The sequence below is a fragment of the Bradyrhizobium sp. AZCC 1693 genome (assembly GCF_036924745.1).
Lineage (GTDB): Bacteria > Pseudomonadota > Alphaproteobacteria > Rhizobiales > Xanthobacteraceae > Bradyrhizobium.
Window position 1 is genome coordinate 2,720,628 of record NZ_JAZHSD010000001.1, and the last position, 57,671, is coordinate 2,778,298.

Consider the following 57,671-nt stretch of genomic DNA (forward strand, 5'->3'; position numbering starts at 1 on the left):
CGATCGACCTGCCGCGCAAGCCCGAGTGGCTCGGCTGGTAAGTAGAGGTTGCCGAGAGGCGCCGAACGCATTCGGCTGTCGTCCCCCGCGAAAGCGGGGGACCCAGTACGCCGCGGCTTCTCGGTGGATCACAACCGCCTCTGGAATACTGGATCACCCGCCCCAGTGCGCAATTGCGCACAAGGCGGGTGATGACAGCGGTGGGTTCTACTGACGACGTCAGGATCACGACATGACTGAAGCAACCATAATCAATCGTCCCGCGACGGCGGCACAAGCCGCCGCCCCGCTCCTCAGCGTCCGCAACATCGAGGTGGTCTACGACAAGGTCATCCTGGTGCTGCGCGGCCTCAGCCTCGACGTGCCGAAGGGCGCGATCGTGGCGCTGCTCGGCGCCAACGGCGCCGGCAAGTCAACGACGCTGAAGGCGATCTCAGGGCTTCTCAAGACCGAGGACGGCGAAGTCGTCCGCGGCGAAATCGTCTTCGACGGCGCGCGCATCGACGGCATCGACCCCGACAAGATCGTCCGCCGCGGCATCTTCCAGGTGATGGAAGGCCGCCGGATCATTTCCGACATGACCTCGATCGAGAATCTGAAGCTCGGCGCCTTCACCCGAACCGACAATGAGGTCGCCGCCGACATCGACATGGTGTTCAGATATTTCCCGCGGCTGAAGGAGCGCACCGGGCTTGCCGGCTATCTCTCCGGCGGCGAACAGCAGATGCTGGCGATCGGCCGCGCGCTGATGGCGCGGCCCAAGATGATCCTGATGGACGAGCCGTCGATGGGCCTGTCCCCGCTCCTGGTCAAGGAGGTGTTCGCGATCATCAAGGAGATCAACCGCGACCTCGGCGTCACCATCCTGCTGGTGGAGCAGAATGCGCGCGCGGCGCTGTCGGTCGCGAGCCATGGCTACATCATGGAACAGGGCAAGGTGGTGCTCGACGGCACGGCAGACGAATTGCGCGACAACGAGGACGTCAAGGAATTCTACCTCGGCGGCGCCGGCGACCAGCGCAAAAGCTTCAAGAACCTGAAAAGCTTCAAGCGTCGAAAACGATGGCTGTGAGCACGCATAGCGTTTTCGAGCGAGGTGGAGACCAGTTCGCGTGAAGAAAACGCGTCAAAACAAGAATCATCATTTAGCCGATCACCTGCTCCGCTTCCGCGACCGCGCAAAGCACGTGGTAGAACGACGACGCAGGGATAGTGGCAACCAGCGAGTTGCCGTCGCGATCGAACTGGTCGTACCAGCCGCCCGCCACGGGATGGCTGAGATAATGCCGTTCGAGCCGCGAGAGCGCCGCGCGCGCTTCATCCGCGGCGCCCGCCTCGCCCGCCTCGGCCTGCGCGATCCACGCCTTGGCGATTTCGGTCTGCGGCCACAGCCGGCGCGTATGCCGCCTGACGTTGCCGCCTGCGTCGCCTTCGTCGACCAGGCAGCCGGTCGCCTCGTCGCGGTAGCGCAGCGCCGACGCCAGCAATTCGCCGCGGTAGCGGCCGGTCGGACAGCCGGTGATGCGTTCAAAGCCCTTCAGCAGCCACGCCCATTCCGCCTGATGTCCAGGCTCGACGCTGACGGGCTCGATCTTCGAAAAATCTTCCTCGAAATACTCGCCAAGCACCTGCCGCTGCTTGTCGTAGAGATTGGCCAGAAACAGGCTGAAGAAATTCCCGGCCCTGTTCTGGAACACGGTGTCGTGCGTCGCGTCGAACGCCGCGATCATCGCTTCGAACAGATGCATGTGAGGGTTCTGCCGTCGCGGCAGCGACACCGGCAATCCTTCGTGAACTCCGCCGTGCGGCGAGCGGAGTTGCGTTTCGATAAAGTGACACAGCGCATCGATCTCGGCGCGGATCTGCGCATCGCGATCGAACGCGTAGACGGTTGCCAGCGCCAGCAGCACGAAGGCGTGGTCATAGGAATCGCGCAGCGGGGTCCAGCACCGTCCCGTCAGGCTTCAACGTGTGCACAAAGCCGGGCTTGCCGTCGGGAGCCTTCGCTTTCGCCAGCAGGTGCTCCAGTCCTTGCAGCGCGATCGCGCGGCCCTCGGGATACCAGCCCATCTGCGCCGCCTTGGCGTAGCAATAGATCTGGCGCGCCTGCACGAAAACCCGGCGCGGCGCCAGGCGGTCTGCGCGACCGTCGCGATCGAGCCGATCGACAAAGCCGCCCGCCTCGTCGTCCCAGCCTTCGGTCGACCACAGCGGCAGGCAACGCTCGATCATGCGAAGCTTCAGCCTCGCGACAATATCGACCGAATCCGGTGTGTCCGCCGCAGCGGTATGCGTTTCAGCCATCGGGTTCCCTGGAATATCTCCAACACCGGAAGCCGTCTGATAGCACGTCAGAGGCGGCGCGCAATCGATGTAAATCCAAGGCAGCAGCCATGACCGACCATTACGACGCCCTTGAAACGCGCGAGCCGGCCAAACGCGAGGCGGAGCTGTTTTCCCGGCTTCCAGGTGTGCTGCGCAAGGCGCTCGCCGCGCCGGCCTATGCCGAGCGTTTGAAGGGTATTGATCCCGCTTCCGTGACCACCCGGGCCGCACTCGCTAAATTGCCGGTGCTGCGCAAATCGGAGCTCCCTGCCCTGCACAAGGCCGCGCCGCCCTTCGGCGGGTTCGTGGCCGGGCCTTTGGGGTCGTTCGCGCGGCTATTCACCTCGCCGGGCCCGATCTTCGAGCCCGAGCCTGTCCATGCGGACCCATGGCGCGGGGCGCGGGCGCTGTTTGCGGCGGGCTTCCGGCCCGGCGACGTGGTGCTCAATACCTTCAGCTACCATCTGACGCCCGGCGGCTTCATTTTCGATGCCTCGGCGCGAGCGTTGGGATGCGCGGTGATTCCGGCCGGCCCCGGCAATACCGAGCAGCAGTTCGAACTGATCGAGGCCTATCGCCCGGTCGGCTATAGCGGCACGCCTGATTTCCTCAAGATCCTGCTCGACGCCGCCGCGAATGCCGGGCGCGACGTTTCCTCGATCAAGCGCGCGCTGGTCTCCGGCGCGGCTTTCCCGAAGTCATTGCAGGACGAAGTCAAGTCGCGCGGCATCGACGCCTACCAGGCGTTCGGCACCGCCGATCTCGGCATGGTCGCGTTCGAAACGCCGGCACGCGAAGGCATGATCGTCAACGAGGACCTGATCATGGAGATCGTGCGTCCCGGCACCGGCGATCCCGTCGCGCTCGGCGACGTCGGCGAGATCGTCGTCACCTCGCTCGACCCGCAGCATCCCTGGATCCGCCTCGCGCTCGGCGACCTCACGGCGGCGCTGCCGGGCGCAAGCCCCTGTGGACGCACCAACATGCGCATCAAGGGCTGGATGGGCCGCGCCGACCAGACCACCAAGGTCAAGGGCATGTTCGTCCGCCCCGAGCAGATCGCCGAGATCGGCAAGCGCCATCCCGAACTCGGACGCTTGCGCCTCGTCGTGACGCGATCAGGCGAGAGCGACCTGATGACGCTGAAAGCAGAGACGGCGGCGCCGAGCGGAAACCTTCAGGACGAACTGGTCGCGACGCTGCGCTCCGTGACAAAGCTCAGCGGCAAGGTGGAACTCGTCGCCGAAGGCTCATTGCCAAACGACGGCAAGGTGATCGCCGACGAGCGATAGGTCCGCCCGCCTCGTCTCAGAACTTGCGGATGAGTTCGATAACTTCACCCTGCTGCTTCTCCGTGATCTCCGCGAACATCGGCAGCGACAGGATTTTTCCCTGATCGCTGGATGCATTGGGAAATTGCTCGGGACGGTGACCGAAGCGCGCGTAGGCGGCGAGGAACGGCAGCGCGGTGGGATAATTGATCGCCGTCTGCACACCGTTGGCGTTCAGGTGCGCGGCCAGCGCGTCGCGGCGCGGGTGCCTGATCGTGTAGAGATGATAGACGTGGGTGCGGTCGGACGCGACCTGCGGCACGACGACGTCCTCGATCTGGTTGAGGCCGGCATCGTAGAATTTCGCGGCGTTCTGCCGCGCCCTTGTCCACTGGGCCAAGTGCGGCAATTTGGCCGACAGGATCGCTGCCTGCATGCCGTCGAGCCGGCTGTTGATGCCCTCGATGTGGTGCTGGTGCTTCACCAGCCCGCCGTGTCGCGCCAGCATGGTCATGTGCTCAGCCAATGCGTCGTCATTGGTCGCGACGGCGCCGGCATCGCCCATGGCGCCGAGATTCTTGCCCGGATAGAACGAATAGGTCGCGGCTGCGCCGAAGGTGCCGACCTGCTGGCCTTTATAGCGAGCCAAGTGCGCCTGCGCGCAATCCTCGATCACCCAGAGCTTGTGCTTGCGCGCGATCGCCATGATCGCGTCCATGTCCGCCGGCTGCCCGTACAGATGAACCGGAATAATGCCGACGGTGCGTGGCGTGATCGCGGCCTCGATCGCCGCCGGATCGATCGTGAACGTAGCGCCGTCGGTATCGCAGAACACCACGGTGGCGGCCGGCGTGCGTAATCATCGCCGAAGTGCTGATCCAGGAATGCGCCGTGGTGATCACCTCGTCACCCGGCTTGACCTTCAGCGCGGCCATCGCGAGATACAGCGCATCGGTGCCGTTGGCGCAGGAGACGCAATGCTTGACGTCTACGGCCGCGGCGAACTCCCGTTCGAAGGCATCGACGTAGGGCCCGCGAATGAAAGCGTTGTCGCGGATGACCGAGGCAATCACGCCGTCAATCTCGCTTTTGATGGTCTGATACTGCAGTTGCAGATCCGCAAAAGGCACCGGCATCGGGTCGTCTTTCCTACTTCTCCGCCAGCAGCCGGCGCGCCGGATTGCCTGCATAAGTCCCTGAGGTCGTGATGTCCCTGGTTACCACCGCGCCCGCGCCGATCACGACATCGTCGGCGATCCTGACCGGCATGATCGTGGCGTTGGAGCCGATCGAGACACGGTTGCCGATCACGGTCTCCCGCCACAATTCCCTGTTGCCACGGGCCGGGCCGCCGGTCGAGAACGTATCGTTCACGAACATCACGCCATGGCCGACAAAGCAGTCTTCGCCGATGGTGACAAGTTCGCAGATGAAGGCGTGCGACTGCACCCGCGTGCGGGCGCCGATCACGACGCCTTTCTGGATCTCGGTGAATGGCCCGACAAAGCAGTCGTCGCCGATCCTGCAGCCGTAGAGATTGCACGGCTCGACGATTTTGACGCCCGTGCCGAAATCAACGTCACGCACGCCGGCCTGATGTATCTCGGGCCGGTTCACGAGACGACACCAAGCCGGCCCAGCCGCGGCGCGAAGCGAAGCGGCACCTCGGCGCCGGTCTCGATCGATTCGTAGAGCGCGGAAATCAGTTCCAGGCTCTTGCGTCCTTCAAGGCCGTCGACGAGCGCCGACCGTTGGTTCACCAGGCAGTCGATCACGTGCTGGTAGTAGGCCTGATGGCCGAAGCCGTAGACATTCGGCGGATTGACGGAAAATTTCTCGATCACGTCCTTGTCGGACGGAAGCTCTTCGACAAAGCGCCAGTGCCGGATCTGGTTGACGGCGAAGCCCGCAATTTCGACGGTTCCCTTTTCTCCGAGAATCGAAAGCGATCCTTCGAGGTCGGTCGGCCGGACGGCCGTCGTCGCCTCGATGATCCCGAGCGCGCCGTTGCGAAACTTCAGGGTTGCCACCGCCGTGTCCTCGGCTTCGATCTTTGCCAGCGCCGTGACGGCACGGGCATGAACGCTGACGACATCGCCGAAGAACCATTCCAGCATGTCGACATGGTGGCTGGCCTGGTTGGAGAGCACGCCGCCGTCATAGGCCCAGGTGCCGCGCCAGGCATCCTGATCGTAATAGGCCTGGTCGCGGCACCAGCGCACCCGGACCGTGCCGAGAATCAGGCGGCCGAAGCGGCCGGCCTCCAGCGCCTCGCGGGCCTTCACCACGGGAACGTTGAAGCGATTCTGCTTGACGACGAAAAGCTTGACGCCGGCTTCGTCGCAGGCACGGATCATGTCGTCGGCGTCCTGCAGCCGCAGCGCCATCGGCTTCTCGACGACGACGTGCTTTCCGGCCTTCGCGCAAGCGATGACATGGGCGGGATGCATTCCGCTCGGCGTCAGCACCGTCACGGCATCGATGTCCTTCCGGGCGAGGAAGTCGTCGATATCATAGATGGCAGGCACGCCGAACTTCGAGGCGATCGCGTCGGCGCGGTTGCGAACGGGGTCACAAACGGCAACGAGCTTGGCTCCGTCGATATGATTGCCGCCCAGAAGTTCCGAGTGGCGTTTTGCGATACGCCCGCATCCGAGCAAGCCGAATCTGATCATAGGGAGCCTTGTTCCGATAACAGTCTATATGCACGTTAGCCGCCTCATCGGCCGCAGCCAACCCTTCAGGGCGCTCAGGCGGGGTGGCCAGATTTCACGACCTCGGCACGCGTTGCCAAGAATCTCGGGAAATTGCAACGGCGCTTGCGTCTGTCGGAAGCTGAAGGCGATATCCCGGGGCCAAAATTTCGGCCGAGAGGCAATAATACGACCGCCGGGGCGACAAATACCCGTTCCAGTGCGCCGGGTTGGCATGCCGTTACTCGCTCGCTTCGGGCCGCCGGCCTTGGAGAAAGGTCGGTCAACGCTCAATTGCCCCAAGGCGCTTCGCAGGCCTATATTGGGGCTCAGTCGCATTACATTTCAAACTCAGAGATGCAGCGGAAATTCCGGCAGCAACAGGTGTCCCCGGCCTGATGACCTCACAACCCATACCTGCTCACGATGCGGCAGGCGCGCAGTTGCACGCCGCCTCCGACTCGCAGCGCGGCCGCGACAAAGCAAAGCCCCGGGTGCTTGTGACAGGCGCCGGCGGGTTCGTCGGGCGGCATCTCGTTCCTTATCTCGCCACCCAAGGATACACCGTGATTGCCGCCTCACGAGCGGCATCCAGTTTCGAGAATCCGAACATCATCGCCGTTCCGCTCCCGGACCTCTCGCATTTGTTCGACTGGGAGCCCCTGCTCGAACAATGCGATTCCGTGGTTCATCTTGCAGGCATCGCTCACAAATATGCCGGCGACGACGTTTACGATCGCGTCAATCATCGCGCGACGTCGACGCTCGCCCGAGCAATATCCCGCAACGGCAAGAAACATCTGGTGTTTGTTTCCTCGATCGCCGCCCAATCCGGCTCTTATGCGGATCATGAACTGACCGAGAACGATTTTCCAACTCCAAACAATGCGTATGGACGGTCCAAGTTTGCCGCCGAACAGGCCATCCATGCGGCGGGCATTTCATTCACAATCCTGCGTCCCGTCGTGATTTACGGAGAGGGCGAGAAAGGAAACTTCGCGGTTGTTCATCGGTTGTCCCGTCTGCCGGTCCCGCTTCCGTTTGGGGCGTTGTCTGCGCGACGATCCGTACTGTCGATCCAGAACTTCAACTCGGCCGTCGAGACCGCACTGAGCAATCCCCGCGCGCGAGAAGAGACCTTCATTGTCTCCGACCCGACGCCGGTGACGGTGGCAGATCTCATCGCACGTTATCGCGGCAGCCTCGGCAAATCGCCCTGGCTGTTGTCTGTACCGGAAAGCTGGATCGAGGCGGCTATGAAGGCCGCTGGCCAAGGCGCGATTTGGGAGCGGATCGGCCGGCCGCTGGTGGCCCCTCCCACCAAGCTCATCGCGATCGGCTGGGAGCCGTCGAAGTTTTGAGATGACTATCGGAGGCCGGCTTCGCTGCAGCGAATCTTTCGGACTTTGGCAGGAGTCTCGAGTACGAATACCGTGTCGATCTTCCAGGGTCTCGCCAGGCCGCAGAGTTGCTGGTCGCTCAATGGCTCGGAATTGGCGTCCTTGTAACTGGAGAAGCCATAGTACGGCTCCTTGGGGCAATTGAGACCAAGCGGATTCAGTCCCTTCAGCATGGGCGCGCCGACGATCGCAGGGATGAAGAACGGATCGGCGCGGCATTCCACCCCGATATTCCAGAAGGCCAGGTTGTCGGGCGGCACGAATACCGCTGCATGACGCGCCCCTGTGATTCCGGCCGCCAGCAAGGCGTCGCTGGCCTGTCCGCCAGGGGTACGCTTCACGTCGTTCGCCAGCGCGTGGCGAGCCGGATGCCCCGGCGTCAGGAGAGCGACGAGGCGTTGGCCGGTCGTCGTCATCTCTGCGCCGGGGCTTTCTCCGGTAACGAGCCGAATCCTCGCCTGAAGTTCGGCAAGCATGGCGCCAACCCTGTACGCACTCTTCCTCTTTTCATCGGTCAAAAACCCAACGAGCAGGATTCCGGCGAGAAAAGATGCGGCTAGGAGGGGATTGGGGAACGTTCTTTCGAGGAATGGCCCGCCGTAGGCGCATATAAACACGATCGCCGTCCAGGTCCCGACATTGGCGAAATAGTAGCTCGATCCGCCAGGAACATTGATCAGGATAGCGGGAACGATGCAAGCCAGCGCGATAACGGCAACCGTTTCAGCACATCTCTTGTCCCTTGAAGTGCCATGCCACCATGTTTGAAGGGCAGCGCCAAGCAACACAAGGCTTGCCGCGATATTCGGCCAGGCTCCGCGCGGATGCTCCCGCGCAAAGGCAAACGGGTCGAGCGCTCGCACTAGCATACCCGCGCCCGGGGATATGATCGCGATCGCAATTATTCCAATCAGGAGAAGTGGAACGGCCAACTTGATTAGGCTCGAGAGCGTCATTCCCATTCGCCGCCACAATATGAAGCCGACGCCGCCCAACAGAATTGTACCAACGGAAATCTTCGAAAGCAGAGCCAGCAAGACCGCGATGCCGAGCGCTGAGAGCTGCAAGCCGAAGCGGTCTCGTCGATCAGGATCGGTAATCTCCGCCAACAACGGCAGACTCAACAGAAACAAAATCAGCGATAGACAATAGGACTCGGAAACCAGATAGGACGTCCATCCCCATACGTCCGCCACAAAGAGAAGCAGCAGAGAACCCAGCGTGATGAGGGTGCCGTTTTGCGGGCCATCTGCAGGTCGGCGAAACAAGTGAATCGCAAGCGACAGACAGAACATGAGAATCGGAACCGCGATCACCTGCCCGCCAATAACGTACCCTTCCAGCGTCGGCACACCGAGCCAAAGACTGACGCAACCCAGCCAGATGTGAGATAGCACGTGGTACTCGATCGGGACAAATCCATCGAGGCCGGTGCTCAGCGCACCCTGTTTCACGAGCATGTTGGCGATGGAAGCGTGAAAAATCGTGTCGAGCTGGTGGATTCCCGTCAGCGCAAGTTCAGGCGTGAGGACCGACGCGTAGGCACGGGAATTGATCACCAGGAAATAGCCGAAGCCGAAAAGACAACCATAGGCAATCGGGAAGATCCACTTGCCGACGGGTGCGGCGCGCATCGCGGATGCCGTCTGCACGAGACCCGCGGCCAATAGACCGACAAACAGCGGATAGGTGACAGCGTCAGCCAAAGGCCCGTTCAACCAGGCAAGGCACGGGAGGAAAATCACCGCCATCGTTGAAACGAGGAGCGCGCTGTAGGCACCGCCGCGCTCCGCGTGACGCACGGTGAACAACGTTGCGCAGGCGATGACCGCGCCCGGCAGCAGGAACGCCTTGATGAAAACGAACCAGTGCGGGCTTCCCAGCGGCCACCGCACGATGGCCACCATGACCGCTGCCACCGCCGCCATGGTCCAGCCAAAGATCGCCGCGAAAAAGATCGGGCTTGGTCGATGGGTCACAAGCGGCAGCGCTCGGCCGGGCGTCGGTTCGGCCAGCCCGGGCCGCGACAATTGTTCAGAAGCTTGCACGCGATCGAACCTGCTCTTTGACCCCAGACTCGACGGATAGTCCCCGCCGGCGCCAATCTGGCGATAAGCCGGACGCGTGGCGCCGACCACCGCCGAAGTAGGTCAATCCCCGCGCTGCGATAGCACAGCCGGTCCAGATTCACCACTCCATGGAAGCCTTGCGCGATCTGCCCCCCTGCCGTATCTAACGACCCGAAAATATAGGCGTTTCCGGGCCAAAACCGGAACCGGTTGCCGCTTTGGACCCGCCAAATTGCCAGACAAGAGCCACCTTACCATCGCCGAGAGCGACACGATCGAGCAGGCATTCCAGCGGCTCAATGCCAACATGCTCGGAATCCTGTTTGCCCGTGACGCTGAGGGGCGTGTGATCGGCGCTGTCACGGACGGCGACATCCGCCGGCGGCTGCTGACGGGAATATCGATCCAGGGCGAGGTGGCAAGCTGCATCAACCGCAACTTTGTATGGGCGCGCGCCGGTGCGCCCCGTGAACAGATTCTCAAGCTGCTCGACCAGCGGGTCCACGTCGTTCCGATCCTCGACGCCGACGGGCGGCTTGTGGACGTGTTCAGCCGCGATCTGTTCAATCTCGGCGAAGAGAGCGAAGTATTCGCGCGCGCCCGCTCGCCGGTCCGCATCAGTTTCTCCGGCGGCGGCACCGACCTCACGCATTATTTCGTCGACAATGACGGCGGCTCCGTCATCAACGCGACCATTGCGATGTACGCGCATGCGACGCTGCGCCGGCGCAACGACAACCGGATCCGAATCTACTCGCATGATTTTCGCTGCACGGTCGAAGCTGAAAATCTCGCGGGCCTCGGCAGCGAAGGCCAACTGGCGCTGATCAAATCGGTAATCCGCCTGATCCAGCCGGCCTATGGCTTCGATCTCGACGTTTCGGCCGATTTTCCGGTTGGCTCCGGCCTCGGCGGTTCGGCGGTGGTGTCGTCCGCCATCATCGGCTGCTTCAACGAATTCCGTTCCGACCGGTGGGATCGCCACGAGATCGCGGAAATGGCCTTTCAGGCCGAACGGCTGATGCTCAATATTCCCGGCGGCTGGCAGGACCAGTACGCCACCGTGTTCGGCGGCTTCAATCACATGGAGTTTTCGTCCGAGCAGAACACCATCGTTCCGCTTCGCCTCGAGCCCAATATCGTCGCCGAGCTCGAGGAAAGCCTGGTGCTTTGCTACACCGGCGCCAACCACGATTCCGGTTCTATCCACCGCGACCAGAAGCAGCAGCACGAGACCAGCGACGCCGTCGCGGCTGCGGCCAAGCAAAAGGAAGTGACCCGCGAGATCCGACATCATCTGCTGCGCGGCCAGCTTCTGGAGTGTGGGCGCCTGATCGACGAGGCATGGCACGCCAAGCGCCGCTTGAGTTCGCTCATCAGTTCCGACGAACTGGATGCGATCTATGACCTTGCGAAAACCAATGGCGCGGTCGGCGGCAAGCTGCTGGGCGCCGGCGGCGGCGGCTACTTCATCTTCTTCGTCCGCCCGTTTCACCGCTATCCGCTGATTGCCGCGCTGGAGCAGAAAGGCCTGTCCTGCTCCCGCATCGCGTTCGAGGAAAATGGCCTCCGGACCTGGAAATCGCGAATTCCCGGCGCGCCGGCCAAGGGCGGCGGTGCATAAAACGAGATACCGAGAAGGTTCATGAACTCAACCAACCAGGCGGCACCAATCCGGATCGGCAATCGTTCGATCGGCAACGGTCAGCCGTGCTATGTCATTGCGGAAGTCGGCAACAACCATAACGGCGACCTCGATCGCGCCATCGCGCTGGTCGACGCCGCGGTCGCAGCCGGCGCGGATTGCGCCAAATTCCAGATGCGCAAGCTGGACGAGGTCTACCGCGCCTCGAGCCTTTCCGGAAAGGACGACGATCTCGCGGTCGAATACACCCTCGACCTGTTGCGCCGCTTCGAACTGACTACCGAGCAGCAGCGCCGCGTCGCGGCCTATTGCGCCACGAAGAGCATCCAATACCTCTGCACGCCCTGGGATGCGTCGAGCGTCGCGACGCTGGAGACGTTCGGCGTTCAGGCCTACAAGGTCGCCTCCGCCGACCTGACCAACCTGCCCTTGCTGGCGAAACTGGCCGCGACCGGCAAGACGCTGATCGTCTCCACCGGCATGAGCACGTCGGATGAAATTCGCAGCGCGGCGAAATTCCTCGACGACCGCTCGGCGCCTTACGTGCTGCTGCATTGCCAGAGCACCTACCCTGCCGCGCTTCACAATATTCATCTGCGCTTCATGGAGACCTTAAGGGAGATCCATCCCTTCGTCGGCTATTCCGGTCACGAGCGTGGCATCGCAGTTTCGATCGGCGCGGTCGCGATGGGCGCGGTCGTGATTGAGCGTCACATCACGCTCGATCGCGAAATGGAAGGCCCGGATCACGCGGCAAGCCTCGAGCCGGAAGAATTCAAGGCGCTGGTGTCAGGCATTCGCGAATTGGAGACCGCGCGTGGCGAGAAGCTGGCGGAACGAGCACTCAGCCAGGGCGAGCTGATCAACCGCGAGAATCTCGCCAAGAGCCTGGTGGCGGCGCGCGACATTCCGGCCGGCACTGTCGTCGCCGAGAGCGACGTCGCGGTCAAGAGCCCGGGCCAGGGCCTGTCGCCGCTGAAAATGCCGGCCCTGATCGGCCGACGCCTTAACCGCGCGATGGCGCGCGACGATTACTTTTTTCAGAGCGACCTCGCCGACGGCGCGGCCACCGCGCGCCGCTATCGTTTCGACCGGCCCTGGGGCGTGCCGGTCCGCTATCACGACACGCAACGTTTTCTGGAAATCTGCCAGCCCGACATCATCGAATTCCATCTCAGCTACAGCGACATGGAGCGTAATCCGGCGGCCTACCTGTCCGGCACTTACGATCTCGGCTTCGTGGTGCACGCGCCCGAACTGTTTGCCGGCAGCAAGCTGATGGACCTGGCGACATCAGACGAAGGCCTGCGCCGTTATTCGCTGGAGCAGACCCAGGCCGTCATCGATATCACGCGCGGATTGAAGAAATTCTTTCCCAAGACCATGCGCCCGCCGATCGTCGCCAATATCGGCGGCTTCACCATGGACGAGCCGCTGTCGCCGGAACGGAAGGCGGAGTGTTACCGCATCTTCGCCGCCAGTCTCGCCGAGCTCGATCTCGACGGCGTCGAATTGATTCCGCAGACCATGGCGCCGTTCCCGTGGCATTTCGGCGGACAGCGTCATCAGAACATCTTCATTTTCCCGGAAGAATCCGCCGCGTTCTGCGCCAAGCATGACTTACGGATGTGCGTCGACATTTCGCACACCAAGCTTGCCGCCAATCATTTCGGTTTCGATTTCAGCGAAGGCCTCGCCCAGCTCGGCCCGCATACCGCCCATCTGCATTTCGGCGACGCCAAGGGCCTCGACGGCGAAGGCTTGCAGATCGGCGAAGGCGAGATCGACTTCGACCAGATCGGCGCCGTGCTGCGCAAGCATGCTCCCGACGCCTCGTTCATCCCGGAGATCTGGCAGGGCCACAAGAATATGGGCGAAGGATTCTGGACAGCGCTCGAGCGCCTTGAGGGCCGCATATGACGAGGGTTACGCCCGGGCGAACGCTGGCCGTTGTCGCGGCGCGTGGTGGCTCGAAGGGAATTCCGCACAAGAACCTGATCGATCTGTGCGGCAAGCCGCTGATTGCCTGGACCGTCATGCAGGCGGCCGCCGCGCGCGGCGTTGATGTCGTGGCGGTTTCTTCCGACAGCGACCAGATCCTTGCCGCTGCGGAGGCCGCCGGCGCGATCGGCGTCCGGCGCCCGGAAGACATCTCGGGCGATCTGGCCTCATCGGAGTCGGCGTGGCTCCACGCGCTGGAACACCTCGATGGGAAGCTTGGACCGTTCGGACGGGTCGTCGCGCTGCAGGCGACCTCGCCGATCCGGGAATCCAGCGACATCGAACAGGCGCTCGCGACCTTCGAGCGCGAGGAACTCGACAGCCTGCTCTCGGTCTGCGAGGTCGAGGATTATTTCAACTGGCGCATCGGCGCCGACGGGCCCGAACCGATCAACTACGATTTCCGCAATCGGCGGATGCGGCAGCAGATCGAAAAGCGGTATTTGGAGAATGGCTCGTTCTACGTTCTAATTCCCTCGCTGCTACGCGAGCAGAGTAACCGGCTCGGCGGCAAGATCGGAATGCATGTGATGGAGCGCCACAAAATGTTCCAGATCGATCGCCCGGAAGACATCAAGCTTTGTGCGGCCATCATGCGCAGCTACGGCTATGCATAGTCCCGCAGCCTTTTCGCTGGAAGGCAAGACTGCCGTCGTCACCGGGGCGTCGCGCGGCATTGGCGCAGCCATTGCAGCCGGCCTGCAGGCGAGCGGCGCAAAAGTGTTCGGCCTCAGCCGGAGCGGCACGGCGCCCTCGCACGTCACGGCGGCCAAATGCGATCTGGCCGATGATGCCGCCATCGGGTCTGTATTCGATAATCTTTCGAAAGCCGGAGAACGGCTCGACGTGCTGGTCAATGCGGCGGGCATCAGCCTTCCCGCCTCCGCGACGATGAGCGAACTCCAGAGATTCCGCGACACGCTGGCGGTCGACCTGAGCGGCGTCTACGCGACGATCCTTGCGGCCTATCCGCTCCTGAAAAAGGCGGGCGGCGGCTCGATCATCAATGTCACCAGCATCAACTCGGTGCGCGGCTTTCCCGGAAACCCCGGCTATGTGGCGGCCAAGGCCGGCCTCGCCGGCCTCACCCGCGCGCTTGCCGCGGACTATGCGCGCGACGGTATTCGCGTCAACGCGCTCGCTCCCGGCTATGTCGCGACCGAGATGACCGCAAAAAGTTTTGCCGATCCTGTCATGCACGAGGATCGCCGCCGCCACACCATGCTCGGCCGCTGGGGCAACCCGGACGATCTGGCCGGTGCCGCCGTTTTTCTGGCGTCATCCGCCTCGGCCTATGTGACCGGCCAGGAATTGTTCGTCGATGGCGGCTGGACCACGAAAGGTCTCGCGATCAGCGAGGGTGGCAAGCCGTGACGACAACGCTCGAACGCATCGGTTTCATGCAGGGACGGCTATCGGCCATGGTCGACGGCAAGATCCAGGCCTTCCCGTGGAACGAATGGCGTGAAGAGTTTCCCCGCGCCAGCGCGCTCGGCCTGACCCGGATCGAATGGACCATCGACCAGGATCGGCTGCGCGACAACCCGCTCAACACTGCCGCCGGGCAGCAGGAAATCATCGAACTGTCACGCCGCCACGCGCTCAGAACCGCAAGCCTGACCGGCGACTGCTTCATGCAGGCTCCGTTCTGGAAGGCGGACGGCGAGACGCAGAAATCGCTGGTGGCCGATCTCGATCTGGTGCTCGCCTCCTGCAGCACCCTCGGCGTCGAATTCGTCGTCATTCCGCTGGTCGACAACGGCCGGATCGAGAGCGCGGCGCAGACCGAAACCCTGTTGCGCGTTCTGCTCGATCGCGCCTCCTCGCTGTCGAAGCAAGGCGTCAGAATCGTTTTCGAATCCGACCTGCCACCTGCGCCGCTGGCGCAGTTCATCGGCAAATTCCCGCGCGAGGTGTTCGGCATCAACTACGACAGCGGCAACAGCGCCGCGCTCGGCTATGATTCTGCCGAGGAGATTCCAGCCTATGCGCCGCGCATCCTCAATGTGCATGTGAAGGACCGGCTGCTCGGCGGCACCACCGTGCCGCTCGGAACAGGCGCGGCGGATCTTGCCAGGACCATTCGGCTGATCGAGCAGTCCGGCTATAGCGGGCAATACATCCTGCAAACGGCGCGCGCCACCGACGGCGACCATGCCGGCGCGCTGGCACGATATCGCGACATGACGGTGCGCTGGATCGAGGACGCCAGGCGATGAAACTCGATATCGAGGACCGGGTCGCATTAGTGGTCGGCGCGAGCCGCGGCATCGGTTTTGCCATTGCCGACACGCTGGCCGCCGAGGGCGCCAAGGTCGCGATGGCAGCGCGCGGCCTCGACGGCCTCAAGGCGGCTGCGGGAAAAATCGGCAGCGGCGCCTCGTGTCATGCCGCCGACGTCACCAACCCCGCCGCCGCGCTGTCGCTGGTGGACGAGGTCGAGAAGCAGTGGGGCCACATCGACATTCTCATCTGCAACGTCGGCAGCGGCGCCTCCGTGCCGCCGGGCAAGGAAACCGCGGCCGAGTGGTCGCGGGTGATGGACATCAACCTGTTCGCCACGACCAATACGATCGAAGCTGCGAGACCGCTGATGAGCCGCGGCAATGGCGACCGCGCGATTGTCTGCGTGTCGTCGATCTGTGGGCACGCCGCGCTTGGCGCGCCGGTAACCTATTCGGCGGCGAAGGCGGCCTTGAATGCGACCGTGCGTGGCCTTGCCCGGCCCTTGGCAGCCGAAGGCATTCGCATCAACGCCGTTGCCCCCGGCAACATCCTGAGCGCCGACGGCACCTGGGCGCGCAAGATCGCCGAAAACAAAGCCGCCGTGGACGAGATGCTCGCGCGCGAGGTGCCGCTGCGCCGGCTCGGCAAACCCGAAGAGGTTGCCGACATTGTGGCCTTTCTCGCCTCTCCCCGCGCTGCGTTCATCACCGGCACCGTGATCGTGGCCGACGGCGGACAATTACGTGCTTGAACAGGAGCGTTCCTTGACCGCCCCCTCCGCTCGATACGACCTCACGGGACGCACCGCGCTTGTCACCGGCGCCGGAGGCTTGCTGGGACGTCAGCATGTCGCCGCCCTGGTCGACGCCGGCGCCCGCGTCGTGGTCAGCGACATCGGACGGGCGCAGGCTGATGCGACCATCGCTGCGGTGAAGGAAATCTCGCCCGCCGCCGATCTTGTTCCCGCTATCATCGACGTGACGTCGCAGGCATCGGTTGCCGCAGCCGGCGAGGATCTTGCCGGGCGCGGCATCGCCGTCGATATCCTCGTCAACAACGCCGCGATCGATCCCAAGGTCACCTCGACGCCGGACGTCATGCATTCGTCGCGCTTCGAAGCCTTTCCGGTTCCGCAGTGGCAGACCGAAATCGCGGTGGGATTGACCGGCGCGATGCTGTGCTCGCAGGTCTTTGGCGGCGCCATGGCCAGGCGCGGCCGCGGCGTCATCCTCAACATCGCATCCGATCTCGGCGTGATCGCTCCAGATCAGCGGCTCTACCGGCAACCCAACATCACGCGGGATGAAGAGCAGCCGGTGAAACCCGTGACCTACTCCGTCATCAAGCACGGGCTGATCGGTTTGACGAAATACCTCGCGACCTACTGGGCCGATCAGGGCGTTCGCGTCAACGCGATTTCGCCGGGCGGCGTTTTCAACAACCAGGATCCCGCGTTCGTCGAACGATTGACGCGGCTGATCCCGATGGGACGGATGGCCCGGGTCGACGAATATTGCGCAGCCGTTCAGTTCCTCTGCTCGGACGCATCGAGTTACATGACCGGCCAGAACATGGTCATGGACGGCGGCAGGAGCGTGTGGTAACCACCGCGCGTTCCCCCATTTTTCTGCAATGACGAGCCGGCACAGCAGCAACCATGTTTAACGACAAGTCCATTCTGATTACCGGCGGCACTGGTTCGTTTGGGCGTAAATACGTCGGCAATCTCCTGAAGAACTTCAAGCCTCGTCGTCTCGTGATCTACTCCCGCGACGAGCTGAAGCAATACGAGATGCAGCAGGAGTTCGATCAATCGCCGATGCGCTATTTCATCGGGGACGTGCGCGACGGCGAGCGCCTGCGCACGGCCATGAAGGGCATCGACTTCGTGATTCATGCAGCGGCCCTGAAGCAGGTGCCCGCTGCCGAATACAATCCGATGGAATGTATCAAGACCAACATTCACGGCGCCGAGAACGTCATTCAGGCGTCGCTGGAAGCCGACGTCGAGAAGGTCATTGCGCTGTCGACCGACAAGGCCGCGCAGCCCATCAACCTGTACGGCGCCACCAAGCTCGCCTCGGACAAACTGTTCATCGCGGCGAACAACATGGCGGGCGGACATCGCACAGCCTTTGGCGTCGTGCGCTACGGCAACGTGGTCGGCTCCCGCGGCTCGATCGTGCCGCTGTTCAACAAGTTAATGGCGGAAGGCGCCGATCACCTGCCGATCACCGACCCCCGCATGACCCGATTCTGGATATCGCTTCAGCAGGGCGTCGACTTCGTCAACAAGAGCTTCGAGCGCATGTCGGGCGGCGAGATCTTCGTTCCAATGATCCCATCCGTGCGCATTCCCGATCTCGCAGCAGCGATGGCGCCGAACCTTCCGACCAAGGTGATCGGTATCCGTCCTGGCGAAAAGTTGCACGAGATCATGTGCCCAACTGACGATTCGCATTTGACCCTGCGCTTCCACGATCATTTCGTGATGAAGCCGACCATCAAGTTTTTCCGCAAGGACGTCGACTATGTTACCAACCAGATCGGCGAGCATGGAGAACCGGTGTCGGACGGATTCGAGTATAATTCCGGCCGGAACGATCACTTCCTTGATGTATCCGAGATCAGGGAATTCAACCGAATTGCGGTCCAATGATCCCGTATGGACGTCAGGACATTTCGGCTGAGGACATCGACGCAGTCACCGAGGTGCTGCGCTCGGACTGGCTGACCCAGGGTCAGGCCGGCCCCCGCTTCGAACAGGCGATGGCGGCCTATTGCGGCAGCCGCAGCGCGGTCGCGGTAGCTAATGCGACGGCAGCGCTGCACATCGCCTGCCTCGCTTTGGATCTCGGCCCGGGGGACACGCTCTGGACCAGCCCGAACACCTTTGTGGCGTCGGCCAATTGCGCCCTCTACTGCGGCGCTAGCGTCGATTTCGTCGACATCGATCCGCGGACCTACAACATGAGCGTTTCGGCCCTGGCCGAGAAGCTTGAAATCGCAGCATCGCAGGGCCGATTGCCGAAGATCGTGGTCCCCGTGCATTTCGCCGGCCAGTCCTGCGAAATGCAGGAAATCCGTGCGTTGGCAGACCGCTACGGCTTTCGAATTGTCGAGGACGCCTCACACGCGGTCGGCGGCGAATATCTCGGGCGCAAGGTCGGTTCCTGCGACTATGGCGACACCACGATTTTCAGCTTCCACCCGGTCAAGATCATCACGACTGGCGAGGGCGGCATGGCCCTGACCAACGATCCGAAGCTAGCCGAACGCCTCTCCTATCTGCGCACGCACGGGATCATCCGCCCCGCGCAGCGGCCTGAAGACCCGCACGAGCCGCGCTTCAATGAGGAACGCAACGGGCCCTGGATGTATGAGCAGATCGAGCTTGGGCTGAACTATCGCATGACCGACATTCAGTCGGCGCTCGGCACCAGCCAGCTTGCGCGGCTCGACCCCTTTGTCGCGCGCCGACGCGAACTCGCCGCGCGCTACGATCGCCTGCTCGCGAAGCTGCCGTTGACGTGTCCATGGCAGCACCCCGATACGAACTCGGCGTGGCATCTCTACGTCATTCGCCTGCACCGCAACGAGATCAAGCTCAGCCGGCGCCAGGTGTTCGATGCGCTCCGTGCCGCCGGGATCGGCGTGAACGTGCACTATATTCCGGTTCATACGCAGCCTTACTACCGGAAGCTCGGTTTTGAGGCCGGCATGTTCCCCGAAGCCGAAAGTTATTATGAGGACGCGATCACATTGCCGCTGTTTTCGCGCATGACGAATGACGAACAGGACACCGTCGTCGCGGCGCTGGAGAAGATCCTCGCGTGAAGATCGCTGTTATCCCGGCTCGCGGCGGCAGCAAGCGGATCCCGCGCAAGAACATCCGCACGTTCTGCGGCAAGCCGATCATTGCCTACTCGATTGCCGCGGCTCAGCAGACCGGGCTGTTCGATCAGGTCGTCGTCTCAACCGATGACGAGGAGATCGCCTCCGTCGCCCGTGAATTCGGTGCCACGACGCCCTTCATCCGGCCAAGCGAAATCGCCGACGATTTCACCGGCACCAACGCTGTCGTGAAGCACGCGGTGGCCTGGTTTAACGCGCAGTCAAACGACGTTACGCATGCGTGCTGTCTCTACGCCACCGCGCCGCTGGTGCAGGCCAGATTCATCACAGAAGGTTACGAGGCCCTCTCCCGCTCGGACGCCGCCTTCGCTTTTTCCGTCACCAGTTACGCGTTTCCGATCCAGCGCGCCATGCGCATCACACCGGACGGGCGTGTGGACGCGATCTATCCGGAACACCGCATGACGCGATCGCAGGATCTGGAGCACGCCTACCACGATGCCGGGCAGTTCTATTGGGGCACGGCGCGCGCCTTTCTGGAGGACATGCCGTTGTTCGCACCGCATTCGATCGGCGTGATCCTGCCGCGGCATCTGGTGCAGGATATCGATACGCTTGAGGACTGGGAGCGGGCCGAACTGATGTACCAGGCCGTCAACCGCGCGTAAGCTGCGACGCGACGTTCGCGCCGAGCAACGGCCGGATAAACGACAAGAGGTCACCACCCTCGAAGAGATGCCCTTTTATCCCGGCGGCGGCCGCGGCCTGGAGGTCGTGCGGCATATCGCCTACAAGCAGGCTGAATTCCTGGCGCACCCGCCAGCCTTTGAGGCAATCGAGGATCATGCCCGGCGCCGGCTTGCGCCGGTCGCTTGCCTGCCGCCACTCCGCGACGACACCTTCCTCGTGATAGGGGCAGTACTGGAATTCATCGATATGCGCGCCAATCTGGGCGAGATCGGCGCTCATCCAGTCATGCAGCGCATGAACCGCCTCGATCCCGTAGTAGCCGCGCGCGACACCGGCCTGATTGGTCACTACGAATGTGAGGTAGCCACGATCGTTGCAGAGCTTGATGGCCGCGCGCGCACCTGCGACCCATTCAAAGTCGTCGACCTCGTGCACATAAGCCTTGTCGATGTTGAGGACCCCGTCCCGGTCGAAGAAAACCGCGGGGCGACATACCCTATCGGGAAGCTCGGTCTGCGCGCGTTCAAAGTCAGCAGGGACACCGATATCGATGAAGAACCCATCGTATAGCGCCGCCCGCAACTGCCCCTTTTCGGCGAGCCGCGGAAAAACCGCCTGCTCGAGCGAACACGGCCCCTCATCGATAAAGGACAGCACATCCCGGTCAACGCAATAGACGCCTGAATTGATCGGCCCGTTCGGCTGTGCGCCCGCCGGCAGGAACGTCTTGATGAAATCCCGATCGAGCAGGACGCGCCCGTAGCGGTCGCCCGCCTGATCCTTCTTTAAGGCCACGCGCACGATCGCGGGCGAACGTACCGGCGCGGCAAGATCGAGCATGTTGAAATCGAAAAAAGAGTCGCCGTTGAGAAGCAGAAACTTCTCGTCCAGCCTGGATGCGGCGTGCTTCAACGCCCCGCCGGTGCCCATTTGCGCCGGCTCGGACACCACCGAGACCGTCGCGCCACGCCAGCGTCGGCCGCGATAGCGATCGACCACCTGCCCGGCCTGATGGCCGGCCAGCAGCACGATGTCCTGAATAGTCGGATAGCGCGATAGCTCATCGAGGATGTAGTCGAGAAACGGCCGTCCCGCGACATCCAGCAGCGGCTTTGGAACCAGCCGGGTCATTTCGCCCAGCCGGGTACCCAGCCCGCCAACCAGGATGACGGCCTGCTTCAGCATTGGACTTCCTCGATAATGCGGTACGCCATCGGAAGGGCTGAAGGGAAGACCACGTGATCGGCGGTCGAAACGCTCATACCCTTATACCTCTTTTTCGGAACTGGCAGACTGGCGGGACAAAAGCAGCGACCTCCATCTGTCTTCGGCCAGATACACCACCAGCGCCGCGACAACCTTGATCAGGAAGGTCATCTGAATGAACGAATTGACCATCCCCGAAACAAGGTTGACCGACACCGCGTACAGTAGGGGCGTGAGGAAAAAGCACGTTGCATACCGTTCCTGAACGATACACCGCGTCATCAGGAACATGAACTCTGAGAACACGATCGCCGACAGCGCGACCAGGACAAATCCGCCGATCGGTCCACCCAGTTCGAAGAGAACCTCGGGCCATCCGCCGCTATAGGCCGATCCGTCCCCAAGAATGCGATGAGCCCGAATGAGAGGCAGGGCCGATTCCATCAGAAACTGCATGGTCGAATTGCGCGACGGGTCGAACGGTTCGACGAACAATTTGTAAGCGGCGAAGCTTCCGTTCCAGTTGCCTTCCAGGAACACGCGCTTGTAGGTCATCCACCACATCTCGCCCTGCTGGACCAGGATACGTTGCGAGAGCTTCGCTAGAAGCTCCGCCCCTTCGCCACGCACGACGACGTAGGAATAAACCACAGCCGTGACGACCAGAATGGCCAGGGCAACTCCGCCGACCGCAAAATAGGCCAACAATCTTTTCGAGATCGCATTGCCGTCGGATGACGACCTCGCTAAACGGCCAATCAAGATCGCGCCGATCGGCATTACGAAGAACGACGCATAGACGTAAAAGGACGAAAATCGATGTCCAGCCAGGAACAGGTACAGGATAAGAGCGCCCAGCAATGCGCCGAAACGCCAGTCCAATGGCTTGTCATGCACCAGTGGAGCCGCAAAGAATATACCGAGCTGGAACGCCAGCATTGGCCCCCATTCCATCAGGCGACGATGCAGGAAACCGCCGTACAGTCGCGTATAATCAAAGCGTTCTATGCCTGCCAACAACGGAATCTGACCTCTCGCCAGGAACTCCGCCCAGAGGGCGACGACAAAAAGGGCGGCAGCACAGAACGCCAGGTCAGGGAGGGAAAATCGTCCGATGGACATGGCCAATCCCGGCCCAGATGCGCAGGTGAGTGACTGCATCCGCTGACGTCGAAACGAAAACAACAACGCGATAACGACAAGGCCCTGCGAAATCGCAATCGGCAATACAGAAGTACCGGGACCGATCTCCAGCCCCAATTGTTGGGAGATCAACGGTCCGGATAGATCGATATAAAGGACGGAGACGAGTCTCCAGGCAAAAGCAAACAGAAAGAAGAAGGAGATCAGGCCAAGCCCAGGACGCCGGATTGCGATCCAGACACTTCCGGCGAGGCAGACCGCAACAGCGGTCGCGCTCAACAGAGCGTCAAACGGGGAATCAGAAACCAACCAGGAAGCTGTCACGCCGTCATCCCATCCGATTTACGGATCCAGTATATGTCAGACACGCTGGCCTCCCGCTTCCTTTATCAGCGAGGCTCCCACGCATACAAAAGCCCCATCATTATGCAATGTAGGCGCAAATCCCATACGCTCCCGGGCCAGGACACGGATTCGTCGCTGCACGTCCAGCGAGTCGAGCAATTTGAAGAGACGCGTCTGATAGTCCATCGACCGGATGTAAATCCGGCTGGTGAAATCGCGTGGCTGAGACAGCTTGAGCATATCCACGCCCGGCTCGATATTGACCACGCGGGCCGGCCTTGCCCGAATGATGTTTTCGATCACCGCTTCCACGGCATAGGGAATCTGCTCGATGCAAAAATATGTGAAAACGGTGCCGCCGGCCAGTTCGCTGAAACTCGGATCACGCGCGTCGGTGAGATCGATCCGGTCGAAGCTGATACGGTCACCGAGCTGGAAATGGCTCGCGATCTGCCGCCCCGCCGCAATGCCATTTGGCGCAATATCGAAACCGCGCAGCCTGTTCCAGTGGGGATCGAGGCTCAACGAGAACAGGTTGTAACCATATCCGGCGCCCAGTTCGAGCAGCGACGTCGAGCTGCCGGCATGCAGCTTGATCAATTCCGACAGTGCGCGGATCCGGTATTGATAGTAGTCCCTGGTGGTTACCCAAACGATCCGGCCATCCACCTTTGCAAGTCGAGATGCTGAGTTCTGCCCAATCAGGAATTCCTCGAGCGTCGGCGCGCCAAGCCAGGCGCGCTGATTGAGCACCCGATCCCACTCGCCGGAATTATACTCGGAATCGACGACAGCGTTCGTCCGCCGTACGTTCTTGAATGCCAACCGGCGAAGGCTGCGCGTGAGATCGATCGTATAGGCGCGCGACAAATCCAGTCTCGACGCCAGCGTCACGTCAGGTTCGAATTTCAAGGATTTCCCCTCGGTGATTACCGGATGCCACGATGGCTTCAACCAGCCTGTTCGCTGCGATCCGGCGTCGATAACCCGTCAAAGGCCCAGGATCAGTTTCTGCAAGGCAGTCGTGTCAGGTGCGAGAGAAAACGGCCGGTTCTTTGCTCCCGGATACATGCGTGGAAAGGCAAAGAAGGTGGCAGTGTAGAGCAGTCTCCCACGCCCGGGCGCCATCCGGCTCCCCATGTGCAGGCATTTCGCGGTATCCACCATGAACGAGGCAAGGCGGGGCGCCTTCATCACCTTGACATCGCCTCGCGGGACCTTGTCGAACACCCGGTCATCGGGGAAATGGCTGCCAAGAAGCGGAAACCCGAACTTGTCCGTCGACTGCCGCGGCAAGAACGTGAATGGCCCGTCGCCGTCCTGCTCGACATCGGTGAGATAGCTGAACAGCTTGATCACCCTGACGTCATCATGGTCCCGGTGCCAGAGTTGCGACGATGCCAGCTCCTCGCCGGTATGCCGCGAATAGGACAACAACACGTAATCGAGCCAGGGGATTTCGCCGAGCGCCGTCGCGACGATATTGATGACCGAAGGCTGCAAGGCGTACTGAACGAAAACATTGTCTGCACCGAGCTTGCCGTCCTTCATCTCGGCATCGAGCAACCGAACCCAGAACTTCTTCCAGTTCGAGCTTTGCTTGGCTTCCAGAGCTTCGACGTCAGCCAATCTCGCGATCCCGGCATCTGCAAACCTGGCCTGAATAGCGGGATCCATGAGTTCGGTGACCACCGCATACCCGTTGCGGTTCAGTTCTTCCGCCTTGTTTCTCTCGGCCGCGCTGACATTCAACAGCTGTGCCTGGCGCCTGCGTTCACGCTTCTCGCCGCGATGCCATGCGCTGACGCCGGACTTGACCGCATAACGGAGCGGCGAACGGTTCACATGCCACAACGCTCTGGACATCAATCCCATCTTGGCGCATCCGACTTTTGCTGAAGTTCAAGACACATCGGTCGACCTCGATGGTCTGGGACGTGCGGCCATTTCCTAGCAAAATCAACCAGCACGGGCAAGCAACCCGCCCTGTCTTGCCGGGGGTAGGAACCTTGCTTCAATAAGAGGCGCGACGAAGCGGCCCCATCGCACGGGCAAACCTGCCGAACATCGCGCGATCGCTCCCCGACAGGATGATCACCCCACTCAATATCCAGGCGACAATGCAGCTTAGCCCGCCAGCGATCGCTAGGCTTGTCAGAGTGGCGGGATCAAAGAACATCTTGCTGACAATGATGAGGCCCGCAAGTATCGACCCGACGAGCACATGCCTTGCGAGCTGCCCCCAAAACAGGGAGCTGGGAAGTTTCATATGAGAAAGCATGTGGTGGGCAATCACAGGCGCGAAGACGACGTAAGAGACTACCCAGCCCAGGATGAAGGCCCGTTCGCGCAGCCAGAAAAGCCCCAGCCCAGTTGCCAGATATTGCAGCCCGACTTGCAAGTAGAGCAGTCGCGTATTGAGGCGAAGAAAGTCGGCTCTCACCATCAACGCCGTTTGCCCCGCACCCAGCATAACCGTGATGGCTGGAATCAACATCGATAGAGCGAGCCAGGGCCACTGATCGGCATGTTGCGGCCCGACCCACACCTTGAGGATCTCTTCTGAAAAAAGCGACGCCACGATCAGGACTGGAACGATGACGGCTCCCGGCAGGACCAACCCGTTGCGGCCAAGCATTTGCAGCCGGCGCGTATCCGTCGCTTCGTCGATGTGAATAGAGATCGGAAGAATTGCGGAGTGAAGCGGCCCCATCGTTGTTTTCAGGAAGCGAGGCAACCGCGTGATGAGATCGTAGGTTCCGACCCCGGCGGGTCCGTATAGCGCACCGATCGCGAGGGGGACCAGCGGTTGTTGCAAAATGCCTGTAGTTCGATTGTTGAGCATCAGCCAGCAACGATGAAGGACGTCTTGCCTACTGACAGCGGTCCATGGGCAAGAGCGGAGAGAGGTCGGGTACGCGGCGCGGCAAGCTACGCCCGCCAGCACGAGATATTTGGCGACCGCAACTGCGAGATAGGAATAGGCAATCCATTCGAACGGCGCCCGCCGCCACGCCAACGCGTAAACGGCGGCGACATAGAGCACGTTGCTGCCCACTTCGGTCAGACGCAACCAGCCGTACTGCTCAAACCCCTTGAGCGCTCCTTCGGCGACAAGACCCAGGAACGCAATTGGGAGCACCAGCGCAGTGACTTTGAGGATGGCAACAAACGCGGCGGCCTGATCGGGGGCGACCTTGAATATCGCAGCGAGCGTGCCAGCCGCAATCCAGAGCGCCACGCCTGAAACAAGCCCCATGGCGGCAGCGATCACAGTGAGCAGCGACACCTTCTCGCTTGCAATGCCCCAGTCGCCCACGCGCCCGCGCGCGACGGCCTGGGTCGTGGTTTCCGACACGCCGAGGTCGAACAACGCCAAGAACCCTGTCGGCAGAAACGACCGCACCAGTACGATCAGGCCCAGCACGGCAAGGCCGTATGACTTCGCAATCAATCCGACCGCAAACAGACCGAGCACGCCCGCCAGCGCGTAAGCGACCGCCGAGATAGCCGTATTCTGCACGAATCGACGCAGCACGATCAGGTCGCTTCCGTTAACTGCAGGCTTGCGCCGCTCAATGCCCTCGACACCCGCCGGGAGTTACCAGTGACTCGTTGAGCGACAAAATTCCGGTCATCCCCTGCCGCGGCGCAGATGCGCCGCAACACCGAATTCACCATCTCGGGCGCGAATGCCTTACCGAGCCGGCGACGTTCGCTTTCCGGCGCGCTGTAGCTGCGGCGGAGCGCCGAACTTGCTTTGTAGCCGAGCGCGCGCCGCACCGCATCCGCCGCAACGCCGCGGAGCGAAGGCCGTTCGAGCTTGGATGCTGCGCGTTTTTCACCTCGCGTCGCGATCGCATCGAGAACCGCGGCCGTGACACGCAACGAGTTCGTCCCATCGACGGCGGTAAAGAGATCACCGATGATTTGCTGGCGGAACTGCTCGGTTTCCTGGGCAACCGGCGGCAATCGTCCGTCGAGCCCCTGCCGCACCAGTTCAATGAGATCGGCCTCGGATCCGACGCTGCGGCTGACGCGCGTTGCGGCGTCCAGGCGCAAGGATGGCGTATTGAACCACTCCATGCTCAACGGCTCCACCTTCAGCATTGTCGCCTCGATCGCGGTGGAGCAATTCTGATGCACCAGCAGGCGCGCACCGCTGATCCACTCCAGCGACGTGCCGTCCTGGCGGATATGACAGTTCGGCAACTCGGCGAGCGCATCGTAGGATCCGATGTTTTCGAAGGGATGCGGGCGCAGCACGAACTGGACATCCGGGAAGTGGTTCGCCAGCCTGGTCGATGTCTCGAGCACCGACCGGTAAGACTTGCCGGCATCGATAATGAACTGACGCGCGAACTCCCGCGAAAATCCTGCCTGGACCATCGCGTCCTCCTCGTCCGACGAGCTGCGGGAGAAGCGCGGATTGGCGACGGGAAAATTGGTGTTGATGAGCACGTAGCCCGGTTCGATCGAGGGTTTTGGAAGCGCCGCGCGCCAAGGTGGAGCACAGAAATCGTAACGGGGACATCCTGTCGCGTGCAGCAATCCGGCGGGCACCGTGCCGTGACGCAGGAAGGCGGCGTGCTGGGCCTGTCCCCAGACGCAATAGAGGTCGACGAGGTCGGTGCAACCAACACTTTTGACCATCTCAGCAAACTGGTCGGGATTCTTGCCGCCGATGCCCTCGGTATCGAGTACGCCGACCAGGATTCCGGCGCGCTTGTAGGACTTGATGAGGTCTGCATTGTTGGGTCGGGTGTAGTTCACCAGTACCAGGTCCGGGCGCAGCACCGGCACGTCGAATCCCTGCTCGTACATCGGTACCAAGGTGGCGGTCGCTCCCTTGGCCGCGAGCTGCCGACCAAGCAAAACCAGTCCCTCGAGATCGCGAAGGGGGTTATCGACGATCAAGCAGACGTGCGGCTTGTCAGGCACGAGCGCCCCGCGGCAAATGCTGCGGCGACGTCGAAGCATTGTCGTCGATCGGCGTCAGCAGGTCCCAGCTCATCGGCGTCCCCCGCCGTACCGCGCGGCCGACACGCTTGCCGACCAGTGTCTCGAAGTATTTGGGCGGCAGGCCAAGGCCGGGTCGGATGATTCTCAGGTTATCTTCAGTCAGGGCGTCACCGGGGGCGAGGTCCTCAGCCACGTACAGCGAGCGCCGGAAGATCAGCGACTTCTGCTCCTTCTGGGTCAGCCCGTAATAGACTTGGCCGAGCGCCAACCAGGCGCGTTCGGTCTCGACTACTAGTGCGGCCATTTCTTCCGGCTCCATGGAGAATGTCGAATCAACCCCGCCGTCGGCACGCGATAGCGTGAAATGCTTCTCGATGACGCTGGCGCCGAGCGCGATGCTCGCAACCCCCACCCCGATGCCAAAGGTGTGATCCGACAGTCCCACCTCGCAACCGAACAACGCGCGCATATGCGGGATCGTCAGGAGGTTGGTGTCGGATGCCGCCGCCGGATAGGTGCTCGTGCATTTGAGAAGCACCAGATCCTTGCAGCCGGCCTCCCTTGCGCAACGTACGGCTTCGTCGATGTCGGCGACGGTCGCCATGCCTGTCGAGATGATCATCGGTTTGCCGGTTGCGGCAACCTTGCGAATGAGGGGCAGATCCGTGTTCTCGAACGACGCGATCTTGTAGCAGTCCACGCAGAGTTGCTCGAGAAAATCCACCGCTGACGCATCGAACGGCGTCGAAAACGGAATCATGCCGAGCGACCGCGCACGCTCAAAGATCGGAGCGTGCCATTCCCAGGGAGTATGCGCTTCCTGATAGAGTTTGTGGAGCGATCGGCCGCTCCACAAGCTGTTGGGATCGTCGATGAAAAACTCGTCGCGGCTGAGGTTCAGCGTCATCGTATCGGCGGTATAGGTTTGCAGCTTCAGCGCATGCGCTCCGGACTTTGCCGCGGCGTCGACGATTGCCAGTGCACGGTCGAGCGATTGATTGTGGTTGCCCGACATTTCCGCGATGATGAACGGCTGGTGCGAACGGCCGATCGCACGGCCCGCTATTATGATCGTGTCACTCATCGGAAGCTCCAGCCTTTTCAATACGTACGAAGTAGCGATGGCCACGCAGGTCGAAGAATGCCGGAAAGCGCTGCGGGTCCGCCACCCTCAACAGGTCGAACTGCTCAGCGATCGATCGCGACGGATCCAGCCGGGAGTCTTCATGCGTACGACGCCGGTAGTAGCTCGACGGCCGATCATCCTGAGGTCTCGCCTTTCCGGACCCAATGATCGTGAGGGCATGGTCCATCAATTCAAGCTCGATGGCGAACAGCGCTTCGTTGATTTCGTCGCTCAGTTCATGTCCTTCGAGCACCAGGTGCCGCTGCGCCCAGATGGCGCCGGTATCGACCGGGTCTTGCGCCTCGATCAGGGACACGACGATGCGGTTCTTGCCCTCGAGTATCTGCCAAATATGCGGGGACCAGCCTCGCCCCTCCGGAAGATCGCTCGCGTGAATGACAAGAGTCGCTCCGTACTTCTGCCTGTCGTCGGGCAAAATGATCTCATGGCACGAGATAAGGAAGAGGACGTCCCCGCCGGTCAGTTCGGACTTTTGCCGAACCAGCTCGACCGCGTGATTGGCCGCAGCGCCCCTTACCCACCGCCCCAGATGCGGATAGACGGGGTGCGTGGTGCTCGAGCAGAGAACTGAAACCTTCATTATCGACCATCACTGGCGATTCCGCGGAATTGTGGAACCCTGCCGGAGCGCAATTAGCATAGAAAGTACGGTCAAACACCAATTAAGAACGCCTGCGGCCGGCCGCTGGAATTGGCCTTTATTGGCCGCTGCCGATCACTCCAAGCCGCGTTTCCCTCCGCCGCTAGCCGGCCCCGCTTCTACGCGCCGTCTAGTGATCTCATCGCCCCCCGCACCCGGGAGGTGCCCAGCCCGTCGACAAGCGCCCCTGCGGCCTCTCCCATCGCGCGGGTCCGCGCCGGATCGTCCAGCATCGACCGGAGGGTTCCCGCAATCTGATCCACCGTGACCGAGGACGCCGAGCCGAGATAGGCGACCGCGCCGCAACTGGCGAGTGCGGTCAACGCGCCAGTCTGATTGTCGGCGATGTGAACCGCGATGGTGGGCAGCGCGAGACAGCAGCGCTCCCAGCTCATCACGCCACCCGCCCCGATCGCAAGGTCTGCGCGCATCATCAGTTCGGCCATATTGTCCGCACCACGATGCAACTCGGCGAACGGCATTTCCCGGCAAAGACCCGAAATCGAATTGGCGTGCGGATTGCTCAGGCCGATCGCGACGTCGACGGCAAGCCAGGGGAGCGACAGGCTTTTGATGGCGGATAATCCCTTCGCCGTCTCATTGCCGGGATCGGAGCCGCCGTAGCACACTAGAATGCGGCTCACCTTGCCGCTGCGCCCCACAAGCGATTCGCGCTGCCCGGCGAATTCCGGGCGGAGCAATGCATAGGCCGGACCCAGCAGCGACTGGCATATCGGAGGCAAGCGACCGCGGTAACGGCGCTCCATGTTGAGAACCAGGTTCTGGTCGAGCAGGATGTCGCAGTCATGATCCCGATCGGCAAGATCGTCGATCGCAAGAATGCGAGGCGCCCGCTTACGCTGCACGCGCTCCCACCTCGCATCGAGTGCGTAGTGGTCGACGATGAGCCAGTCGACAGGCCCGATGCGATCGATCACCTCCAACGTCTGCTCGGCATCCTTCTGCCAGGTCGTCGGCAGCCAGCGCGCATGGGCGGTTCCGTCCGCCGCCGGAGCGTCCGGACGGCGGTCGGGATCCGGCAGCAGCCGCACGGAATGTCCCTCGCCTTCGATCAGGCCTGTCAGGCGAGCGGCATGGCTGCGCAACAGGAAGAATACGTTCGCACCGTCGTCGGCCAAATCGCGGGCCAGGCCGAGGCACCGCATGAGATGCCCCATGCCAATTTCGGTGGAAGCATCGACGCGGACTACGACCCGTTGCACCGCATTCATCAAACTGGCCTTGGATATTTCGGATCGTCTGGTTGCGGCAAAGGTCGACTTGTCACAATGGCCGTGCTATCCGCCGACCGACGAACCACCCATCAATGTCCGGTCCAGGTCGCGCCGAAGCGCCACTTGAACCATCGCGCCACACTCTATAATCCCGGACACCAGCAAAGCAACATTCCGGCAAGGTATGACCCCGCGCAACGACGACATTATCCTGATCACGACGCTGGCCGAATATCAGACCCGGTTCTGGATTCCCGTCGCGCAGCAATTGCGCCACGCGGAGCGCGAGGTGCAACTGCTCGCATTCGACGATCGCAGCGCGGAAATGGCGGAGGCGCAGGGCGTCCCCGTCGTCAACATGTACCGGACCGGCCTTCAGGGCGGCGCGCCGGTTGAAGACCAGCGCGCCTTCGCTGCGCGGGTCGCCAATTACGGCCTGGATGGAACGAACTTCCTGTTCAGCCACGAACGCGTCACGTTTGGCATTCGCGATACTGCCGCGCTGCGCCGGCGGTTCATGATCTACACCAACGCGATGGAGCTCGTGCTCGATCGGTTGGCGGCCGCGGGACGGCAGGCGGTTGCGGTTCAGGAGCTCGGCGGATTTCTCTCTGTCATCGCCTGCTTTTACGCCGCAAAGAAGCGTGGTGTCCGGAACTGGTTCATCGAGCCGTCGTTCTTTCGCGGCAGGCTTTACTATACGCCGGACAGTCTTGCCGCTCCCGACACAATGCCGACGCCGGCCGATGCGGTCTCCACTGATGTGCGCGCCTATCTCGATGACACCTTGCGCCAGCGCGCCATCGTCATTCCGCAAAAGGACCGGCATCAGTATTCGGCGGCGCTTCGAAAGATTGCCAATGCCCGGAATGCCCGGCGGCTTGTCGAAAAACTGTGGGACCAGTTCGCGCTCCGCAAACACCAGGAGTTCGGACACAATCTGCGGCATGCGACCATGCATGCGGCGATGGCGTATGGAGCCACGCGGCTGCGAAAGCTCTATCGCCCGATGCCCGACCAGCCATTCGTCTACTATCCGCTCCACGTACCGGCCGACATGGCGCTGACGCTTCGCTCGCCGGAATATCTCGATCAGGTCGCGACCATCGACTTCCTGCTGCGCACCATCCCCGATACCCACGTCCTCGTGGTGAAAGAGCATCCGGCGCAGATCGGCGCGATTCCTGCCGGCCGCCTGTTCGAACTAGCGCGCCGCTTCGACAATTTCATCCTGCTGCCCCCGCAGACCAACAATTACACCGTGCTTGGCCGCGCCGATGCGATTGTTTCGGTCAACAGCAAATCGGGCGCTGAAGCGGTGCTGCTTGGCAAGCCTGTCGTGGTGATGGGCGATGCGTTCTATCGCTCCTGCCCGCTGGTGTTCGCTGTCGACCGCCTTGCGGACGTTCCGCAACGGCTGCGCGACGCGCTGGCCGCGCCGCCATTCGACCCTGCCGACACCGCGCCCTATTTCGAAACCGCCTGGCGGCAATCGTTTCCCGGCGAACTTTATATCAGCGATCCCAAGCAGCTCGACACATTTGCGACTTCGTTGCTGTCTGCGATTGCTGAACCGCACCGCGCGGGTTGAAAGGCTTCTCTATGCCGCTCGTTTCGATCATCACCCCATCGTGGAACGTGGCGCCGCTGATCGGCGAGACCATCGCCTCCGTTCAGGCCCAGACCATGACGGACTGGGAGTTGCTGATTGCCGATGACTGCTCGACGGACCAGACCACCGCGATCGTGGAAAGCCACGCGGCGCAGGATCCGCGGGTCAAGCTGATCCGCCAGCCCCGCAACGGCGGCCCGGCGCTTGCCCGCCAGGCCGCAATCGACCGGGCGCAGGGCCGCTTCATCGCGTTTCTCGACAGCGATGACCTGTGGCTGCCTGCCAAGCTCGAACGGCAGATCGCCTTCGCGCAGGCGAAACGCGCGGCGTTGAGCTACACGGCGTTCCGCCGCATCAATGAGGCGGGAACCGGCACCGGCCGCCTGATCGAGGTGCCAGGCTCGCTGAACTACGAGCAGTTGCTCAAGAACACCTCGATCGCCACCCTGACCGCACTCGTCGACCGCGACGTCGCGGGCAACATCGCCATGAAGAACGAACCGTATGACGATTTCTGCCTCTGGCTGAGCATCCTCAAGCCGGGACATGTCGCCCACGGGCTCAACGAGGATCTCGCCCGCTACCGCGTGCGGAGCAGCTCGGTCTCCAGCCGCCCGCTTCGCTCTGCCGGCTGGGTCTGGCACATCTACCGCAACGTGGAGCAGCTTTCGCCGATCAAATCCGCCTGGTGCTTCGCGCATTGGGGCGCGAGGGCATGGCTGAAGCGGCGGGAGTTCTGATCTGAGGGATTAGTAACTCTGACCGGGAACGACACAAAGCCGGGGAAGCGCCTGCTCTATAGGTATAGAATTACCTCCAGGTATTCCACCCTTTTGCCGGATATACCAGTTGGCGAACTTTGCCGATGCCGATACCACTTCGCCAGCCCGACACCGGGCGTAAGCCGGCCGCTTGAAGCCGAGAACCTGGGAATCGCGATGTCGTTCGACCGAAAATACAAAGACAGCAGAATACTCGTCACGGGCGGCGCAGGCTTCATCGGCTCCCATCTGAGTGAACGGTTGCTCGCCGAGGGTGCGGAAGTGGTTTGCGCGGACAACTATTTTACCGGCAGCCGCAAGAACATCGCCCATCTGCTGTCCAATCCGATGTTCGAGGCGATCCGGCACGATGTGACGTTTCCGCTCTACATCGAGGTCGACGCAATCTTCAACCTGGCTTGCCCGGCCTCGCCGATCCACTATCAGCGCGATCCGGTGCAGACCACCAAGACCAGCGTGCACGGCGCCATCAACATGCTCGGTCTCGCCAAGCGTCTGCGGGCGCCGATCTTTCAGGCCTCGACCAGCGAAGTCTACGGCGATCCCCTGATCCATCCGCAGACCGAGGATTACTGGGGCAACGTCAATCCGATCGGGATTCGCTCATGTTATGACGAGGGCAAACGCTGCGCCGAGACCCTGTTTTTCGACTATTGGCGGCAGCATGCGCTGCCGATCAAGGTTGCGCGCATCTTCAATACCTACGGTCCGCGGATGCAGCCAAATGACGGCCGGGTCGTTTCATCCTTTATCGTTCAGGCCCTCAAGGGCGAGCCGATCACCGTGTTCGGCGACGGCGGACAAACCCGGTCCTTCTGCTATGTCGATGATCTCGTCGAGGCCATTACCCGGTTGATGCTGACCGATGAAGGCTGTACGGGGCCGATCAATCTCGGCAACAGCTCTGAATTCACCATTTTCGAACTGGCCGAGAAAGTGATCAGCTACACGAACTCCCGATCGAAGCTCATTTTCAAGCCGCTGCCTCAGGATGATCCGCGGCAACGCCAGCCTGATCTTGCAAAGGCGAAGGCGCTCCTGAACTGGGAACCGAAAGTCGCCCTCGCCGACGGGCTCAAGGAGACCATCGCTTACTTCAAGCACTCGCTTGAGCTGGCGTGATCTGACAGAACGATCTTTCCCCACACCGCAACGCGAATGCCCACGATGAACTCATCAGATAGCAAGCGCGCAACGGATATCGCGGAACGGATTCGCACGGCGTCCGGATCGCGCCCCATCCTGTTCGCACTGATCGGGTTTCACATCACCATCTGCTGCGTCTCGCTGATTCGGGTCGCGGATTATCAGTGGTATATGTTGTTTGACGCCGGCCGGCTGCAATATGCAATTGTTGCGGTTCTAGCCTTCTCGATCGTCGCGCTGCTGTTCGTATTCGCCCGCTTCAGCATCGGCTACTTCGTCGGCTTCAATCTGTTTACGATGCTACTCGGCTTCATCTGGCTGAACTGCTTTTCAAAGTTCAACTACGATCACACGCTGGCCGGTTTTTCGGCCGCCGCTTCGGCCGTGCTATTTCTGTTGCCGGCGCTGCTCATCACCACGCCCATCAAACAGGTATTTACGCTGTCGCCCCATGCTTTTGATTACTTACTGAAATTCATTCTGCTATTGGCGCTGGGCACGGTCGTCGCAGCTTCGCTCTACAATTTCAGGCTCGTCTCGATCAGGCAGATCTACGATTTTCGGAACGAGCTCTATTTTCCGGCCGCACTACGCTACCTGATCGGAATTGTCTCCACCGCGCTGCTGCCACTCGTCTTCGCCTGTTATGTGGTGCTCAATCGCCCCTGGTGGGCGGCGTTGCCCTTGCTCCTGATGCTGCTCCTCTATCCGATCATGATGAGCAAGTTCGCGCTTTTTTCGGCAATTTGGATGATTGTCCTGCTCGTGCTTTCGAGAATTTTCGAATCCAGGACGGCAATCATACTCGCGATCCTGCTGCCGATGCTCGCCGGCGTGGTCCTTATGGGAGTAATTCCCAACCGGTACGCACTGTACTATTTCAATCTGGTCAACATTCGCATGTTGGCAACGCCGTCCAGCGCGATGGACATCTACAACGACTTTTTTGCAACTCACCCCCACACCTGGTTTTGCCAGATATCGTTCCTGACACCATTGATGAACTGCCCGTATCAGGAGCAACTGTCGATCGTGATGGACAAGACCTATCGGATCGGCATGCTCAATGCATCCCTGTTTGCGACAGAGGGCATCGCCTCCGTCGGGCTGCATCTTGCACCACTGGTGGCCCTGGTCTGCGGAATTGTCATGGCGATCGGCAACCGGGTGTCCGCCGGACTTCCGCCGCGCCTCGTCCTGATCTCAAGCGCGCTGCTGCCCACGGCCTTTCTCAATGTGCCCTTTACGACGGCACTTTTAACCCATGGCGCCGGGATTCTGTTCCTGCTGTGGTACATCATGCCGCGCGCGATGTTCCAGACAGGTCGAACCGGCGGCTTTCCCGATCAGGCGCGAGGGAAGCACATTGTCGAAAATGCATCTCGCCTCGTAAGACTATCGTCGCACGCGAGCTGACCGGAGAACCTCGATGCAAAACGTTTTAATCACGGGCGGCGCCGGCTTCATCGGGCAAAACCTGGTGCATGCATGGCGCGCCGCGCGGCCGGCGGATCGGCTGGTGGTGGTCGACGCAATGACCTATGCGGCCAACATACGAAGCCTCGAACCGCTGATCGCCGACCGCAGCATCCAGTTCGTCAATGGCGACATTTGTAATGCGGCGCTGATGCAGAGGCTGTTCGAAGAGCACAAGTTCACGCGCGTGGCGCATCTGGCTGCGGAGTCGCATGTCGACCGGTCGATCAGCGATCCAGAGGTCTTCCTGCAAACCAACGTGCTCGGCACCTTCACCTTGCTGAAGGCTGCGCTGGATGCGTGGCGGACAAGCGCGACGCTCGGCAGCGCTCGCTTCCTGCATGTCTCGACCGACGAGGTCTATGGCTCGCTCGGCTTTGCCGATCCTGCCTTCACCGAATCCTCGCCCTATCGCCCGAACTCGCCCTACGCGGCGAGCAAGGCGTCGAGCGATCATCTCGTTCGCGCGTTTGTCGCGACATACGGCATGCCGGCGCTGATCACGAACTGCTCCAACAATTATGGGCCCTATCAGCATCCGGAAAAACTGATCCCGCTGATGATCATCCATGCTTTGGAAGGAAAGCCGCTGCCGGTTTACGGCGACGGCTCCAATGTCCGCGACTGGCTGCATGTTTCCGATCACTGCGACGCGCTGATGAACGTGATCGAGCGGGGCTGCAGCGGCGAAACCTACAATGTCGGCGGTGGTAATGAGCGTAATAACCGCGACGTAGTCGGTCTGATCTGCGACGCGATCGACCATGCCTTCGCCTCAAGTCCCGACCTCGCGACGCGGTTTCCATCCTGTCCGGCCACGTCAGGCCGCTCTTGCCGGACGCTCATCAGCTTCATCACCGACCGCCCGGGTCACGATCATCGCTATGCGATCAACGCCACCAAGCTCGCCGACGAACTCGGCAGCCGTTGCAGCGTGGGTTTCGAAAGCGGGCTGGCGCAGACGGTGCACTGGTATCTCGGCCACGAGGAATGGTGGCGCGACGTCACCAGCGGCGCCTACAAGGCCTGGATAGACAAGAATTACGGCTTCCGGATCGCGGTCTAGCCAGTCAAGCGCGTGCATACGCTACCGCGCGAAGGTCCGAATGGCGTGACGGACCGTCTCTGCGAAGTTTGTGGCGAAGGCCGCCACGCGGTCATCGTGGCCGGGAACGAAACTTCGAACAACCGGTGCCTCTGATCCCTGCGCGACCCGCATAAGATGATCCGCCAGGGTTGCAGGGTCATCTGCTCCGAAATAGCTCGCCGTACCGCCGGTCTGTTCGCGGTGGACGTCCAGGTCGGACAAAATCATCGGCACTCCAAACGATTTCGCTTCTTCAACGGTTGTGCTCCACCCTTCCGATCGGGACGGATTTATCAGACCGGTGCATGCTCGCAGCAACGCGTAGACATGCGATATCGGAATCATTCCCAGATGACGGAAACGCCTTTCGAGCCCGCGATTGCGCACCCGCTCCATGACCTCATCGAAATAACCGCGCTCGCGCCGCTCTTCGGTGCTGCCCGATGCGCACACGACCGCCTCGCCCCCGCGCTCCGCCACGATGGCCAGCGCATCCACAACCACCTGATGGTTCTTGTGGGTGTAAAATTGATTCGGCAGGTAGAAGTATTTTTCGGGCAACTGGTACTGGGCGACGATCTCGGCCGGACTTGCGTTCAGGAACGCCGGCGACGGCCCGGTCGCGAAACGAACTACACAGACCTCGTTCTTCGCACCGGGATAGAATTTCCTGAAATCGCGATGCGAGCTTTCGCTGCTCAGCATGACGGTCCGTCCGGATGCGATCTGTATCCGGAAACCGGCTTCGCGACGCCATCGCGCTGTTGCCGGAAACAGCTGGGGCAGTCGTCGATGCTGAAAATCGGGAAACCAAGCCACTGCCGGATAGGGCAGACGCCAGCCAAAGAAGCGGGCGGATTCGAAGACGGCATCGATGCGATGCGTCCGGAATTCTGCCGCCGCCTCGCGGTCCAGCCCCAGCGCCAGCGCGGCAGCCAGACCGGCCCGGCCCTCGAACGCCGCCGATCGCACCACCTCCACGCCCGGTATCGCCGCAAGCGGCGCAAGATCGGCTTCGTCGCCTGTCCCTGCAAACAGGACGGGAGTAAACTCTCCCAAGCGGAACTTGCTCAACGCTGCAAACAGATTGCTTTGATAGTTGTAGCCACCGGCCCAGACCCGGCGGGGAATATGCGTGAACGCAAGACGCACCGGCACGCCCGGGTTCACCGGATCTGATCCTTGAACCACGACACATAATCCGCAAGACCCTGTTCAACCGGGATCTTCCAGTCAAAAGGCAGCGCGCGCGACATCGTGTCGTCCGACAGCAGACTTGCCGGGTCGCCGGCGCGAACGATGCCGGAATACTGCACGGAAATGCTCCCGCCCCAGCATTCTGCAAGGATCGCGGCAATCGTTGCCACGGTCGTTCCAATCGCGGATCCGCCGTTGATCACCTGAAAGGTCTCCACCTGCGGCCTTTCGTCGATCTCGACCAGCAGCCGAACAACATCACGGACATCGGTCCAGTCCCGCACCTCCGCGCCTGTGCCGCCCAGCACCAGCTTTCGCTCACCGGCCTGCAGGCGCGAGCAGATGTCCCAGGGCAATTGCTTCCGCAAATTCGGCCCGTAGACCGAGAACAGCCGCGCCACCGTGCTGTGCAAGCCAAAGGTGACGGCGTAGCTTCGGCACAGCTGCTCCATCATCAGCTTGTGCTGCCCGTAGGGCGACATCGGAAGCGTTGCTGCATCCACTCCAATCGGCCCCTCGTGATCGGCGCCATAGACCGCCGCGCTCGACACGACGATCAAGCGGCAATCCTTGGCGGCGCTGCGCAGCCACTCCAGCAATCTGGCCGTGCTCGTAACGGTGCGCGAGAAGTCCTCAAACGGCTGCGCGATCGACAGCCCGACCGACGACCCGCCGGCCAGATGGAAAATCGTCGACGGCGGTCCGGAGCGTTCCGCAAGCGCGCTGAGATTGGCCGCATCGATCTCGCCGTTCAACCAATGCTCAAGGCCGATGCGATGCCTATCGGCGTCGCTGATTGCGCCGTGGCCGATGCCGTGAACGCGGCAGCCCCGATCCGCCAGCACCCGAACGAGATGCCGACCGATAAAGCCATTGGCGCCGGTAACCCACACGTTCATGCGCGGCAACGTGGTCGAACCTGTGGATTCGGGCTGCGCGACAGCAGCGCTTCATTAGCGATCATGATCCTAACGCTCATCGGGCGATAGCTCCCTCACGACAACCGCCGGATTGCCGGCCACGATCGAATAAGCTGGAACGTCCTTGGTCACGACGGCTCCGGCGGCCACGATGCCTCCCTGCCCAACGGTGACCCCGCGCATGATGATTGCGCACGCTCCGATCCACGCGTCATCGCCAATCTTGATCGGCTTGTCGTCGAGAAAAATGTCTCTGGGATGGCCTCTGGTGAAAATCTGTCTCGCCTGGGCGTGACGCTCCGATGCTCGAATCGGATGGGTCAGATTGTCGAAAATATTAACCGAATGGGAAATCAGCACGCGATCGCCGATATCGATCGATGCTCCCGACCAGATGCGCGTGCCTGCTCCGACATAACACCACTCGCCGACCGAAATCCGCCCGCCGTGAGCAAAGATCATTAACTCACCCCTGACGTGCGAGTTCGCGCCGATCACGATCTGGCTGCTGTCTCCCAGAGCATTCCTTATTCTCGCCGTATGGCTGAGGAAAGCGCCCGGCTCGAGCCGACACGTAGCCCGTCCGATCCATCGTTGAATAATGAAATGAAGATTCACGCCATCGATCGTGCGAGCACAACGGCGTTTGAGTGCAGCGAATCCCTTTGGGTGTTGACTACCCTCCGACGTCAAATCGCTCGCGCCCAATGTGAGCCTCCAATCCGTCCCTTGCCAATCATGACGTCACCGGCGACCCGGCAATGCAGCATAGCTGTTTCATTTACGACGCTAAAGTCGCGCGACGATCGCTTGGAACAAGGACCATTGACGGTCCTTGCTATAGTCATCCCCGATAAGCCGTCGTCCGTCTTCGGCGATTCCCTGCACATTGCCCCAATTGCTTAGACATCGCTCAATTTGTCTTACACAGCTCTCGGCACTTTCATAAGTCAGCATCGTTTCTTCGTCTCGCAGTCCCGTCGGATAGTTGCCCTCGTCCGAGAGAAGCAGCGCTCCGCATCCGATGGCTTCGAAACAGCGCATATTGCCGCGATCCGGTCCCGCCATATCGATGGCGCCGTTCAATACGATCTTCGACTGCCCGATCAACTCATATAGCTGTCGTCCAAACACCGGCGGTCTGGCGATTTTGGCAATCGCCGGCGGACGCCTATGCTTTTGCAACGGCAACAAACGACCGATGTAACTTTCCGCAAGCCTGGTCAATCGGGATGCATCCAGACAATACACTATCTGTAATTTGTGGGCGAGAACGGCTATGTGCTCGAGGACTTTTGCACGCGCAGAATGATGCCGGGAATACCCACCGACGAAAAGTACGTCAATCGGCCGTTCGCCGTGCCCGTATGCATTCATGACCGGATCAATCGCCGGTGCGAACCACTCCGCCCCACAGCCTTTTTTGCGCCAAGACTCCAGGATCGAGGGGAAATTGCCGAGCACCGCGCCGTAAGCGGTCAGATCTGCTTGCCCAGACGGCGCCGCTCTCCAGCAAAGCGTTTTTCGAACGCATCCCGGCAGAGTCCGGACAAACGAACTGGGAAAGCGAACGGGATCGAGATTATAGAGAATCTCGGTTCGATGGTGTTCGATCTGAGCAAGCAGAATCTGTTCGAGAGATGATTTGTCGGGAAGTCCATTCTCTCGCGCCCATAGCCGTTGCATCCTCTCATCGTTGCCGCAGGCAAGGAATGCGGCCTCGTCTTTGTCCATCACCGGCTTGAGAAAGTGCAACGCTCCAAATCGGTCGTCCAGGAAGGCCTGATGACGCTCGGCAAATGTCATTCCCGAAGGCGTCAGCCTGTTCAGATGAGTGACATAGGAGGGTGTAAGCCCGCAATTTTGAAACAGACGCATCGCTACGATACCCTTGCCAGCATCCACTTCATATTCAGATACGGCCAAATGCGGCCGACTGATTCCCAATCCCATGTCTTCGACGATGTCAGACCGCTAACCGCCTTGCGCAAGCCTTGCTCGTCGACCAGTTCGGCAAACGCCGGCACCTTCTGATCGAGCAAGCCGGCGGTCCAGCCGGCCAGAGGTCCGTTGAGCCATTCGGGCATTGGCGAGTTGAACCCCACCTTCCGGCGTCCCATGCGGATGGATTCCGGCATCAGGTCGGCCATCGCCCGCCGCGCAATCGCTTTGGAATAGCCATCGGAGAATTTGCACGTCTCCGGCAACGCCATGGTGTACGTCACCAGGCGCCAGTCCATGAATGGCATCCGGACCTCGATGCCGTGCGCCATCGACAGGCGGTCGAAGTTTCGCAGGATGGTAGGCAGCACAGTGCTGTGAAACATCCCGTAGAGCCGCCGGTTCAATGGACCCCAGTCGCGCGGCAGCACGTCGGCGGCGGCGACCAGCGGAAGCTGGGCCGGAACGTCGCGCAGACCGCCGCGCAGGAAATAGTGCCCCCGGCGTTTGATCATCAGCGTCCGCAACAGATCGGCGCCTCGTCCAGCCAGCGTCGAACCGGAAGCAAGTCCTGCGAGCAGGTTTCGCATCCGGAACATGCCCGATTGTCCCTCCTGAAGATAGGCTCCCATCAGTTCGTCCGCGCCATGGCCGTCCAGCGACACCGTCACGTCGTGACGCCTGAGTTCCCGATAGATCAACCAGGCGGCGCTTGGAAGTCCGATATAGACGTCATCATTGTCGTCGAGAATTCGATCGAGTTCGTTCAGCGCGTCGGCCTTCCCGATCTCGAGGAATGCAGGCACGACATCCGCCCAGGCCGCGGCCTCCTCGGCCATCGGCCGCTCGTCGTTCGAGGCGCCGGGAAATGTCGCAACGAAGGCATGGCGCCACGAGGTGCTGTCCCGCGGGCCCATACCGGCTTTTTCGTGCGCCGCCATGGTGCAGATCACTGCCGACGAATCGAACCCTCCCGACAGACAGGTCCCGATCGGAACGTCGCTGCGCATTCGCAGCGCAACCGCATCCTGGAAAATCTCGCGAAAGCGCTCGACCCGTTCGGCTTCGGTGTTCGGGATTGCCGGCAGGTGATCCACCGTCCGCCACCAGCGCCGGATTTCCAACCTCCCTCGGCGCAACCACATGCAGTGACCGCCCTGCAGCCGGCGCACCTCCTGGCAAAGCGTCCGTTCGCTGCCCTCGACGCCAAAGGCATCGAGCATGAGCCGTCGCGCCACGTCGATGTCCAGCGAAGCATTGATCAGACCGCTTCGCACCAATGCGCGCTGCTCTGATGCAAAGACAAAGCGCTCCGATGTCAGCGCATATAATAGCGGCTTGATGCCGAAGCGGTCGCGCGCCAAAAACAATTCTTCGGTCTTGGTGTCGAAGATCGCCAGCGCCCACATTCCGTTGAAGCGCGTCAGCATGCCTTCCTGCCACGCCTGCCAGGCGGCCAGGATGACCTCCGTGTCGGACTGGCTGCGGAAAATCGCCCCCTGCGCCTCGAGCTCGCGCCGCAGTTCGAGGAAATTGTAGATCTCGCCGTTGAACACGATCACATGGCGGCCGTCGCCGGAAACCATCGGCTGATAGCCCCCGTCGCCGGGATCGATGATTGCCAGCCGACGGTGGCCGAATGCCAGATTACGGTTCGCGCTGAACCAGCTTCCCTCGCCAAACGGCCCGCGATGCGCGACCAGGTTCGTCAGTCGCGAGATTTCCGCCGGTTCGACCGCGTTGCCGCGGAGGTTCACGATGCCTGCAATTCCGCACATTCGTCAGATCGCCTTGATGGGCAGGAAGCGACCGGCGATGACGCGGAGATCCCGCCAGCAGGCCGCGCCGTAGGGGCCAGCCTGCGAAGCCGCGACCGCGACGACGAAGATGATACCGGCCACCAGCACATAGAGGCCCCCCACGTACCACCAGCCAAGCGCCTGGTCGAGTTGCGCGCTGCGGAAGCCATATCGCAACGCCAGTGCGGTTGCGATGCCGATCCCGATCGGCATCAGCACGAAGTGGATCAGACGCAACCACATACCGGTGAGGCTGAAATGCCGGCGCAGCAGGATCACGACGGTGATCATTTGGGCGATCATGCCGATGCAGGCGCTCCATCCCGCCGCCTGCCATCCGAAATAGGGCAAGGCGATCGCGCTGGTCGCCAGCGTGAACACGCCCGTGAGCAGGGCGATCAAGGCATTCGAACTCGATCGCCCTTGCGCCAGAAGATAGAAAGCAAACACGTTCGAGCTCGATCCAAGTATGCCGGCGATCGACAGTATCACCAGCACGCGCTGGGCTTCGGCAGCCACTTCGGCGCCGGTCCACAGATGAAGCAACGGGCCTGCGACGGGGGTCAGGCCGCCAAGCGCACTCGCGGCGAGCACGTTGAGAATCCAGGAAGAGCGGAACAGCAGATCGGCCTTGCGATCGTCAGTTTCTTTTTGCAGCGCGCTGAAGAATGGGAAGAGAATTTCGCCGACCTTCAGCACGCCGATATACACGGCTTCTTCGAGCCGCTGCGCAATCGTGTAAAAACCGACGAACTGCGGCTGCAGTAAAGCTCCGAGCAAATAACGATCCGCCTGTGCCGCAATGAGCACACCGCCCTGCGCGGCCAGTTGCCAGCCACCCAGCTTGACCAGATTACCGAGCGCCCCGCGATCGATCGCCGGGCGCGCCATCCAATCGCCTATGACGCGTCGGGACCATCCGATGGCCAGAAGCAGGCTCGCCGCAAAACCCAGCGACTGACAGCCGAGAAACGTCGAGGCCTGAGGCCAGCGCGGAATGAGCAGCACCATTGAGCATGTTGTAACCACGGTACTGATGATGCTGATCAAAGCAACGCTTCGATAGTCCTGCCGCGCCGTGAACAAGGCCAGAAAGACCACGGATAGGCACTGGCATAGCCATCCGGCGCTGGCCAGCGCAAATGCAAGCCCCAGATCATCCGCTGACGGTCCACTTAAGTGAAATCCAAGGCGCGCAAGCGGTGCCCCGGTCAAAGTGAAGAGGATCACGATCGAGCTGCCTGTTGCCAATGCCAGCATCACTGCCGTAGCGAACAGACGTCGCGCATCGTCGCGCCGGGACGGCTCCAGCCGCAGGGCGAGTTCCCGCGTCGTCGACAATGCCAGCGTGTTGCTGAACGCCAACGCGGGCGCAACGCATGCGGTAACGAGACCCGCGACGCCGAACGCGGTGACGCCGAGGCGAAAGACCACGAACGGCAGCACGAGGAGATTGAGCGCCACAGCTACCGCAAAGGCGGCCGCGTTCCAGGCGGAATTACCCAGCACATCGGTCGAAGCTTTTCTTGACGTCACATCAGCCATCAGGCCATCGCACTCTTGCTTGGATCGCACATCTCATCACACCGAACCTGCGCGCAGAACCTTCCGGGGAAGCGCGACACGGATCAGCCAATTCGGCGCAACCGTCCGAGGGCCAAGAGCTCCCGGGGAACATGTCATACGGCCGAGGACAAGAAGCACAGGTGTAAGTCAGCCCGCGGAACGATCGGGGCGATTGCGAGAACCTTGATTTGCCCGTACCAACCCTCACTACAGGAGCCGCCGGAACGCCGCAATGCGCTCCACGTAAATCATTGAAAAATTGGGGTTAACTGCCCGGCGGATTCGTGCCGGCGGCCTTGCGGGTTGCCCGCAGCCGTAGCCAGCTCTTCTCGTCCCGGCGCGCCTTCCAGCTGAATGCATTTTGATATGCATGCCTACGCGTGTTAACGAGGCCTAGAATTGGGGAAAGCGAGCAAAGCACAATGAATCGCAAGGGAATTATTCTCGCCGGCGGCCGAGGGACGAGGCTATACCCGCTGACGCTGGCGACGTCGAAGCAGCTATTGCCCGTCTACGACAAGCCCCTGATCTATTATTCGCTGACCACGCTGATGATGGCGGGCTTGCGCGAGATTCTGATCATTACGACGCCGGAGGAGATTGACCAGTTCAAGCTCCTGCTCGGCGACGGCAGGCAGTGGGGAATCGAGCTTGCTTTTGCGATTCAGCCCCATCCCGGCGGTATCGCGGAAGCGTTCCTGATCGGCAGGGATTTCCTGGCTGGTGGCTCATCGGCCCTCATCCTCGGCGACAATATTTTCTACGGCGACAATCTGCGGGCGTTGCTCCGCGACTCCGCGAAACAGGCTCACGGCGCAACGGTGTTCGCTGCCTGGGTCGACGATCCCGAGCGGTATGGGGTGATCGAGTTCGGCCCCGCCTACCGGCCGTTGCGGATTGTCGAAAAGCCGAAAGCCCCGAAGTCCAACTACGCCGTGACCGGGCTCTATTTCTACGATGAGCGTGCCGTCGACATCGTACGCGAGATGAAGCCCTCCGCGCGCGGCGAACTTGAGATCACGGATGTCAACCAGTGGTACCTGGAGCGCGGCGATCTCTTTGCGAGAGCTTTCGGGCGCGGCTATGCTTGGCTCGATGCCGGCACGCATGAATCGCTGCTTGAGGCATCGCAGTTCATCCACATCGTTGAGAAACGTCAGGGCCTGAAGATTGCCTGTCCCGAGGAGATTGCCTTCACCCAGGGCTTCATCGATGCCGAGCAATTGCTTCGGCTTGCGGAGCCGTTGAAGCACACCGCGTATGGCCAATATCTCATCCGGCAGGCGCATATTTCTTAAGCTCGCGCGCCGCGCCAGACGTTGATTCCGGCAACGGAAACAGCCAGTTTGGCGGCGCCCTCAATCCGGTTTCGACACCACCTGCAAGGCCTGCATCACCACAACGATGACAACCGATTTCATTCCATTCAATCGACCCTACGCGACGGGCAAAGAACTCGTCTATCAGACGGAGGCGCTGCACAGTTCCCATCTCTCCGGGGACGGCATGTTCACAAAGCGCTGCCATCGCTGGATTGAGGAGCATACCGGCTGCGCCAAGGCCCTCCTCACCCATTCCTGTACCTCCGCACTGGATATGGCCGCGCTGCTGCTCGACATCGAAGCCGGCGACGAGGTCATCCTGCCGTCCTACACATTCGTATCGACGGCGAATGCCTTCGTCCTGCGCGGCGCAGTGCCGGTGTTCGTGGACATCAGGGAGGACACGCTCAATCTCGACGAACGGCTGATCGAAGACGCGATCACGACACGGACCCGCGCCATCGTTCCCGTGCATTACGCCGGCGTTTCCTGCGAAATGGATTCCATTCTCGCGATCGCCCGGCGTCACGATCTCAGAGTAGTCGAAGACGCCGCGCAGGGAATCATGGCCGGGTACAAGAATCGGGCACTCGGCGCGATCGGCGACCTCGGCAGCTTCAGCTTTCACGAAACCAAGAACATCATCTCGGGCGAAGGCGGAAGCCTTCTGGTACGGGATGCGGAGCTCGCGCAGCGCGCCGAAATTATTCGCGAGAAGGGAACCGACCGCGGCCGCTTTTTCCGGGGCGAAGTCGATAAATACACCTGGCAGGATATCGGCTCTTCCTTTCTACCGAACGAGACGACCGCTGCATTCCTGTGGGCACAGTTCGAAGAGGCGCAGCAGATCACCAGCGAACGGATGGCGATCTGGCACCGCTATCATCAAATGCTCGAACCGCTCGAACGGCAGGGCTTGCTGCGCCGGCCGATCGTCCCGGCGGATTGTCAGCACAACGGGCACATGTACTATGTCCTGCTGGCGCCCGAGATCGACCGCCAGCGGGTCATCGACGGAATGAAGCAAAGCGGGATCAGCGCGGTATTTCACTATGTCCCGCTCCATTCATCGCCGGCCGGCCGGCGCTATGGACGCGCGCATGGCGAACTGGCGCTGACGACCTCGCTATCGTTGCGGCTCGTCAGGCTGCCGATGTGGTTTGGCTTGAGTGAATCCCAGCAGCATCGGGTGTGCGAGGTGCTGGCGGCACTTCTGAAGGAATAGTCGGGAACGGATCAGAGGCCGTCCGACTCGCCGTTCTTCGGCGTCGAGCGCGGAACGAACGGGTCATAGGGCGTGTCGAAACCGCCCGAGGCGACTGGAGGCGCCGCAGCCGACGCCGGTATCGGAACGGCAGCGCCTGGTGCCGGCGTTTCCTGACGTTGCATCCCGAGTGTCTCGATCTGATCGGCCTTCTGGAGCGTAACTTCGCGCCCTTCCACCGACTGCAGCACCCATCCGGCATGGGTTTCGCCCTGCCGCAAACGGACGATCTTTTGGCTGGTCCGATCGAGAAAGACGGCAATCGCCTCGCTGCCTCCGACGACAGCCCCGATCAGCGCCAGCGTCGGGCGTTCCGGTCCCGCCACCGGCGGCGCGGGAGCCACCACCTGTTCCACGGGCAGCGCAACCACCGCGCGCTGCGGTAGCCTTCTGGAGGCCGAGAAAATCGGACGCTCCTGCGTCGCCGACAGGGTGGAGAGCGGGATCGACCAGAGGGGGTTGCCGCTTGGCTGCGGCCTTACCGCTTCGCGATTCGGGCGCGCGATCGGCGCGACGCGGCCGACTTCAACGCTATCGGCTGCCTCCCCGGTCCGCTCAGCTGGAAGAATATCCAACGTTGACGACGTAGCAGCCGCCAGTTCCCGCGACGCAAACGCCCCACCGAACAGCAGGGCCAGACCGATCGTTTTGCACCAGCTTGCCATTTTCGCTCTGCTGCCGGCCGTAGACGTGTTCGTATGACGGTCTGGACGCCTCAGCTTAACCGCAATGGATCACGCCATCAACCTGAGCTGAAAAAGTGTCAGTAGCGCGTGATCTGTCGTGTGTTTGTAGCTCGTGAAGTGTCGTGTTTTTGGTGCCCTGGAACAAAGGGGGCACGATGGGCACGGCATCCATTCACGAGGGTGTACGACGGATGCGGTTTTCGGATTTGCTGGATCGGACGGAGGCGAAGGAACTGACGCAGGCGGCCGCGGCTGAGCTTCTCGGGATCAACGTGCGGACGTTTCAACGTTGGGCGGAACGCTATGAGGCGGAGGGCGATGACGGGCTTGTCGACCTCCGTATGGGGCGGCGATCGCCGCGGCGCGCGCCGGAGGAAGAGCTTGAGCGGATGCTGGGGCTGTTCCGGGACAGGTACGCGGACTTCACGGTGAAGCACTTCCACGAGCAGCTGCAAAAGCGGCATGGCTATGTGCTTGGCTACACGGTGACGAAGCTGGCCTTGCACGCGGCGGGCTTGGTGCGGAAGGCGCCGAAGCGTTCGGCGCACCGCAAGAAGCGTCCGCGCCGGCCGCTTCCGGGCATGCTGCTGCATCAGGACGGGTCGCGCCACGCCTGGATCGAAGGTCTGCCGGCGATGGACCTGATCGTCACGCTGGACGATGCGACGAGCGAGATCTACTCGATGTTTCTGGTCGAGGAAGAAGGCACGGCGTCGACGTTCCAGGCCTTGGGCGAAGTGATTGGCGGGCGCGGCCTGTTCTGCGCGCTCTACACCGATCGCGGCAGCCATTATTTCTACACCCCGAAGGCTGGCGAGAAGGTCTCGAAGACGCAACAAACCCAGGTGGGACGGGCTTTATCGCATCTTGGGATCGAGCATATCGCAGCCTATTCGCCGGAGGCGCGCGGGCGCTCCGAGCGGATGTTCGGCACGCTGCAGGGCCGGCTGCCGAAGGACCTGCGGCTCGCCGGGATCAGGACGGTCGAAGCCGCCAATGCGTGGCTGAGGGCGCATTACATGGCCGAGCATAACGCGGCGTTTGCGATCAAGGCCGAACAGCCGGGCACGGCGTTCGTCGCCGATCGCCACGAGGCTTGGCGCGAAGCGCTGTGCGTGATCGAAGACCGAACCGTCGCCAACGACAATACGATCGCATGGAACGGTCGGCGGCTGCAGCTGCCGGAGAGCCGGCTCAGGCCCCACTTCGTCAAAGCCCTGGTGCGGGTCCATGAGTATCCCGATGGCACCGCGAGCGTGTTCCTTGGCCCGCACCGATTGGCGACGTTTGCCGCCGACGGACACCAGATCAGCCCCGACGCGCCTCAGCCTGGCAGCGTGCTCGGAGCCGTCAAGGACAAGCCCTTGCGGGCGCGCAAGCGCGCGTCCTTGACCGCCCCTGCGCGCGCCGCCGTCGAGATAGCGCGGGTCGGGGCGGAGAAACGGGCTTCAAGTCGAACAAAGAAACCGACCAGGAGGGCTAACCCGGCAGCAATATCCGTGGCATGACCAACCCGGAGGAAACCGTCCACGCCTTCCGGCTCCTCCGAAACTCAACAACGAAGGCGACAGATCACGAGCTACAAAAATACGACAACTTCACCCGCTACGGACACCTGAGCTGAAAAAGTCGCCGGGACGTTCGTTGATGCTCCGGGGATGCGCTCTAATACCTTCGCCATCCGTTGCGCTTCAACAGCGATGTTGCCGATCAGCCACGCCATGAAGAAATGCGAGACAGCCTGCCATCGTGTGCTGCAAAGGCAGCCCAGTTGCATTGCGCGCGTTCACAACGCCATGAGAATATGACGAAAATGGGCGCCGGGTTCCGACCTCCGCGGTCCGGAAACACCCGTCTGGCAGATTCGAGAAGCACGATGGCTTATCAAGAACAACCGATGGCGCGCACCCGCCAGAAATTGCATTCCGCCGGGCGCCTTTCGCTTGCGGCGCTGCTTGGGACCGCCGCATCCTGTGTGGTCCCGGCCCATGCCGTCGATGCAACCTGGCTCGGAAACAATGCCGGCAATCCCACCGAGTGGGTGGAGCCCCTGAACTGGAGCGGCGGAGCCCTGCCGGACGGAACCGCCACCTTCACCAACACCGGCCAGTCGGTCGTCGACGCCAACGGCATCGTTACCATCGGCACGATCCAGTTCACTGCGGCGCCCGATGCGCAGGCCTATACAATTACCAACAACGACACCTTCATCGTCAACGGCGCCGGCGTCATCAACAACTCTACCAATCCGCAGACGTTCAATGTGAACGCCAGCATGTCGTTTCAGAACTCCGCTACAGCCAGCGGCGGCACGTTGGCGGTCACCTACATCAATGCCAGCGCGACTTCGTTCAACGACACGAGCACGGCCGGTAGTGCCATCGTCACCAACAATGGCGTCCTGGAGTTCAATACCGGCAGCACCGCCGGCAGCGCTGCGATCACTAACAACGCCGTCGTCAACTTCTATGATGCCACTTCGGGCGGCAGCGCCAACATTACGAACCTCGTATCGGGCACTGTCAGCTTCAACGGTACGGCAACGGCCAATACTGCAACGATCGTCAACGACGGCCTCGTGCAATTCACCAATTCCAGCACGGCGGGCAGCGCCAACATCACCAACAATAATCTCGCCGCGCTGAGCTTCGGCGACACCAGCACCGCCGGCACTTCCACGATCGCTAATTTTGGCGACATCGTCTTCAACAACGCCAGCAAGGGCGGCTCGTCGAACATCACCAATACCGGCGGCTCGCTCAGCTTCAACGATACGAGCACCGCAGAGCTTGCCACTATCACCAACAACATCGGCGGCCTGACCACTTTCAACAACACGTCGACGGCTGGTACCGCCAACATCACCAACAATTTCGGCAGCACATCCTTCCTCGATACGAGCACCGCAGCCAACGCAACGATTCTCAACACCGGCCCGAGCAGCACCTTCTTCACCGGCAACAGTTCGGCCGGATCGGCCAACATCACCAATATCGACGCCGGCACCTTCTCGGCCGCGACCTTATTCTTCGGCGCTGCGACGGCCGCCACCTCGACGATCACCAACAACATCGGCGGCAGCACCGTCTTCGGCAATTCCAACGGCGCCGATACCGCGACCGCCGGCAGCGCGCAGATCACCAACAACGCCGGCGGTCAGACGCAATTTCTCGCGGCGACGACGGCGGGCAATTCCGTGATCACCAACAATGCCGGTGGTTTCCTGGAATTCGGCACGTCGGGCGGCGGGACCGACACGGCGACCGCCGGGAACGCCAACATCACCAATAACGGCACCACGACGTTCAATGCATCGACCACCGGCGGCAACGCCGTGATCACGACCAACAACGGCGGCAACGTCTTCTTCCTCAACAACAGCACCGGCGGCAATGCGCAGTTCGTCACCAATACCGGCGGCACGTTCGACATGTCGGGGCTCGGCTCAGCCGGCACGGCGGCGGGTTCGATCGCGGGCGCCGGCAGCTACATTCTCGGCGCCAAGAACCTCGCCGCGGGCGGCAACAATCTCTCCACCACGGTCAGCGGCATGATCTCGGGCGCCGGCGGCGCGCTGACCAAGGTCGGCACCGGCGCGCTGACCTTGACCAACACCAACACCTATACCGGCGCGACCATCGTCAATGGCGGCACGCTGGTCGCGGACGGCTCGATCGCGGCTTCCGCACTGACCACGGTGAACGCGGGCGGCACGCTTTCCGGCAGCGGCATCGTCGGCAATACCGCGATTGCGGGCGGCACGCTGGCACCCGGCAGCGCCGGCGGCAGCATCTTCGGTCCGCTCACGGTGCAGGGCAATCTCTCCTTCACCGCGGCCTCGACCTACATGATCCAGGTATCGCCGGCGAATGCCGGCCGCACCAACGTCACGGGCATGGCGACGCTCGGCGGGGCCACCGTGAACGCGGTGTTCAGCCCGGCCAATTACGTTCAAACGCAGTACACCATCCTCAACGCGACCGGCAACGTCAGCGGCACGTTCAATCCGACGGTTAACTCCAACCTTGCGAATATCCAGTCGACGCTGAGCTATGACGCCAACAACGTTTATCTGACCGTCAAGCTCGGCTACACGCCGCCACCGGGCGGCTTCAGCGTCAACCAGCAGAACGTCGCCAACACGCTGACCAACTATTTCAGCAGCACCGGATCGATCCCGGCTGCCTTTGCCGCGCTCAACGCAGGCGGCCTCATCGTCGCCTCGGGCGAGCTCGGCACCGGCATCATCCAGTCCGCGATCAATGCGGACAACTTGTTCCTCAACATGCTGCTCGATCCGACCATCGCCGGCCGCTCCGGTGGCTTCGTGCCTGTCGGCAGCGCGTCGCCATACGCGGCCGAGGACGAGGCCAGCGCCTATACGGCCAAGCGGCTGGCGACGCCGACCGAGCGCGCAGCCTACGCGATGGCGACCAAGGCGCCGCTGTTGAGCGCGCAGCCGCTCAACCGCTGGAGTGTCTGGGGCGCGGCTTACGGCGGCTCGGCCACGACGGGCGGCAACGCCATGGTCGGTTCGCAGGACCTCTCGGCGCGCGTCTGGGGCGTGGTGGGCGGTGCGGACTACAAGGTTACCCCGAACACCTTGCTGGGCTTCGCGCTGGCCGGTGGCGGCACCAATTATTCGCTGGCCAACGCGCTCGGCCGCGGCTCGTCCGACCTGTTCCAGGCCGGCATCTTCGGCCGGCACAATTTCGGCCCGGCCTATCTCTCGGCCGCGCTGGCTTATGGCTGGCACGACGTCACCACCAACCGCACGGTGACGCTGGCGGGCTTCGACCAGTTGCAGGCGCGTTTCAAGGCGGAAACGTTCTCAGGCCGCTTCGAGGGCGGCTATCGCTTCGCGACCCCGTTCGCCGGCATCACGCCCTACGCCGCAGCCCAGGTGATCAGCTTCAATCTGCCGGCCTATGCCGAGCAGGCGATCGTGGGCACGCCGCTATTCGCGCTGAACTATGCGAGCCAGACCACCACCGCGACCCGCACCGAACTCGGCCTGCGCACCGACAAATCCATCGCGATGCAGGGCGCCATGCTGACGCTGTGCGGCCGCCTCGCCTGGGCCCATGACTACAATCCCGACCTCGCGGTCACCGCACTGTTCCAGGCCCTTGCCGGCACCAGCTTCGTGGTCAACGGCGCGCGCGGCAATCCCGACGCCGCGCTGGTCAGCGCCGGCGCCGAGATGAAATGGTTGAACGGCCTCTCGCTGGCCGGGACCTTCGAGGGCGAATTCTCCGGCAACACCACGAGCTATGCCGGCAAGGGCGTCGCCAAATACAGCTGGTGATCCGAACGAAGCGGCCGCGAGCCGTTCGCCTATCTGTTTCCCTGCCATTGCCCGGACACGCCGAGCACGACCCTGATCCGTCCCGTGCCGCCTTCATTGGTCGCCGTGGTCTGCGGCACCTGCACGTCGAGCTGGTCGACGAACAAAAACGGCATGCCTGCCTCGAGGTCGTAGAGCAGTTTCTGCAGCGCCGGCTGCTCCATCTCGCAACTGACCACGAGGCCGACAAAGCCGTCCTTGGCTTGCGTCCCCAGCACATCGACCTGCGACGACTGGATGGTGCCGCCGACATCGGCGACCGCCGCGGCGACCCGCTGCAGCAGCGCCGCGCCTGCGACCGTCACCGTCGGCCCCTCCAGGAACGGCGTGCCGGGACGCTCGGCCGATGCGGACGCGGCGCCACGCGCCTTGCGGCCCCGCAACTGGTCGAGCAGGTCCGTGGTCAGCGCCAGCGCGCGCTGCTGATCGAGGATGCTTACAACCGCAAGGCCTATGGTCGCGAGCAAGCCTGTGGCGACGGCGAGGTAAAGCACGACTGCGATCAATGGCGAGTGCGTCAGCGCGCGCGTGAGCGCATTGCCCGCAACCACCTTGCTAGAGCCGATATCGCCCAGGCTCATCGCACCACCGTGTTGTTCGGTTCCACCCGCGTCTCGATGTGGAAACGCTCGCCGGGATCGGAAGGCGCACGCGTGGTCGGCGCGTAGAAGGTGGCGCGGGTGAAGTGTTTGGATTGCTCGATCAGCGGGATCAGCGACGGCGCATCGCGGGTGATGCCGGAGATCTGCAGCTTGTTGGCGGCCAGATGCAGTTCGGTGACATAGGTATGGTCGGGCAGGAGCTGGCTCAAAGCCTCCAGCATGATCACGCTGGAGGCCGTCTCGTGTTTACGCCGTTCCAGCACCGCGAGCGGCGAGCGATCGCCGCCATCGGCGCCGGCGCGGATCGCGGCGCGCCGCGCCGAAATCTGCCGCGCCAGCTCGGCTTCCTGCCCGCCGAGATTGTCGGCCACATAGGCCGCGACCGTCACCGAGGCTAGCGCCGCCGCCGCCATGACGCCAAGCCCCACCAGCAGCGCGCGGCTCAGCCGCGCCGCATCGAGGTGACCGCGCGCCTTCTGTTCGAACACCTTGACGCGGCCGGCATCGCGTTCGGCAATATCGGTGCAGATGGCGATCGCGGCGGGGTGAAATTCCGAGACCGCCTGCACATAGGTGGTCGCGACCTTGCGCGTGGTCGCGGCAATCATTGTGGTGATGTTCTCAGACCCGCTCGCAGCGGGCCGGCTGCAGCCGAACACCGCCTCGCTGGCGCTCCACGGCGTCAGGCGGTCGATCTGTGCGCGCACGATGCCTTCGAGGAAATCCGCGGCGCGAGCCGGCAGTTCGAGCGGACGGAACAGGAAGCGTTTGGGCCGCAGCACGATCTCGACCCGGCTTCCCCTGAACAAGGGCGCCAGATTGGGTGCCGACAGCGCGCCGTCGGCGAACGCGATGCGCGAGGGCATGCTGTCCGCCTTGCCGGTCGCCTCGACCGCGAAGCCGCCGTCCTCGCCTTCGACTAGCCGGACGACCCGCGGCGATACCACGCGATCCATCAGCGCAATCGGGGCGGCGGCCACGCAGCCCGTCCACGCACTGAGCGCCGCACCGATCGTCTTGAACAGGTTCATCGCGAAGGGGCCTTTTGCGGTGCCGTGGAGCCGTCGGAGGCGTTGCGCCACGACAATACACGATAAGGCTCCTCGCCGCTTTCGAGAAGCAGGACCACGACCTCGGCCGCGTCGCGCCGCCCGTCCGGCAGTTCGGTCTCGACCGCTATCCGGTACGCCCTGGAGCCCGAGAGCGTCGCGCCCTCGCCGCCCGCCACCGCGATCAGCGACCGCGGGTCGAGCGCCGGATCGCCGCGCTGCGACAGCAGCGACTGCAGGCTCTCCGGCGTGACGTTCGGCAGCGCCGCCAGCACCTGGGGCGCGGCGTCGAGCACGTTGACCTGGGCGACGTTGCTGAAGACGGTCACGAATGGCAGCATCTGCTCGACGATCGCGGGCGGAATCCCGCGCACCAGCCACAATTCCTCCGTTGCCGGAAACGGCGCATGCCGCGGCAAATAGGAAGAACCGGACGTGCGATAGAACGAATTTTCGGGGTCGTCGTTGCCGAGTTCGGTCGGCGTGCGCCAGGCGAGGATGCGGTCGGCATAGACCGCGGCGTCGGCCGGGCCCGCGCCGAGCCCGGCCATCAGGCCAGCGAGCAGGCTCTTCGGCGCCGTGTTCAGGTCGACGCGCGCAGCCTCGGAACGAAACGTCACGAACACCCGCCCTTGGCCGAGCCGGGCGTTGAAAGTTCCGCTGGTCGGCCGCGCCGCTTCGCTGCGGCCGGTGAGCTGGAACGCTGCCAGTTCGACCCCCGCCTGGACCAGCGCCTCGGTCCGGACCCGATCGGTGCTGCCGGCAACCACCACCGCCGTGTTGGTGACGTAGGTCAGATAGATCAGCACCAGCGCCGACAATGCCGCCAGAATCCACAGCACCGCGATGACGATGAAGCCTCGCGCGTTCGTTCGCGATGTCGGAGCGGATGGCATCATGTCGTCAGAGCTGCTCCTCTTTTTTCTCGGCGTCCGGCTTCGACCGCGCGGTCAGGCAGGCCGTCGCGCTCTTCGCCCGCGCGCATTCGGCCGGCGCGTTGATGTGGACGGTCGCCGCACCCGAGACGGCAAGCACCTGCCCGGTCGTGCCGTCACGCACCGTCACGCGGATCATGCTGGGCAACTCCATCTTGTCGCGCCAGTTCGGCTGCCAGACCTGGTCGGCCCCGGCATAGGCAAAGCTCACCCGAAACGGCGCGCGGATCAGCACGACCTGGTCAGCAAAGCGGATCTGGCCGTCCGAGGCCATCGGCGCGAACGGCGCACGCTCGCGCACCAGCGCCAGGCCCTGGTCGTCGGCCTTCTCGATCAGCCGGATGATTTCGAGGCCGGGGCGCGTGTTGGGTCCCACCGCCGTCCGCACGAAGGTGACCGACAATTCGGACCCCTCGAACAATGGCCGCTTGCTGTCGGCGCCTATCGGGATCATCTCGGCCACCGACAGGTCCGCTAGCGCGCGCTCCAGGCCGATCGCCAGTTTCTCGGCGCGCTGCACCCGCGCCATGCCCCGGTTCCAGTTCGGCAACCACTGCGCCGTCACCGTTGCGAGCGCGGCGAGGATCACCGTCATCAAAAGCGTCGCCATCAGCACTTCGATCAGTGTGAAGCCGGCTTCACGGCCAGGGGCGGCTCGCCGCATAGCGCTCATTCGGCGGCGGATCATTCGGCGACTTTGGGCACGAGGCGCACCGTGGTGACCTGGATCGCAGGCCCGCCCGGGGCCTGCACCCGCATGTTGACCGCAAGCGGGACGAAGCGCGCCTGCGGGCCCTCCATCGCCACAGCGTTCAGCGGCGCGACATCGACGCGCCAGCGGTGGCCGGCGAGTTCACCGGACTGGCGGCCGGGCTTTAAGGCATTGCGGGCGGGTAGAGCGGCAAACACCGTCTCCGCGGCGCCGGTCAGCGCCATCCGCTGGCCGATCGATTTGGTGCCCTTGACGGTGGTGCCGATCACGGCGCCGATCGACGACAACACGGCCGCGATGATCGCCAGCGCCACCAGCGCCTCGATCAGCGTAAATCCTTGCGCGCGTTTTCGCGCGAAATTGGTGGCGGCTCGCGTGAAGAAGTCGCGTTCAAACAAGACAGTAGAGCCCGGTTCTGATGTCAGAACCGAACAGACTCGTTCAGCGTCAGAGCAGCTTTTGCGAGACAATGTCGACGCCTCCGGTCAGCCAGTTGACGCGAACCTCGAATCCCACCCCCGGGCGCTTCAGCGCGATCGTGCCGCCGCACGACATCCCCGTCGGAAAGAAGTCGATCGAGCGGCCGGCACTGCGGTCTGCGCAGCGCGACGCCAGGATCGCGCCGAGCGAAACGTCGTTGGGCAGGCGGACGACACGGGAGGTCGCGCCGGAGCGGATCGAGCGCGAGGCCGCATCGACCTGGGTCGCGACCTGGATTTGCCGGCGCAGCGCCGCGCTGCGGTCGGCCTTCAACAGCGCCGCGGTCTCGATCGCGTAAGCTTCGAGCTTCGCGCGGCTGGTCCCTCGCGGGATCGCGGGCAGGATGATACCGGCGAGCATGCCGATGATGGCGAGCACGCAGAGGATTTCGATCAAGGCGAAACCCGCTTCGCTCTTGGCGAAACCCGCCTCGCCGCTGGCCTGCTCAGCGCGTGCCGCTGGCGATATCAGCCGCTGTTCCACTGCCGCCTTCCTGACCGTCAGAGCCGAGGGAAATGATGTCGTAGGGCGCGCGCTCGCCGGGCGAGCGATAGACGTAGCTGTGGCCCCAGGGATCGTTGGGCACCACGCCGCCGCGCAAATAGGGACCGTTCCAGCCGGCCGCATTGTTGCTGCGCGTCAGCGCCGCCAGCCCTTCACTGCTATTCGGATAGCGCCCGAGATCGAGATAATAGAGATCGAGCGCGCTGGAGAAACTCTCGATCTGGATCTTGGCGGCCTTCGCCTTGGACTCGCCGAGATAGTTCAGGACGCGCGGTCCGACCAGCGCCATGATCAGGCCGATGATGGTGATCACCACGAGGATTTCGACCAGCGTGAAACCGGCCTGCGACCTGCGCCTGCGTCTCACCGTCTTCCGTGTCAAATCTGGACG

Annotated in this window: 51 protein-coding genes and 2 pseudogenes (2 of these 53 cut by a window edge); 23 read left to right on the forward strand and 30 right to left on the reverse strand. The window is 62.4% G+C overall.

Features of this window, described 5'->3' with window-relative positions; translation table 11 throughout:
- Both V1293_RS13050 and V1293_RS13055 read left to right on the forward strand, forming a co-directional pair.
- A protein-coding gene (locus V1293_RS13050; protein WP_334510050.1) for an ABC transporter substrate-binding protein crosses the window boundary here: on the forward strand, positions 1-41 show its end. 1,240 nt of this gene lie to the left of the window's left edge; the window shows 41 of its 1,281 coding nt (coding positions 1,241-1,281); its start codon lies off the left edge, out of view; the stop codon is at positions 39-41.
- 191 nt (positions 42-232) lie between these two features.
- On the forward strand, positions 233-1,072 hold the full coding sequence (locus V1293_RS13055) for an ABC transporter ATP-binding protein (RefSeq protein ID WP_334510051.1): 840 nt from the start codon (positions 233-235) through the stop codon (positions 1,070-1,072).
- A 73-nt stretch (positions 1,073-1,145) separates the two neighbouring features.
- Here the strand turns inward: V1293_RS13055 and V1293_RS13060 are convergent.
- A pseudogene (locus V1293_RS13060) lies at positions 1,146-2,304 on the reverse strand (AGE family epimerase/isomerase).
- An 89-nt stretch (positions 2,305-2,393) separates the two neighbouring features.
- On the opposite strand from V1293_RS13060, the gene V1293_RS13065 reads away from it, so the two are divergent.
- On the forward strand, positions 2,394-3,617 hold the full coding sequence (locus V1293_RS13065) for a phenylacetate--CoA ligase family protein (RefSeq protein ID WP_334510053.1): 1,224 nt from the start codon (positions 2,394-2,396) through the stop codon (positions 3,615-3,617).
- 16 nt (positions 3,618-3,633) lie between these two features.
- Here the strand turns inward: V1293_RS13065 and V1293_RS13070 are convergent, their stop codons facing one another.
- From V1293_RS13070 to V1293_RS13085, 4 genes and pseudogenes are all read right to left on the reverse strand, one after another.
- Positions 3,634-4,434 carry a DegT/DnrJ/EryC1/StrS family aminotransferase gene (locus tag V1293_RS13070; protein WP_334510055.1) on the reverse strand — a complete coding sequence of 267 codons (801 nt, stop codon included), beginning with the start codon at positions 4,432-4,434 and terminating at the stop codon, positions 3,634-3,636.
- 67 nt (positions 4,435-4,501) lie between these two features.
- Positions 4,502-4,786: pseudogene (locus V1293_RS13075) on the reverse strand (DegT/DnrJ/EryC1/StrS family aminotransferase); the annotation flags it as partial.
- Positions 4,746-5,213, reverse strand: coding sequence for an acyltransferase (locus V1293_RS13080; RefSeq protein WP_334510057.1), 468 nt, complete (start codon positions 5,211-5,213; stop codon positions 4,746-4,748). The gene V1293_RS13080 and the pseudogene V1293_RS13075, both read right to left, overlap by 41 nt.
- Complete coding sequence (locus tag V1293_RS13085) at positions 5,210-6,271, reverse strand: Gfo/Idh/MocA family protein (RefSeq protein WP_334510059.1); 1,062 nt, start codon at positions 6,269-6,271, stop codon at positions 5,210-5,212. Before V1293_RS13085 ends, V1293_RS13080 begins: the two co-directional genes overlap by 4 nt.
- 416 nt (positions 6,272-6,687) lie before the next feature.
- Here V1293_RS13085 and V1293_RS13090 point away from each other — a divergent pair, with 416 nt between their 5' ends.
- A complete protein-coding gene (locus V1293_RS13090) occupies positions 6,688-7,650 on the forward strand; it encodes an NAD-dependent epimerase/dehydratase family protein (RefSeq protein WP_334510061.1) in 963 nt (320 codons plus the stop codon).
- Between the two features lie 5 nt (positions 7,651-7,655).
- Here the strand turns inward: V1293_RS13090 and V1293_RS13095 are convergent, their stop codons facing one another.
- Entirely contained in the window at positions 7,656-9,827 is a 2,172-nt protein-coding gene (locus V1293_RS13095) for a hypothetical protein (protein ID WP_334510063.1), read from the reverse strand.
- Positions 9,828-9,990: 163 nt separating this feature from the next.
- On the opposite strand from V1293_RS13095, the gene V1293_RS13100 reads away from it, so the two are divergent.
- The 10 genes from V1293_RS13100 to pseF are packed head-to-tail and all read left to right on the forward strand — an operon-like array spanning position 9,991 to position 20,153.
- Positions 9,991-11,382, forward strand: a complete 1,392-nt coding sequence (locus tag V1293_RS13100; RefSeq protein WP_334510065.1) for a GHMP family kinase ATP-binding protein — start codon at positions 9,991-9,993, stop codon at positions 11,380-11,382.
- Between the two features lie 21 nt (positions 11,383-11,403).
- A complete protein-coding gene (locus tag V1293_RS13105; protein WP_334510067.1) occupies positions 11,404-13,323 on the forward strand; it encodes an N-acetylneuraminate synthase family protein in 1,920 nt (639 codons plus the stop codon).
- Positions 13,320-14,021 carry an acylneuraminate cytidylyltransferase family protein gene (locus V1293_RS13110; RefSeq protein ID WP_334510069.1) on the forward strand — a complete coding sequence of 234 codons (702 nt, stop codon included), beginning with the start codon at positions 13,320-13,322 and terminating at the stop codon, positions 14,019-14,021. Before V1293_RS13105 ends, V1293_RS13110 begins: the two co-directional genes overlap by 4 nt.
- The gene (locus V1293_RS13115; RefSeq protein WP_334510071.1) at positions 14,014-14,778 is read left to right on the forward strand and encodes an SDR family oxidoreductase; all 765 of its coding nucleotides are present in this window, start codon (positions 14,014-14,016) and stop codon (positions 14,776-14,778) included. The genes V1293_RS13110 and V1293_RS13115 overlap by 8 nt, the downstream gene beginning before the upstream one ends.
- A complete protein-coding gene (locus tag V1293_RS13120) occupies positions 14,775-15,623 on the forward strand; it encodes a sugar phosphate isomerase/epimerase family protein (protein WP_334510073.1) in 849 nt (282 codons plus the stop codon). Before V1293_RS13115 ends, V1293_RS13120 begins: the two co-directional genes overlap by 4 nt.
- Positions 15,620-16,381 (forward strand): SDR family NAD(P)-dependent oxidoreductase, encoded by a 762-nt coding sequence (locus V1293_RS13125; RefSeq protein ID WP_334510075.1) that lies wholly within the window; start codon positions 15,620-15,622, stop codon positions 16,379-16,381. Before V1293_RS13120 ends, V1293_RS13125 begins: the two co-directional genes overlap by 4 nt.
- Positions 16,382-16,394: 13 nt before the next feature.
- Entirely contained in the window at positions 16,395-17,234 is an 840-nt protein-coding gene (locus tag V1293_RS13130) for an SDR family oxidoreductase (RefSeq protein ID WP_334510077.1), read from the forward strand.
- A gap of 53 nt (positions 17,235-17,287) precedes the next feature.
- Complete coding sequence (gene pseB, locus V1293_RS13135; RefSeq protein ID WP_334510079.1) at positions 17,288-18,289, forward strand: UDP-N-acetylglucosamine 4,6-dehydratase (inverting); 1,002 nt, start codon at positions 17,288-17,290, stop codon at positions 18,287-18,289.
- Positions 18,286-19,467 carry a UDP-4-amino-4,6-dideoxy-N-acetyl-beta-L-altrosamine transaminase gene (gene pseC / locus V1293_RS13140; protein WP_334510082.1) on the forward strand — a complete coding sequence of 394 codons (1,182 nt, stop codon included), beginning with the start codon at positions 18,286-18,288 and terminating at the stop codon, positions 19,465-19,467. The genes pseB and pseC overlap by 4 nt, the downstream gene beginning before the upstream one ends.
- The gene (gene pseF, locus V1293_RS13145) at positions 19,464-20,153 is read left to right on the forward strand and encodes a pseudaminic acid cytidylyltransferase (protein ID WP_334510084.1); all 690 of its coding nucleotides are present in this window, start codon (positions 19,464-19,466) and stop codon (positions 20,151-20,153) included. The genes pseC and pseF overlap by 4 nt, the downstream gene beginning before the upstream one ends.
- On the opposite strand, the gene V1293_RS13150 is transcribed toward pseF, so the two are convergent.
- The 9 genes from V1293_RS13150 to pseG form a co-directional block, all read right to left on the reverse strand.
- Positions 20,140-21,360: an HAD-IIIA family hydrolase gene (locus V1293_RS13150; RefSeq protein ID WP_334510086.1), complete on the reverse strand. Its 1,221-nt coding sequence runs from the start codon at positions 21,358-21,360 to the stop codon at positions 20,140-20,142. The genes pseF and V1293_RS13150 overlap by 14 nt on opposite strands.
- Positions 21,361-21,441: 81 nt before the next feature.
- Entirely contained in the window at positions 21,442-22,848 is a 1,407-nt protein-coding gene (locus V1293_RS13155; protein WP_334510088.1) for a DUF6418 domain-containing protein, read from the reverse strand.
- 36 nt (positions 22,849-22,884) lie between these two features.
- Positions 22,885-23,823: a class I SAM-dependent methyltransferase gene (locus tag V1293_RS13160; protein ID WP_334510090.1), complete on the reverse strand. Its 939-nt coding sequence runs from the start codon at positions 23,821-23,823 to the stop codon at positions 22,885-22,887.
- Between the two features lie 36 nt (positions 23,824-23,859).
- Complete coding sequence (locus V1293_RS13165) at positions 23,860-24,735, reverse strand: hypothetical protein (protein WP_334510092.1); 876 nt, start codon at positions 24,733-24,735, stop codon at positions 23,860-23,862.
- Positions 24,736-24,883: 148 nt separating this feature from the next.
- Positions 24,884-26,407 (reverse strand): lipopolysaccharide biosynthesis protein, encoded by a 1,524-nt coding sequence (locus tag V1293_RS13170; RefSeq protein WP_334510094.1) that lies wholly within the window; start codon positions 26,405-26,407, stop codon positions 24,884-24,886.
- A 2-nt stretch (positions 26,408-26,409) separates the two neighbouring features.
- Complete coding sequence (locus tag V1293_RS13175; RefSeq protein ID WP_334510096.1) at positions 26,410-27,810, reverse strand: surface carbohydrate biosynthesis protein; 1,401 nt, start codon at positions 27,808-27,810, stop codon at positions 26,410-26,412.
- Positions 27,803-28,915: a pseudaminic acid synthase gene (gene pseI / locus V1293_RS13180; RefSeq protein ID WP_334510100.1), complete on the reverse strand. Its 1,113-nt coding sequence runs from the start codon at positions 28,913-28,915 to the stop codon at positions 27,803-27,805. Before pseI ends, V1293_RS13175 begins: the two co-directional genes overlap by 8 nt.
- Entirely contained in the window at positions 28,908-29,558 is a 651-nt protein-coding gene (locus V1293_RS13185; RefSeq protein ID WP_334510102.1) for a formyltransferase family protein, read from the reverse strand. The genes pseI and V1293_RS13185 overlap by 8 nt, the downstream gene beginning before the upstream one ends.
- A 179-nt stretch (positions 29,559-29,737) precedes the next feature.
- On the reverse strand, positions 29,738-30,850 hold the full coding sequence (gene pseG, locus V1293_RS13190; RefSeq protein ID WP_334510104.1) for a UDP-2,4-diacetamido-2,4,6-trideoxy-beta-L-altropyranose hydrolase: 1,113 nt from the start codon (positions 30,848-30,850) through the stop codon (positions 29,738-29,740).
- A gap of 187 nt (positions 30,851-31,037) precedes the next feature.
- Between pseG and V1293_RS13195 the strand changes: the two genes are divergently transcribed.
- The 5 genes from V1293_RS13195 (at position 31,038) to rfbB (ending at position 36,935) form a co-directional block, all read left to right on the forward strand.
- On the forward strand, positions 31,038-32,444 hold the full coding sequence (locus V1293_RS13195) for a capsular polysaccharide export protein, LipB/KpsS family (RefSeq protein ID WP_334510106.1): 1,407 nt from the start codon (positions 31,038-31,040) through the stop codon (positions 32,442-32,444).
- An 11-nt stretch (positions 32,445-32,455) separates the two neighbouring features.
- On the forward strand, positions 32,456-33,205 hold the full coding sequence (locus V1293_RS13200; RefSeq protein WP_334510108.1) for a glycosyltransferase family 2 protein: 750 nt from the start codon (positions 32,456-32,458) through the stop codon (positions 33,203-33,205).
- A gap of 198 nt (positions 33,206-33,403) precedes the next feature.
- Positions 33,404-34,369 (forward strand): UDP-glucuronic acid decarboxylase family protein, encoded by a 966-nt coding sequence (locus V1293_RS13205; protein WP_334510110.1) that lies wholly within the window; start codon positions 33,404-33,406, stop codon positions 34,367-34,369.
- A 36-nt stretch (positions 34,370-34,405) separates the two neighbouring features.
- The gene (locus V1293_RS13210) at positions 34,406-35,809 is read left to right on the forward strand and encodes a hypothetical protein (protein ID WP_334510112.1); all 1,404 of its coding nucleotides are present in this window, start codon (positions 34,406-34,408) and stop codon (positions 35,807-35,809) included.
- A 13-nt stretch (positions 35,810-35,822) separates the two neighbouring features.
- Positions 35,823-36,935, forward strand: coding sequence for a dTDP-glucose 4,6-dehydratase (rfbB, locus tag V1293_RS13215; protein ID WP_334510113.1), 1,113 nt, complete (start codon positions 35,823-35,825; stop codon positions 36,933-36,935).
- A 21-nt stretch (positions 36,936-36,956) separates the two neighbouring features.
- Here rfbB and V1293_RS13220 read toward each other — a convergent pair whose 3' ends face one another.
- From V1293_RS13220 to V1293_RS13245, 6 genes are all read right to left on the reverse strand, one after another.
- Positions 36,957-38,126, reverse strand: a complete 1,170-nt coding sequence (locus tag V1293_RS13220; RefSeq protein WP_334510114.1) for a glycosyltransferase family 4 protein — start codon at positions 38,124-38,126, stop codon at positions 36,957-36,959.
- Complete coding sequence (locus V1293_RS13225; protein ID WP_334510115.1) at positions 38,123-39,052, reverse strand: NAD-dependent epimerase/dehydratase family protein; 930 nt, start codon at positions 39,050-39,052, stop codon at positions 38,123-38,125. Before V1293_RS13225 ends, V1293_RS13220 begins: the two co-directional genes overlap by 4 nt.
- A gap of 69 nt (positions 39,053-39,121) precedes the next feature.
- On the reverse strand, positions 39,122-39,691 hold the full coding sequence (locus V1293_RS13230) for an acyltransferase (RefSeq protein ID WP_334510116.1): 570 nt from the start codon (positions 39,689-39,691) through the stop codon (positions 39,122-39,124).
- Between the two features lie 171 nt (positions 39,692-39,862).
- Positions 39,863-40,978, reverse strand: coding sequence for a glycosyltransferase (locus tag V1293_RS13235; RefSeq protein ID WP_334510117.1), 1,116 nt, complete (start codon positions 40,976-40,978; stop codon positions 39,863-39,865).
- The gene (asnB, locus tag V1293_RS13240; RefSeq protein WP_334510118.1) at positions 40,954-42,792 is read right to left on the reverse strand and encodes an asparagine synthase (glutamine-hydrolyzing); all 1,839 of its coding nucleotides are present in this window, start codon (positions 42,790-42,792) and stop codon (positions 40,954-40,956) included. Before asnB ends, V1293_RS13235 begins: the two co-directional genes overlap by 25 nt.
- A gap of 3 nt (positions 42,793-42,795) precedes the next feature.
- Positions 42,796-44,358, reverse strand: coding sequence for a lipopolysaccharide biosynthesis protein (locus tag V1293_RS13245; protein WP_334510119.1), 1,563 nt, complete (start codon positions 44,356-44,358; stop codon positions 42,796-42,798).
- Positions 44,359-44,801: 443 nt separating this feature from the next.
- Between V1293_RS13245 and rfbA the strand changes: the two genes are divergently transcribed.
- The gene (gene rfbA / locus V1293_RS13250) at positions 44,802-45,677 is read left to right on the forward strand and encodes a glucose-1-phosphate thymidylyltransferase RfbA (protein WP_334510121.1); all 876 of its coding nucleotides are present in this window, start codon (positions 44,802-44,804) and stop codon (positions 45,675-45,677) included.
- A 106-nt stretch (positions 45,678-45,783) separates the two neighbouring features.
- Positions 45,784-46,926: a dTDP-4-amino-4,6-dideoxygalactose transaminase gene (rffA, locus tag V1293_RS13255; protein WP_334510123.1), complete on the forward strand. Its 1,143-nt coding sequence runs from the start codon at positions 45,784-45,786 to the stop codon at positions 46,924-46,926.
- 11 nt (positions 46,927-46,937) lie between these two features.
- On the opposite strand, the gene V1293_RS13260 is transcribed toward rffA, so the two are convergent.
- On the reverse strand, positions 46,938-47,630 hold the full coding sequence (locus V1293_RS13260) for a hypothetical protein (protein WP_334510125.1): 693 nt from the start codon (positions 47,628-47,630) through the stop codon (positions 46,938-46,940).
- Between the two features lie 212 nt (positions 47,631-47,842).
- Between V1293_RS13260 and V1293_RS13265 the strand changes: the two genes are divergently transcribed.
- Positions 47,843-49,159: an ISNCY family transposase gene (locus tag V1293_RS13265; RefSeq protein WP_334508238.1), complete on the forward strand. Its 1,317-nt coding sequence runs from the start codon at positions 47,843-47,845 to the stop codon at positions 49,157-49,159.
- Positions 49,160-49,230: 71 nt separating this feature from the next.
- Here the strand turns inward: V1293_RS13265 and V1293_RS13270 are convergent, their stop codons facing one another.
- Positions 49,231-49,374 (reverse strand): hypothetical protein, encoded by a 144-nt coding sequence (locus V1293_RS13270; RefSeq protein ID WP_334510127.1) that lies wholly within the window; start codon positions 49,372-49,374, stop codon positions 49,231-49,233.
- A gap of 153 nt (positions 49,375-49,527) precedes the next feature.
- Between V1293_RS13270 and V1293_RS13275 the strand changes: the two genes are divergently transcribed.
- On the forward strand, positions 49,528-52,959 hold the full coding sequence (locus V1293_RS13275; RefSeq protein WP_334510129.1) for an autotransporter domain-containing protein: 3,432 nt from the start codon (positions 49,528-49,530) through the stop codon (positions 52,957-52,959).
- Positions 52,960-52,988: 29 nt separating this feature from the next.
- On the opposite strand, the gene gspM is transcribed toward V1293_RS13275, so the two are convergent.
- The 7 genes in view from gspM to gspG are tightly spaced (at most 49 nt apart) and all read right to left on the reverse strand, a layout consistent with a single transcriptional unit that may run on beyond the window.
- A complete protein-coding gene (gene gspM, locus V1293_RS13280; protein ID WP_334510131.1) occupies positions 52,989-53,579 on the reverse strand; it encodes a type II secretion system protein GspM in 591 nt (196 codons plus the stop codon).
- Positions 53,576-54,631, reverse strand: a complete 1,056-nt coding sequence (locus tag V1293_RS13285; protein WP_334510133.1) for a PilN domain-containing protein — start codon at positions 54,629-54,631, stop codon at positions 53,576-53,578. The genes gspM and V1293_RS13285 overlap by 4 nt, the downstream gene beginning before the upstream one ends.
- Positions 54,628-55,548 carry a general secretion pathway protein GspK gene (locus tag V1293_RS13290; RefSeq protein WP_334510134.1) on the reverse strand — a complete coding sequence of 307 codons (921 nt, stop codon included), beginning with the start codon at positions 55,546-55,548 and terminating at the stop codon, positions 54,628-54,630. Before V1293_RS13290 ends, V1293_RS13285 begins: the two co-directional genes overlap by 4 nt.
- A gap of 4 nt (positions 55,549-55,552) precedes the next feature.
- Positions 55,553-56,248, reverse strand: coding sequence for a PulJ/GspJ family protein (locus V1293_RS13295; RefSeq protein ID WP_334510136.1), 696 nt, complete (start codon positions 56,246-56,248; stop codon positions 55,553-55,555).
- A 20-nt stretch (positions 56,249-56,268) separates the two neighbouring features.
- Positions 56,269-56,694 (reverse strand): prepilin-type N-terminal cleavage/methylation domain-containing protein, encoded by a 426-nt coding sequence (locus V1293_RS13300; protein ID WP_334510138.1) that lies wholly within the window; start codon positions 56,692-56,694, stop codon positions 56,269-56,271.
- Positions 56,695-56,743: 49 nt separating this feature from the next.
- The gene (locus V1293_RS13305; protein ID WP_334510140.1) at positions 56,744-57,259 is read right to left on the reverse strand and encodes a prepilin-type N-terminal cleavage/methylation domain-containing protein; all 516 of its coding nucleotides are present in this window, start codon (positions 57,257-57,259) and stop codon (positions 56,744-56,746) included.
- Positions 57,222-57,671: the 3' portion of a type II secretion system major pseudopilin GspG gene (gene gspG / locus V1293_RS13310; RefSeq protein WP_334510142.1), read on the reverse strand. It continues 3 nt past the right edge of the window; the window shows 450 of its 453 coding nt (coding positions 4-453); its start codon lies beyond the right edge, outside the window; it ends in the stop codon at positions 57,222-57,224. The genes V1293_RS13305 and gspG overlap by 38 nt, the downstream gene beginning before the upstream one ends.

Bases quoted from the DNA above. Each gene is read 5' to 3' on its own strand.
- V1293_RS13055 (WP_334510051.1), top strand. From the start codon at position 233: ATGACTGAAGCAACCATAATCAATCGTCCCGCGACGGCGGCACAAGCC.
- V1293_RS13065 (WP_334510053.1), top strand. From the start codon at position 2,394: ATGACCGACCATTACGACGCCCTTGAAACGCGCGAGCCGGCCAAACGC.
- V1293_RS13085 (WP_334510059.1), bottom strand. From the start codon at position 6,271: ATGATCAGATTCGGCTTGCTCGGATGCGGGCGTATCGCAAAACGCCAC.
- V1293_RS13090 (WP_334510061.1), top strand. From the start codon at position 6,688: ATGACCTCACAACCCATACCTGCTCACGATGCGGCAGGCGCGCAGTTG.
- V1293_RS13105 (WP_334510067.1), top strand. From the start codon at position 11,404: ATGAACTCAACCAACCAGGCGGCACCAATCCGGATCGGCAATCGTTCG.
- V1293_RS13110 (WP_334510069.1), top strand. From the start codon at position 13,320: ATGACGAGGGTTACGCCCGGGCGAACGCTGGCCGTTGTCGCGGCGCGT.
- V1293_RS13115 (WP_334510071.1), top strand. From the start codon at position 14,014: ATGCATAGTCCCGCAGCCTTTTCGCTGGAAGGCAAGACTGCCGTCGTC.
- V1293_RS13125 (WP_334510075.1), top strand. From the start codon at position 15,620: ATGAAACTCGATATCGAGGACCGGGTCGCATTAGTGGTCGGCGCGAGC.
- pseB (WP_334510079.1), top strand. From the start codon at position 17,288: ATGTTTAACGACAAGTCCATTCTGATTACCGGCGGCACTGGTTCGTTT.
- pseC (WP_334510082.1), top strand. From the start codon at position 18,286: ATGATCCCGTATGGACGTCAGGACATTTCGGCTGAGGACATCGACGCA.
- V1293_RS13150 (WP_334510086.1), bottom strand. From the start codon at position 21,360: ATGCTGAAGCAGGCCGTCATCCTGGTTGGCGGGCTGGGTACCCGGCTG.
- V1293_RS13165 (WP_334510092.1), bottom strand. From the start codon at position 24,735: ATGTCCAGAGCGTTGTGGCATGTGAACCGTTCGCCGCTCCGTTATGCG.
- pseI (WP_334510100.1), bottom strand. From the start codon at position 28,915: ATGAGTGACACGATCATAATAGCGGGCCGTGCGATCGGCCGTTCGCAC.
- V1293_RS13185 (WP_334510102.1), bottom strand. From the start codon at position 29,558: ATGAAGGTTTCAGTTCTCTGCTCGAGCACCACGCACCCCGTCTATCCG.
- pseG (WP_334510104.1), bottom strand. From the start codon at position 30,850: ATGAATGCGGTGCAACGGGTCGTAGTCCGCGTCGATGCTTCCACCGAA.
- V1293_RS13195 (WP_334510106.1), top strand. From the start codon at position 31,038: ATGACCCCGCGCAACGACGACATTATCCTGATCACGACGCTGGCCGAA.
- V1293_RS13200 (WP_334510108.1), top strand. From the start codon at position 32,456: ATGCCGCTCGTTTCGATCATCACCCCATCGTGGAACGTGGCGCCGCTG.
- V1293_RS13205 (WP_334510110.1), top strand. From the start codon at position 33,404: ATGTCGTTCGACCGAAAATACAAAGACAGCAGAATACTCGTCACGGGC.
- V1293_RS13210 (WP_334510112.1), top strand. From the start codon at position 34,406: ATGCCCACGATGAACTCATCAGATAGCAAGCGCGCAACGGATATCGCG.
- rfbB (WP_334510113.1), top strand. From the start codon at position 35,823: ATGCAAAACGTTTTAATCACGGGCGGCGCCGGCTTCATCGGGCAAAAC.
- V1293_RS13225 (WP_334510115.1), bottom strand. From the start codon at position 39,052: ATGAACGTGTGGGTTACCGGCGCCAATGGCTTTATCGGTCGGCATCTC.
- asnB (WP_334510118.1), bottom strand. From the start codon at position 42,792: ATGTGCGGAATTGCAGGCATCGTGAACCTCCGCGGCAACGCGGTCGAA.
- V1293_RS13245 (WP_334510119.1), bottom strand. From the start codon at position 44,358: ATGGCTGATGTGACGTCAAGAAAAGCTTCGACCGATGTGCTGGGTAAT.
- rfbA (WP_334510121.1), top strand. From the start codon at position 44,802: ATGAATCGCAAGGGAATTATTCTCGCCGGCGGCCGAGGGACGAGGCTA.
- rffA (WP_334510123.1), top strand. From the start codon at position 45,784: ATGACAACCGATTTCATTCCATTCAATCGACCCTACGCGACGGGCAAA.
- V1293_RS13260 (WP_334510125.1), bottom strand. From the start codon at position 47,630: ATGGCAAGCTGGTGCAAAACGATCGGTCTGGCCCTGCTGTTCGGTGGG.
- V1293_RS13265 (WP_334508238.1), top strand. From the start codon at position 47,843: ATGCGGTTTTCGGATTTGCTGGATCGGACGGAGGCGAAGGAACTGACG.
- V1293_RS13270 (WP_334510127.1), bottom strand. From the start codon at position 49,374: ATGGCGTGGCTGATCGGCAACATCGCTGTTGAAGCGCAACGGATGGCG.
- V1293_RS13275 (WP_334510129.1), top strand. From the start codon at position 49,528: ATGGCTTATCAAGAACAACCGATGGCGCGCACCCGCCAGAAATTGCAT.
- gspM (WP_334510131.1), bottom strand. From the start codon at position 53,579: ATGAGCCTGGGCGATATCGGCTCTAGCAAGGTGGTTGCGGGCAATGCG.
- V1293_RS13285 (WP_334510133.1), bottom strand. From the start codon at position 54,631: ATGAACCTGTTCAAGACGATCGGTGCGGCGCTCAGTGCGTGGACGGGC.
- V1293_RS13290 (WP_334510134.1), bottom strand. From the start codon at position 55,548: ATGATGCCATCCGCTCCGACATCGCGAACGAACGCGCGAGGCTTCATC.
- V1293_RS13295 (WP_334510136.1), bottom strand. From the start codon at position 56,248: ATGCGGCGAGCCGCCCCTGGCCGTGAAGCCGGCTTCACACTGATCGAA.